This window comes from Ezakiella sp., assembly GCF_034180565.1.
Lineage (GTDB): Bacteria > Bacillota > Clostridia > Tissierellales > Peptoniphilaceae > Ezakiella.
This window is the reverse complement of the sequence record NZ_JAXFOB010000007.1, coordinates 57,672-115,342: the sequence shown is the minus strand read 5'-3', so window position 1 is coordinate 115,342 and position 57,671 is coordinate 57,672. Positions and strand designations below refer to the sequence as shown.

Below are 57,671 nucleotides of genomic sequence, written 5' to 3'. Positions count from 1 at the left end.
TGTTTATGCAATCTTATGTGTTCATGTACGCATTGTAGCGGGACGGCACTGCGTGTCCTCCCGCCCATTTTTGTGTTTATGGAATATATATTATTACCAACAACGGTGTGTATATAAAATATAGAATCAAAATCTCAAATCATAAACTTTCGTTGTTATAACAACATACAACCATCGGTATGTTCATAAAATATATCCCCATCATTCCTTTTATTATTTACAATCTCATCTTCGCTCTGTGTGTCTCCCAAAACGTAACGGCGGGCACTGTGTGTCCCGCCGCCATATATGTCCTCTATGCAATTTACAACCCCACCAGCAACGGTGTGTGCATAAAATATCTTCTCCGTCATTCCCATTCAACACAAAACATTTACCAAATCTCTACCGCAAACCCCCGCCGTTATTTGCGAGGAATTTTCGATGAGAAACGGTTAGATGAAATATTTTAGGAGTGAGGCATATTGATAAATATGTCGCAACGACTAAAATATTGAATCAAGCGTTTATCGCGAAAATAACCGCAAATAGTAAAAGGCAGCGTTTACATATTTATACCGTCCCTTCTACTCATCTTCCCGTATTTCACCACTGTGCTTACAACTACATACAAAAGCAAAATCGACAAGACCACCGTTCCCACATAAATCCACGTGTTCACGGTTTTGACTTCTTTTTTGACCGGAGTTGATTCGATCTTTACAATCTCATTTTCAATCCCCTCTTTTTTCGGCGGCTCATATCTCTTCGCATTCACAATCAAACGATATGGGCTCGGCGGCGTTATAGGGTCGCAAGTAAGAAGTGTCAGCGTGTCATCATTCTCAATCGGGTCAAGCTTGTCCCAATCGTACGGGTTTATGACCTCGCTGTCCGTCACCTTGTATATGAGCGTTTCCGTGCCGCGACGGAGCATAATCATGTCGCCCTCTTCAAGCTCGTGCAAATTCAAGAACATCGTGTCCTTGTAAAAGCCCCTGTGCCCCGCAATGACGGAGCGGGATCCCTTTCCACCGACCGGAAGATTCGTTCCGTCGACATGCGCCGCGCCCATCGCAAGATGCTTATAGCTCGCCCCGAGATAAACCGGCAGAGTCACGTCGATTTTCGGAATCCTTATATACGAAAATGCCTCATCGTCCTCACCCTCGATATTGTATCTCGCCTTGAAATCGTTCCCCGTAAACGGGTCGACCGCGCCGGCGTCGATGTCCTTAACGCTCTTGTTATATCTTTTAATTTTCTTCTCAAGCCTTTGTTTCTCCTCGCGGCTCAGCTTCGCCTCTCTTTCGATGTATTCCTCATACTCGTTCGCTTTTCTCATATCGTTTATGGTAATCGAAAGAAACGCATATAGCGGAATCAAAATTCCGACAATCATCAAAAGCCGACCGATTAAAAACCAGTGCTTCTTTTCCATTTTTATTTTACTCATTTTTATCTCTCTTTTTCCTGAGCTCTCTGAAAATCTTTTTATGCTTCCTGAGGCTCGAACATTCAATGAAAAGCACAAGCACAAGGAACAATATAATCGAAAGTGTAATCATAAAGTATTCACGATAACTTGCATCGCTTGTTCCCGTCGCCCTTCTCGTAATTTCCGCTTCAGGTTTATAAGGAATTCTGTGCCCTCGAACCAAAAGTCTGTGGCTGTTAATCATATAAGGTGTGCATGTAAGAAGGGTCATCAAGTCCTCTCCTTCCTGCACAAGCACCGGCTCGAAATTCGTCGGCTCCACCGTCAAAATTTGGTCGACCTCATATGCGAGTACTCCTTCGATATTGTGGTAGAAAAAGACGTCTCCTTTTCTAAGCTTGTCGAGCTCACGGAAGAGCTTTGCCGTCGGAAGACCCCTGTGCGCTGTGACAACAGCATGTGTGTTCTTGCCGCCGACCGGAAGGCTCGAGCCCTCAAGGTGTCCTGCTCCCTTTTGCAAAATGTCTTCGCCCGTTCCGGCGTACACCGGCAAGTCTTCGTTTATTTGTGGAATTTCAACGTGCCCGATTTTTTCTCCGATTTCGAGCATCTTCGCATACTCTCTGCGCCCCGCTTCTTCCTTTTCGGTAAACGGGTCCGCCATCCTTGTCGGGTCGAGCGTGCGATTGTACGCGTGTGCAAGCTCGAGCCTTTCTTTCAGTTCCGCTTCGTCGAGTTCATTTCTCTTTGTATCGAAACTCTCGACTTCCTTTGTTGCAACCTGCCTATAATAAAGCTGCGAAATGACGGGATATATGGCAATCAAAAATCCCAAAAGAAAGATCCCACCCAAAACGAGATTCCGCTTGCGCTTTTTCTTTTTCGAGTCTCCCTCGTCAAATATCAAGTTTTTTTCTTCTTTTTTCGCCATATTCTCCCCCGCTATTCGAAAAATGCTCTAGTTATTATCCCCGTCTCCCGTGAATAAATCAGCCAACTTTTGCAATTTGTCTTCTTCTTCGCTCAGCTTCATATCGATAACGCTCTTGTCCGAAGTTCTTTTCTTTCGTCTTTCCGCCATCATTCTGTCGAAATCTTCTGCTGCAAGACGTGCTTGTCTTTGCGCTTCCGTTTCAACCTCGCGAATAATGTGGTTCGGATTTACCTCGGACTCTTTTCCCTTTTCTTTCGAAAGCTCTTCTCGAGCGCTTTCCTTGATTTTTTCAAAATTCATCGTCTCGTCGGTGTTTTTTGGAACACGAACATTTGAAACCGGCTCAAAATCTTTCTTAATCTCTTCTGTTGCCTTCTTTACCGGCTCCTTCTTTTCGACTTTTTTCGATTCCGGTTTGACATAGTCGCTTGAGCTGTCTTTAAAATCCTTTTTCAAATTCTTTTCGGAAATATCCTTGAGCTCTTGCACACGTGAATTCTTGTCCACCTTCTTCGAATCGATTTCAACCGGTGACTCGTCTTTTTTCGCGGCTCTATTCTTTTCAATTCTTTCGTTTTCGAGTCTTGTTTCCTCTCTCAAACGTTTAAATTCCATTTCGAGCGCCTTCGGGTCCGCCGAATCGATTTTCGAAACCTTCTTTTTCGGTTGTTTTTCCGTTTCTTTTACGATTTTCGATTTCGTTGCAATCTTCTTCAGATTTTCCCTTTCGCTCTCAATCCTTTCCTCGGCTTCCTTCGCAAGACGTTTCGCCTTGAGCCTTCTTTCCTCTTGATTGATATTGAGGTCCTCATCGGTAAAAATGCTTTCCTTTGCCTTCTTCTTGCTGAATTTTTGGAAGAACGAGCCCGACTTTTTGTCCGACTTGTCCGTTTCCGTTTTCTGTTCATCCTTAAAGAGTTTCTTTTCGGTTTCCGCCTTCAAAGCCTCGTCATCAAAAGCCGTCTTTCTTTCAATAACAGGTTCGCTGTCGATATTAATTTCCTTCGGAGTGTCATCCTCCGGAGCCGTATCGTCGTCCCAAGCCTTTATGCCTTCTTTTTTGTCGGACTTTTTATTTTCCTCTTCGTCAACTTCGTCGAAGTCGTCGTACTCCTCGTCTTCGTCCGGCTCAACCATAATATTTTTAAGTTTCTTTAAAAAACTCACGTCTTCTCCTCCATTTTCTACATATTCATCGCTCTTAATGCTGTCGCTCTTCGCCTGAAAACTGTCCAAATTCGAGTCTTCTTCCGGCTCATTCGGCTCGTCTTCGTCTTTTATTGCACCGACAACCGGAGTGCTCGGTTCTGTCGGTTCTGGAACACCCGACGCACCTCCGCCCGGTCCGTCAGGTGGCGGATTGTCGTCGCCGTCGTCATCCCCTCCATCGTCAGGTCCATCATCAGGCTTATCGTTCGAATCTTTTTCATTCATCGCCAAGAGCTTTCTTATCGCTTTTTTATATCTCTTCTTCTTGTGCCTTGTAGTTAAAATCAATAAAAGCAGAAGTGCAATAACGCCAAGCGCAATAAAGAATCTGTTTTTATATTTGAAAATCTCCTTGTTTTCCCTTGCCGTCACAATGTCCGCAACTGCATCGTACGGAATCCTTTCTCCGCGAACCAAAAGACGGTGCGTATTTATCATATACGGCGTACAAGTAAGGAGCGTTGCATAGTCGTGTCCCTTGACGACCAAAAGATCGTCGAATTCGTCAGGATTTACAACCTTTATCTGCACAACCTTATATGCGAGCGTTTCCGCAAGATTGTGTACATAAAAAACGTCGCCTTCTTCGAGCTTTTCGAGGTCCGTAAAAAGCTTTGCTGTCGGAAGACCGCAGTGTGCGGTGAGAACCGTGTGCGTGTCGATGCCTCCGACCGGAAGACTCGTCCCCTCAAGGTGTCCAACGCCCTTTTGGAGTACTTCCTCCTCCGTGCCCGCATACATCGGAATGTCCACATTGATCTTCGGAACCTCAACGTGCCCCATTCTTTCGTTAATCTCGAGCATTCTCGCATACTCTTTTCTGCCCGCCGCCTTTTGCTCGTCGGTGTACGGGTCCTTGTCGATATGGTTCACGAGCGAATCGTTGAACGCGCGAGCAAGCTCGATTCTTCTCTTTACTTCCGTGTCGTCGAGCTTTGCAGCTTCCTTGTCGAAATCGTTAATCTCATAAGTCGACTCGACATTGTAATACAGACGGGAAATAATCGGATACATCAAAACCAAAAGTCCCACCAAAAAAATTGCAACTAAAATAAAAGTTGAAGCGCGCTTCTTCTTTTTTCTTGATGCATTCTTCTTTTCGATATTCACTTTTTCGTTTTTAATATCCTTGTCCATACAAACTCCCAAAAAATATTCTAACTCTATTATACCAACAACCGGCTGTTTTGTCTATAAAGAGAAAACACGAAACCGTGATTTCGTGTTTTATGTACGGCGGGCGAACCCGCCAAATCTTTTATTGTTCAAAGGCTAATTTGCCTCTGTCGATTTTTCATTTTTCCTTGCGACTGCAAAACCCGTTGTGAAAAGAATTGCTCCAAGTGCACAAAGCATCGGGAAAACCAAATCCCCCGTCTTTGGAAGCGGCTTCTTTGTAAACGGCTTGTTCTTTATCACAAGTCTTTTTGAACTATCATCACCGTCAACCGTGAACTTGACACTTTCGGTCAATTGTTCAAAGCCCGGTGCTTGTTTCGTTTCCCATAATTCATAGTCGCCGTATTGAAGCTCGACGTCAAAATCTCCGTTTTTGTCGGAAACAAGCGTGAAAATCTTGTCGCCTTGCATTAAATTTTGCGGCTTACCGTCGACCACCTTTGTAAGTCTGAAGACAACGCCCCCAATCGGCTTTCCGTCAACAGACACCTTCTTGAAATAGAAATGTCCGTATGGCGGCGGATTGTTCGGCTCTTCAGGCGGAACATCCGGCGGATTTTCCGGCGGCGGTGTTTCCGGCGGTGGAGTTTCAGGTGGAGGCGGAACCTCCGGCGGCGGTGGTGTGCCCGGTTTTTCCGGTTGAGTGTGTTTAGGATTTATAACAATCCTGTCCTCATTCTTTTCTTTCAAGAAATCCGAAACCGAGAACACAAAATCGTTAAACTTAATACCGTACTTTGCGCCCTTAACACGTGCGTAATAGGTTCCCGGTTTAAGCATTACAACAATTCTTCCGTTTTCGTCAGCCTTAACTGAACTCAAAACATGTTTAAAATCCTTTTCAAGATCCTTGTCCGACCACATTCTGTGTTTGAAAATTTCTTCAAACTTGTCGTCGGAACTCATGTCGTCTTTGTCGGAAACTTTCCAAATCTCGATATTGGCATCCTCGAGAGCTTTCTTAAGCTCCTCTCTGTCGCTTTCGAGATAAAGATTTACAACGATTTCAATCTCATCCGCTGCGCTAACCCTGAAAAAGGGAAAGAAAAGGCAAAATGCCAATATCAGATTCAGAATCTTAAATTGTTTTTTAATAAACTTCGGCATCTCTACCTCCTTTTCTTTGTAAATAGCTGTCGTTATATATATTATATAACTTCTTTGCTCCTAATTCAATACTATAAGTTATGCTAAACCTTCGAGTTCGTCTTCTTTACGTCTCTTGAGTGCAAATGCAGCACCAACCATCAACATAACACCGACTACAGTGAAGATAACAGTACCGATACCACCTGTTTGTGGGATAGTAACATTCTTATTCTTGATTTGTAGACCGTATCCGGCATCTGTATTCTCTTTGTTGTATTGAAGATCAACATCTGAACTTACATAAGAACCTTCTTTTACTTCGAATTCTGGTTCATCTTGAAGTTTAGCAAATCCTTTTGGAGCTGTTTTTTCTTCCAATTTATATCCTTTTGCATAAGCTAGACCTTTGATTTCGAATCTACCTTCAGCGTCAGATGTTAATACAACAACATTAGCATCAGTTTTTTCGCCCCAAGTATATTCTGTTGCGTTAGCTACGAATGCATCATTATAAGCTTTTTGTTTTTCGTTAATAGCGTCTAATTTTTCCTTTTTAATCTTTTCGTCTTTTTGTTCTTCAGCTGTAAGATTATTGTAAGCTTTTACTGCTTCATCAAGAGCTGCTTTTGCATCTGCAACCTTTTGTGCGTCTTTCTTAGCTGCTACTAGATATTTTCCTTCTGCATTTTTAACGTAGAATTCTGCTCCAGCAAGTCTTTCTAATTTGTCGCTACCTTTGTCTTCGTTGTTTGTTTTAACAAATTTTCTTCCACCAAGGATTACTTCTGGAACTGATGGTTCGATTTCATTAGGTTTTTCAGGTTTAATTTCGTCGTGGATGATTACTTCGCCATTTTCACCTTTTTCGTATGTTACGATATCGCTAGGTTTGAATGTTTCAACTACTTTATATTGCTTGTTATTATCTAATCCGGTCCATTCATGAGTTTGTTTATTTATTGTTAAAACAACTGTTGCTTTTTGACCATCTTTAAATTCAACAGGTTTGCCGGTTTCAACATCAATGATTGTTACAGTTACTTCTTCACCTTCTACCCAGTTTCCTGTAACATTAGGGAAATCTTTTGTGACTTTTAATTTTCCATCTACCGGGTTTGTTGGTTCTGGTTTTCCTTTAACTGAAATGTTGTTGTCATAGTAAAATTTAAGTTTATTCTTTTCTGTCTTATCTACTTCTGCTTCTCCATTTACAGTTGCAGAGTACGTAATGTAGATTTCTGTTTCAGCATCTTTGTCATATACTTTTTTAAGACCTTCTTCTAGCAATTGGATTGTAAATCCATTTTCTTTGTAAGATACTATATAGTCTGTTCCAAGAGTAGCATCTGTTCCACCGATTTGTAGTTTAATATCGTCGTTGAATGTAAGACCCTTGCTCATTGTATCGTCCCAAGCTAATGTTTTATATTTTGTTTTAGCCGGAATAACAGTTTTGATTTCGTAAGGTATATTTTCACCTAAATCAGCAGTAGCTCTTTTTTTATCTCTTTGGTTTTTATCAACATCAGCACCGCCGTGAATTTCGTCAGCATCTTTTTCATCAACAGGTCTTAATTCATTTTTATCCTTGAAGTCCTTGTCAACTTTTGGTTTTTCTTGTGTGTTCTTTGGATATACGTGAGCATCTTTTACGATACCTTCTTCATTTACAATCGGAAGTGTGATTTTTGTAGGAACAGCTTTAGAATCAGCAAGAAGTTCTCCATCTTCACCCTTATAAGTTGATTTTTCTAAATCTTCAACTATTCTATAAGTTCCTTTTAGTCCTTTAGTATCAATTGTACGCCCATTTCCGTTTTCAGTCTTACCTTCTTTTCCTTCAATGTCTACCCAATCTTCATCTTTGTTTACATCAGGATCTGTAACACCATCTGCCGGTTTTTGAAGTTTGAAGTAAACTCCATCAATTTCTTTTGCATCTGTATCAAAGAAATCTTTGATGTCTATGATTTTTTTACCATCATATTTCTTGTCTTTGTCGTGAGCTTCTAATGCTGCTTTTGTAAGCAAAATTTTGTGGATTGTAACAGATTCTGTTTCTGTTGCTTCGTCTGCAGCTTTTACTGCACTGAATGGTGCAAATGCACCGAGTGTCATGACAAGTGCGAGAAGCACTGTCAAAAATTTGAATTTCTTGTTCATAATTCTCTCCTTATAAATTCATATAATTCTCTAATGTTTTGTTTTTGATTTTTTTGTCTTTTGTTTGTTCATTGTTCCTTGTCGCTCGTGCCTTTTTCGTATCTCTTTCCCGACAACTCTTCGTGGACATTGTTTCTTACACTCTGTCCCCTTGTGTTTTGTTTTTGATTTTCTAATCGCTCTCGCGAATGTTTAACTTATTTTCCTTGTCACTCGTGTCTTTTTCGTATTCTTTTTCTCGACAAATTTCCATGGAAAACTCCACCTCTTCTCTTCCCGCAGATGCGTCTTCGCACTACGGATCGTGTATCCGTCTTTCCGTAATACTATTATTCATAGAGGGCATCCCTCCTTCGAATAAACATATATGCTCCAACCATCATAATCATCATACCGATGAATACAAATGGAAGTGCTCCAACCCCACCTGTGTGAGGATATTCAGCCTTAAAGTTTTCAACGAATAATTCTGCATTAAACTTTATTCCGGATTCTGTATTAACAATCAAAGCTTCGTCTTTTTTATCGTTTTTGACAATAATGTCCTTCATGTCAACATATTTTCCGTACTCGTTAATCTTGTAAATCTTTCCGCCTTCAACCTTGAAGAAGAATACATATTTTGTTAGTAATACATAACCTTCCGGTACTTTGGTTTCTTTAACAGCGTAAATTCCGTCTTCGAGTTTTTCAAATTTGAAAGTTCCATCTTTAGCAGAAGTTACAGTATATGGTTTTTTCTTTGTTTCCTCATTTTCTACAACTTCTTTTATTACTGCTTCAAATTCAAGTTTTTCATCTTTTTCTTCTGTAGGATTTACTTTTTCGCCATCTTCATCATTTTCAGTCTTTTCGGATTCGTCATTCGTCTTTGTTGCTTCCTTCTTCTTATATAAAGTGAATTCCGCGCCTTCCAATGGATTTTTATTTCTACCGTCTATTTTCTTGAACTTGATGTCCGGCATATATTTTTTGTTGATAATTATAGTTGTATTTTTATCAACTGTAATCTCACCGTTTTCATCAACAGTAAATGTTGCTACAGCGGTAGATGGTTTCTCATATCCTTTTTGTGGCTCTGTTTCCCAAACTTCATATTTGCCGGGTGCAAGTCCTTCCCATCCGAATTTACCATTTTCGTCAGATTCTCTTTCAGATTGTTGAACTTCCTTTCCATCTTTTTTAAGGATGAATTTAACTCCTTTAAGCGGTGCGTCTTCATAATTGTTATTTGATGAATCTTCTCCACTTGAAACCGCGCCTTCATAAGCTCCAACAGGTTTGAACATATCCGCAAAGCCAGCCGGTTTTAACTGTTCAGATTTTTCACTCGGTTTGACTTCTTTAATCTTTCTGTCTACCTTTGTGAACTCAATTTTGTTTTTATGGTTTTCAATATCAACGCTAATTTCTCTAGGCTCATCATCACTGTGAGCATCCGGGAAGTAGAACTCACTCCACGTTTCCCAATCCCAGTGATGAGTATATTTATTCCAAACATCTTTCCATACATATCCTAGTAAATATCCATTTTCATATATAGGTTCCCTTACTTTATTACCGGTTTTGATTTTATAGCTTTCTTCAAATGAATGTTTTAATCTGAATTCCGTAAGTTCCTTACTTGTAACAGTACCATCCACTTCCATAACATATGCTGAATCTGAGCCGTATTCACCTATACCATCTTCGCTGATCCAATGTTCTCCATCATTTGGTATTACAAACGAGTATTCATTATTCTCTGAATCATACGTATACTTTTTAATTTCAAACGGTGCTTCAAGTCCATGGATAGCATAGTTATTTAAGTCAATTCCGAATGAATATGGCATTGGGTTTCCATCTGCCCTTCTAACTTTGTACAACCTGATATGTTCAGCCGTGATTCTTTGATTTGCACTTAATGTTACAGTTTTATCAAATCTAGGTCTTGACTTTGGATTAACATATGCTATAGATTTAAACCTTTTGTCTTTAGTATCAGGATCCGCATGAAGTTCTCTCATATATGCAATAATATTACCATCACCAAGTTTGTTAAAATATTCAGTATAATTAACTTTTATCGATGCGCTATATGCATTGTTGTTAAATATTTCCTTATCTGATCCGTCTATATGACCGTTTACTTCATCTACACTTAAAATTTTTGCTCTCACTGTTAAGGTATCATCACCCAGTAACTTAAACCTATTTGGATAGACCGGAATCATCGCAGTAATGTTTTTTGCTTCATATCTGTCTGCAGCTTTTGTAACAGTATACTCTATGATTCTTCTGTTTGGATATTCGCCTAATACTTTTGCTTTAGCAAATTTTCCATATGTTCCATATATATCAAATTCGCTGTCTACTGTTTTATCAATACCGTCGACGTCAACACTATCATCAAATTCAAGAGCAAATGTGTCTCCCGGCTTTATAGGGTCCTCATTTGAGTTATTAATATTAAATTTAAGTCTAACATTAACACATTCGGATTGATTTGGGTAAACAACTTCAAATCTGTCATCTCTGCTTCCGGATGCAGCCAATCTGTTGAAATTATTGTCATCCATAACAACACTGAATCGTTCGGATACATCTTTTGAGGTTTGAGGTGCTGTGACGTCATCTTTATCACTGCCACCTATACGAATAACTCTTTGCTTTGTATCAAGAACATATCCATCAACAGTCTTAGTTTCTTCAAGAATATATAGACCATCTTTTAATCCGGTAAATTCAGCTTTTCCATTCTTTACCGTTACAGATGTTACTAATTTTTTGCTTCCCGATTCAGAAACTTTATACAATGAGAACACTACATCATTTAGTGCTTTGCCATTTTCTCCGGTTTTCTTAACAATAATCTTTCCAGTACCCTTAGTACTATTTTTAGCTACGAATGAGAACTCGCCTTTTTTGTTTTGTTGTATTACAGGCTTCGTGCCTGGATAAATCTCTTCGTTATCATCTTGTCTCAGTAAATATGCAAGATGTTTTTCCGAGCCGGAGAATTCATTAATCTCATTAGTACCAATTGTAAATTCACTAATAGGTTGAAGTTTCTTAAATCTATTAGACTTAGGAGTTACATTAAATCTGAACTCACTGTTTCCTAATTGGTTTGCTGCTATATTAGAAGTAAACTCTCCATTTGAAACATTGTATTCTCCAACTGTATTTATCGGTTCTACAATAAAGTCCTCTGTATTGAGTTTAATTCTTACTATTTCGTCTCTATCCGGACTTATTTTAGAATCGATTCCTATATTCAACAAATAAGAATCGTTGGATGCATTCTTTTGTATGCTTGAATGTGCTTCATATTGTACCTGGTCATTATCGTTAAATATTTTTTTAGCTTTATCGCTTTGAGAAACATTATAATCGAATTTTTTTATTATCTTTGGCAACAAACTGTTTGTAGATTTATCTGCAACTAGTATGCGTTTAATCGGCATATAAATTCCTGTTGCAAGATCACCTTCTGGTTTTATATTCAACGTGTAGTTATTTGTACCATATTTCGAATTTACTTTATACTGTTGAAAATCTAATTCTTGTATTTTTTCGCCATCAAATTCGAATTCGAAATTGTCATTGTCTAGTTCAAATTGTAGTTGAGTCCAATATTCTTTGTCAGTGTATGGGTACAAGCTTTCAATTCTTAAATCGCAAGTAAAACCGTCTTTTACTTGTTTTAGATTAGGTTCTATAGTCAAGAGAGGAGCTCCGTTACTTGCGTTTCGTATTGTTCTATTACCGGAATCTTTTATTTCGAATCCATCATTTACCTTTATTTCTTGTATTTCGGCAAAATGTTTTGGTTCACCTTTCGATTGAATTTGCATTTTCGGCAATGAATAATCAGGAGCTTCGATTTTTGTGTTACTATCTATTTGGTAATCGATTGATTTAATAGGTTTATATTCACCTGAAACAATATTCTTCGGCTTTACAATTATAAAGTATTTACCACTTCCACCATTTTGTCCAAGTGGAAGACTGTCAGATAGTCTACCGTTAGAGTTGATTTGATTTATATCATAATTTCTTTTTATGCCTTCATTTATCACCATTCTTGCAACGTCTACAATTTCAAAATCATCTTTGTTTAGTTCAATATTCAGATTTCCATTTATCGATTTTTTGCTATTTCTTATGAAATTAACTTCAACCGAATATTCGTTAGGAATTATAGAGTTATCTCTTGGATTTAATGAATGATTAATTTTATTTGTTAGAGTAATTAGTTGTGAGCCATTATATGAAAGTATTGCCTTATCGTTATCTGAAGGATTTAAAAGTGTAACATTCGATTTATTTGATTCTCCAATTAACACCTTCCAATACATATCTTTCTTTTCATATCCCTTTGGTGCTTCTATTTCTTCAATTATATAGGTTCCTGTTTCAAGACCGGCAAATGTTACTTTTCCGTCTTTATCTGTTGTAGCGATTTGTTCATTGCTTCCATCTTCTTTATAAATTTTGAACTTTGCTCCAGTCAGTTTCATATCCGGATTTGCTTCGTCAACTTTTGTGATTGTTATGCTTGTTCCTTTTTTATTTTTAACAAGAAGTGTTGGAATTCCAGGTTTTTCAACAAGTTTTTCCGTGCAACTTACTTCCGCTCCAAAGCTTCCTGAAATATGACTTTCTACATCATTGTTTTTATTGATATATTTCCAGTCAAAACTTGTGATTCTTTTTTCTGTATTATTATTATCAATTTCATCATAATATGCAATAGTATCAACTATATAAGCATCTCCGTCCCAACGTTTCGGATTTGTTTTTGTTCCGTAGTTTTCAAAGAATATATCACGACTGTTTCCTTGTATTCTACCGGAGGCATATAATTTTCTACCAAACATTGATGTGTTTTCATCTATAGATGTCTTTTCATTTTTTGGAACTCTGTAGATTCTATAGTCTACATAACTAGCATCATTCTTTGATAATGTTAAGATTGTGTTTCTGTCCGGTCCATTTCCCAATTCCACAATACCATTTTGAGTCATTTCAGATTCGGTAGATGGGTTTAAGAAAATTCTGGATTTTACAGATTTTAAATCTGAGTTGATGACTTTTGTCTTGACATTCATAAAATCATGATATCCACTGTGATATACAATTCCATCATCTTTAATCGTGTGAATTTGGTTGTTATAAAAAACTGATGCTTCAGATGTTGGAACTTTTTCTGTAACTGTCAATTTATCTGTAACGACTTCAAAGTTGCTTACATTGAGCGAGCCGTTAGTTTTATCACTGATAAATCTAATTCCGCCTTTATTATCAATTTCTATAAACACAGGTTCATTTATTTTTTCATAGCCTTCCGGAGATTTGTTTTCTCTCAAAACATATTTTCCGGAATCCAATCCTTCGAACTCAAGTACACCGGATTCATCCGTTGTTTTTACTGCTACGAGTTCTTCTCTTTCATTTTCCGTTCCTTCTTCATAAACTCTATTTAGAGTAAATTCAGCATCTTTCAAGACTGTTGTTTTATCATTGGCGTCAACTTTTTTAATTCTAAAGTTATTTTTATTATTTTTAACTTTTAAAGTATATCCGTTGGCTGAAGTTGATATTTTATCGTTTGGTTCGATTTTAATAACATTGTCAGTATATCTTTCTTGTGAATGAAAATATTTATTTTCTCCCCATCCAATCGTTCTGGCAATTGTAATATCATTGAGCGTAATTATTTTTTCTACTGTAAAGCTTACATCCTCAATTTTATTGTATCCTTCAGGAGCTTTCGTTTCTCTAAGGATATATTCACCCGGTTTCAGATACAAATCCTTATTTGAACCGTCAGATGTCCAATTTGCTATAACTTCTCCATCTTTTAAAATTGCGAATTCAGCTCCGCTGAGAGGTTCACCATCTTGTCCGACTTTTTCAATATAAACAGGATTTTCAACTTTCCCGGTTATAATGTTTTGAAAATCACCTTCAACTATCGGATATAAAGTTATTGTTACACTTTTAAGTTGTTCTTCTGTTAATTCCGGACTGTCGTTTATGATGCCGTTTAGTTCATTATAATATTGTACCGTTCTTTGATCTGTTTCTATTTTATAGTCACGATATCCTCTGGTTAAGAAATCCAAACCGTTATTACTTACAGCATCAAATATAGCCGCTTGTCTTGCATCTATTATCCTATACTTTGTTACTTCGTCATTAATTAAATCAATATTGTGTTCACGTTCATATTTGTCGTAGTAGAAAAATATTTTCTTTAATCTATTTAAAAGAGCAGCTCCACTATAACTTCCTTTGTCGTAATTTTTTGATATTGCGTCTTCTAATGCTTCGAGACCTTCTCCCGGTTCAACAATTACTTTTCTGTGGTAAGTGTCAACCTTTGTCGGATTATTTTTTCCAAGGTTTATACAATATCCATTTTCGCCGGTTTCAACTATTTTAAATAAGACACTTCCTTGATAACCGTTTTTAAAAACATACATACCAATTTTATAGTGGTCTTGTATATTTCCAACATTTATTAACTGGGCTTGTGCCAATCCCCCAACATTTGTATATTTAAGCAATTGTTCATTATAGACTTCACGTTCATTTAAGTTTAACGACATTGATAAATATTTTTTTGCCGCTCCATATGTGCCACTATATTCATATTCTATAATCGTTCCCGGAAGTAATCTCTTATCATCATATAATTGTTTTATAGCATTTTTGAAATTTGTTTCATTAACTTTTTCTGTTCTTCCTATTCTATTTAAAGCAACTTTTTCATAAGTTCCATCGTTTTTAGGAATATAGATATTTACTATCGGCTTATCATAATTATTGACGCTTAAATTCTCTACTGATGTGCCATTTACTGCATATACATCATTTCCAATATTTGATATATATTTTCCATCTTTTGTAAGCTCGATATTTTTCAGATTTTTTAAATCCAAAGTTTCTGAAATTCTAATGTCAAATTTTCTTGTTTCAGAATTGTTGAAATAAACACTTCTAAGCGGATCATTATATCCTACAGCCCTTTCGCTACCATTTTCAGGAGGTGCTATTGCCGATATTCTTGTGTCCAATAAGTTAAATCCGTTGTCGAACTGTGTTGAGTTATCAGGGTCTTTTAAATATGAAAAGATTGTAAACAACGGCCCTATCCAAGGTTTTAGTTCTTCTTTCTTCTTTTCAAGTTCTTTTCTAAGTTTTTGAATATATCCTTCATCCGGTGTTATTCTTATACCAAGAGAATATGCATCTCTTTCAACTGATGTTTGAGCTTGAACTTGAATTTTAAGATTGTCAGGAATAGTGTCTTTTGCTATAGTTTTATTAAATAGAACAAGATCTCCAATGTCATAGAAACTAAGTTGTTCATTAATTCCTTCTATATTAACTTTATAATCTGATAATCCTTGTTTATTTGGAATATATAAAGATAATGCAATACTATTATAATCCAACCCTTCTCTCTTCAGAGTAGAAGTATCAACATCAATATCCCAAGTTACTGTTTCGTTGTTTACAGACTGTCTTGAAACATAGCTGACCATATAAGGATATAAGACTTTATAAAAATCCGGTTTTTCTTCAACAACAAACTTAGATATAATTTCTGACCTAGGGTCATCTTTCTTAACCTTTATTGTAGGCATATTTTGAACTTTGTAGTTCTTAGGTGCAACAACGATATTTATTTCAATTTCATTTTTATCGCCAATTGCTTCAGTATCAAATGCCAATAGTTGATCAATGTTAAATGTCTTTGTATTGTTTAAAGGTTTTATAAAAGTATATTTTATTACATGATTTTTTGCATCGTATTTCGGTATTGCAACTTTAACACTTGGGTTATTCGGGTCATAAAGCGGTTTAAGAATAGGTTCTGAATTTTCATCATATTCCGGTTTTAAATATTGTCCGATATTAACATCAAATGTCCACCCTTCCGGAATTTGCCATACCGGTGCTGCTTTTGCCGTCATTGTGGTTTTTAGTCTGAATTTCTTTGTTTCGAAAGAATATCCATTGTATTTAACCGGTGTATTTCCGAGTACCAATTTAATTGTTGCGTTGTCGTCTTCCGGAGAGATTTCGAGTTCATCCGGGTTTTCTTCGGAGTCTTCATCTCCTTCAGCGCCACGAACTGCATCAAGGACCAAGTTTTCACTTACGTCGAGCATATTGAGTAGAGCTGCTTTTTCTTCTTTGATTTGTTTGAATTCCTGTTCGATTTCAACTTTATCTGTGTCGAGGTCTTCTACAAATGTGTAGACGATTTTGTGTTCTTCCGCAATATATTCAGCGGTTGCAACAACTTTTCCGTCGATTTGGATGTCGTTTGCACGTCCTTCTTCACCATTTAATATAGGAAGAGTTTTACTTAGGATTTCAACTTCGAATTTGTCGCCTTCAACAATTTTTCTTGAAGCTTTCATTGTTGCTTTAAGAAGAACGTTGAAGTCTCTCGGTTGACCGAAGCCCAACATGCTTGAGGTTTCGAGAGTGTGATATAGATTTTGGAATGAGTAGTCGACTGCATCGAATGTGACTTCAGTTTCAACTCTTTCAATAGAATCGATATCGCTTTCGCCGATTGTTACGAGGTCGGCGTATTGGTTTTCAGTTTCTTCTATTATAGGTTCATAGATTTTTAAATCTTCGTCTTCGCTTTTTAGCTCGACTCCTTCCAAATATGTGAGTTCATTGTAGAGTGCGTATTCTTCATCGGAGAGTTCTACTTCATCATATGGTAAGTCGATTTCTCTTACATCAAATACGATTTTGCGAACTGTGCTTTGAACCGGAGCTTGTTCTTCAATTTTTTCAGATTCTTTGTTTTCTTGCGCGTTTTCTTCAACCGGCTCTTCAGCTTCAGTTTTTTCTTCAGCCGGTTCTTCGATTTCAGTTTTTTCTTCTACCGCTTCAACTTCGTCATCTTGTTTGACGCTTTCGATTTCTTCTTTCGGAGTTGTCGGGTCGATTATTTCAATCGGCTCTTCTTCCTTTTCTTCCGGAACTTCTTCTTCGTCGGTCGGTTTTAATTCCGGTCCGAGTTCAGTTGTTTCATTTTCTTCGATTTCAGAAACTGTTGCATCAATTTCTCTTGGAATGATGTTTGAGGTTACATTCCAGATTGCAAGTTGAGTAATAAGTTTCTTTCTTACATTTTCATTTTCTATTTCAGCGCTTCTTTCAAGAATTGCTTTAACTTTTCCAATGGTTTCGATATCAAATCTGTCCCATGAATTTATATCTTTTAAATCGAAAAGAGGTCCATCTTTTAATTTCTTGTCGACTCCGTTTCCAATCGGTGTCAATTTGTGTGGATCAAGTGAGTAGGCTACTATAGGATTTTCCCTTTCGCCTTTTTTGATTAAATAAAGGGAAAAATCCAAGCCATCACGGATTTCTTCTCTTATTAAGTTTTCTTGGAAAGCTTCGAGAGCTTCTTCTTCGTCTTTTAGATTTTCATCTACAGTAAAGTCAATTGTTAGGTCTTGACATCCATCCATATGGATTGTCATTGTTTCGTCTTCATAAATCTTGTCGTCGAGTCTGACTTTTTCTCCGTCGGACTTTCTCGTTCTTGTGATTGTTGTAAATTCATCGTTGATTAAGTCTTCGATGTTGTACAAACTTCCCGAGCGACCCGTTTTGATTTCGACCAACAGTTCGGTCAAATCGAGGTCTTCACCCGGTCTGTAAACTTTTTTCGGCTCTCTGTAAATGCTCCATGGCTTTACGAGGTCTGTGCTCCAAGGAAGAACGCCTGCATTTTCGTGATGTTCTTCATCTTCGAATGTTGCATCCTTCTTTTCTTCTTCGTCGTGATTTTCTTCAGGGACCGTTATTTCAGCAGGAGTTAAATCCCAACTGTCATCTTGAGTTTCTTCCTCTTCTTCTCCCCCAATTAAAATAGTTGTTGTCGAATTTTTTCCTTCTTCAGGAACAACTTCGTCGTCCCCCGGTGTTAATAGATCCACCGTTTGATTTTCTGTTTCTTTGTTTTCTTCTATTATCGGTTCCGATTGTTCAATAGGTTGTTCAATCGGTGCACTCGGTTCTGCCGGTGTGAGAAGGTCAACAGTTTTGTTTTCTTCTTCACCAGTCAGCAAGTCAACAGTTTGCGGTTGTTCAGCCGGTGTCAATAGGTCAACTGTTTGTGCTGCAAACATCACTTGTTGAAATGCCATCAACAGTGCAAAAACCAATGATAAAATTCTTTTTGAATGGCTTTTCACTTGAATTATCTCCTTTCAATCTACATACCATTTGTAAATTACATTTATTATACAACTTATTGTGGTGGGTGTCAACCCTTTTTTTCAAAAAGTTTCAAAAAAATTAAAATATTTCGAAAATTAATTTTTAATACTTTTTATTATATTTATTTCTATATTTATTATGTTTTATGTATCATTACTAATTTATTTTATCTGTTATAATATTTATAGTAATTTTATTTTAATATAATGAGCCATAGCGAACCTATTTTCTGCTTTTTTATATATAAATAAACATTAAAAGCATAATTATTTACATTTCTGTAATTTTTTCAGATTATTTTACAGGCTTGACTGCAAAGATAAGAAATGTGCCCGAAGTCACTATATAGCTGCAATAGACAATTTCTGACAAAATAGTTACAAAGGCTTATACCATCTATGTCTATGTTTATTTAATTCTATCACTCCACTATATATAGTGTATATATTGTTTATTAAATCAAAAAAAATACCCCCACATCCTATTGAGAGTAAGGGTATTTTTTGATAATTATAATATATTTATTTATGTTTTAAATTTACTTTATATAGTCCGCTATTTTTTGAAATACTTCATTGACTTTGTCGACGTCTTTTGCGCCCGCCATAGCCATGTCCGGACGTCCTCCGCCGTTTCCTCCGAGAGCTTTCGCAATATTTCGTACGATATTTCCGGAGTTGATTCCTTCTTTTACAAGGCCTTTCGAAGCGGCAACGAGGAGATTTAATCCTCCGCCGTTTTTCGAAGCGAGGATTACAAGAATTGCGTCTTCCTTGTTTCTGATTTCATCCGCGATATTTTTGAGTTCATTTGGTTCGACGCCTTCAAAAACTTTCGCCAAAACTTTTATTCCGTTTATTTCTTTTATTTCCGAAGTCATATCCGAAGCGGCATTTCCGAGAAGTTTTGCTTTTATGGATTCGATTTCTTTTCTTTGCTCTCTCTCAAGTTTTTCCATTTCACCGATTCTTTGCTCGATGTTTTCTCTCGTGGTCTTCAGTCTGTTTTCAACGGATTTAATGAGCTCTTCATTTTTTAGAACATATTTGTATGATGCGTGTCCTGTGACGGCTTCGATTCTTCTTACGCCCGCAGCAACTCCGGTTTCGGAAACAATTTTGAAGAGCCCGATTTCGGAGGTGTTTCTCACGTGGGTTCCACCGCAAAGTTCCATCGAGAATTTTCCCATCTTTAGAACTCTGACGACGTCGCCGTATTTGCTTTCAAAAAGTCCGGTGACTCCTTCATCTTTTGCTTCTTTTAGCGATTTTATTTCGGTTACAACCGGAATCGATTCCAAAACTTTCTCATTTACTATTCTTTCAACTGCTTTTATTTCTTCTTCGGTCATCGCTTGATAGTGGCTGAAGTCGAAACGAAGTCTTTCCGGATTGACGAGGGAGCCGGCTTGGTGAACGTGGGTTCCCAATACTTCACGAAGAGCCGCATGAAGAAGGTGCGTTGCGGAGTGGTTTCTTCTGATGTCGTCACGTCTTTTTGTATCGATTTTTGTCGAAACTTCTGCGCCTTTTTTCGCAACTCCGTCGACGGTCTTACAAATTTGCAGATAGAGTCCGTCCTTTGTCTTTTGGGTGTCTAAAACTTCAAGTCTGAAGTCGTCTCCGATAATTTCTCCGACGTCTCCCACTTGTCCGCCCGATTCACCATAGAACGGAGTGTCTTCGAGGATCACAATTCCCTCAGCTTCCGTCGGAAGTTCATCCGTCTTTTTGCCGTCAACATAGATGTCCGTGATCTTTGTGGTCGTTTCGTTCATTTCATATCCGGAGAATTTTCCGATTTCCGAGTCAAATTCGATTTTTGAATCTTTTTTCCAACCTGAGTCGGACTTGTCGAGAGCTTCCCTTGCGCGTGTTCTTTGTTCGTCCATCGCTTCTTTGAAGCCTTCTTTGTCGTAGCTAAGTCCTTCGTCTTCCAAGATTTCTTCGGTCAAATCTGCCGGGAAGCCGTATGTGTCATAAAGAATGAATGCATCTTCGCCGGAGAGAACTTTTTTCATTTTGGATTTTAAATCTGCAATTTTTTGTGTCAAAAGTTCTGTTCCTTGAACGATTGTTCTTTGGAATCTTTCTTCTTCGGTGTTTAAGACTTCAAGTATAACTTTTTTGTTTTCAATGAGTTCAGGATATGCCCTGCCCCAGCTTTCAATCACTTCCGTTACAGGCGCTTCGAGGAAGCTTTGTTTGATTCCAAGGAGCATTCCGTGGCGACTTGCACGTCTTATGAGTTTTCTTAGAACATAACCGCGTCCTTCGTTTGACGGAACAACGCCGTCCGAGATGAGAAATGTTATTGCCCTTGAGTGGTCACCGATTATTCTGAAGTGGACGTCGTCGTCTTTGTCGTCGCCGTATTTCTTTCCACAGATGTCAGCTACTGTGTCCATGATTTTTCTTATAGCTTTTATATCATATACCGAGTCGACGTTTTCCATGATGCATGCGATTCTTTCAAGTCCCATTCCGGTATCGATGTTCGGGTGTGGAAGCGGATGATATTCGCCGTTTTTATCTTTGTCAAATTGCGTGAAAACGAGGTTCCAAACTTCGAGGAATCTGTCGCAGTCGCAGCCCGGTTTACAATTAGGGCTTCCGCAGCCGAATTCTTCGCCTTTGTCGTAGTGGATTTCGGAGTCCGGACCCGACGGACCGACTTCAAGTTCCCAGAAGTTGTCTTCTTTTCCAAGTTTTACAATTCTTTCAGCGGGAATTCCGATTTCGTCGTGCCAAATTCTGTATGCTTCGTCGTCTTTTTCATAGACTGAAACCCAAAGTTTTTCAGCAGGCAGTTTCATTACTTCCGTCAAAAATTCCCATGCCCAATGGATTGCTTCGGTTTTAAAATAATCGCCAAAGCTGAAGTTTCCGAGCATTTCAAAGAATGTAAGGTGGCGGAGTGTCTTTCCGACATTGTCGATGTCACCCGTTCTTACGCATTTTTGCGAGGTGGTCATTCTCTTTGCCGGCGGAGTTTCTTCGCCTGTAAAATATTTTTTTAGAGGTGCCATTCCTGCACCGATTAACAATAGGGATTTGTCATTCTTCGGGATTAGCGAATATGAAGGATGGAGCAAATGTCCCTTGGATTCAAAAAATTTCAAAAATTTCTCACGTATGTCGTGAAGTTCTATATTTTCCATAAAAATTCTCCTTATAATATATAATAGTATATAAAAAGAGCCGTGAATTTCGTTTTAAACGGCTCATATTTTCTTTTAATCCAGTTTTTTCTTCGTCACTCTTGTTTCCTTATAGTATTCATAGACAACTTCAAGCGCGATGACAAAAGGTAGCGCAAATATCATGCCAACAAATCCGAATAGGAATCCTCCGGCAATCGTTATGATGAGTACGAGCATCGGATGGTAGCCGAGTTGGTCGCTCATAATCTTCGGACCTACGATATTGTTTTCGGTCCATTGCAAGAACAGAAACATGATTATGACAAATATCGCTTTTGTCGGGCTGTCGAGAAGCGCGAACACCGTTGCGGGCGCAAGTCCCAAAAACGGTCCGATGTACGGAATGATGTCCGCAAACATGGTTATTATTCCGATTACGAGAGCGAAGTCGACCCCGATGATACCGAGAAATATTCCAACCGCGACGCCCACATATATTGCCATGAGGATTTTTCCCTTGACATATTTGAATACGCTTTCGTCCATTTTCTTTCCGATTTCGACGGATTGTTCTCTATATTTTGCCGGAATCAATTCCTTCAATTTTTTTATAAATATTTCCTTGTCGTTTAAGAGATAGAAAACGAAGATCGGCACCAAGACCGCAATAAAGATTTTACTGAATGTGCTTTTTACTCCGACCATCATTGAACTTAAGTTGAAGTCCGACATTCCGATTTTGCCGAATATGTCTCGCACTTTAAGTTTTTCGAGATTTAAAACATCACGTCCAAAGTATTTGTGCGAAAGGTCGATTACAACTTTTTTCGCTTGGTCCAAATAGAGCGGGAAGTTGTTTACAAGTTTCGAGAATTCGTTTATTGTGCGCGGCAATAGGCTCACCATCATGAATACGAGGATTAAGAATATCGCCAGAAAAATTATCATTATCCACCACTTGCGTTTAAGTTTCGGGTATCTTGTTTCAAGCCACTTTACGAGCGGATTTAGAACATACGCGATGACAATTGATGTCAAGAATGCGTTCAATAGATAGCGCAGGCTGTTGTACGATCTAAAAATCGTTATTATTATTGCAGCTCCGGCGAAAATCAAAACATATTTTAATATTTTTCTCAAATTCAACCGCACTTTTCTCTTGTCGTCGACGTAGTTGTTTCCGATATTTACCATATAGTAGGTCGCAAACAATACAAATATGAGCGAGAGAAACATGAGCGCGATTTTTATTCCGCTTTCAAAACTCATCTTCGGCAACTGAATTTTCAGCACTTGATTTAGTTTATCCATTCTTCACCTCCATCGAAACACATATTTATTAAATTATACTACTTATCGGTTTATTTTGCAAGATAATGAATCACAAAAAAATACCTCTCGAATTGAAATTTTAACATTTCAAACGAGAGGTAATTTGTTATTTGTATGCGATTGCTTCGATTTCGATTACGCCGTCTTTCGGAAGTCTTGCAACTTCAACACAGCTTCTTGCAGGTTTGTGGTTGCCGAAGAATTCTTCATAGACTTTGTTTACTTTTCCGAAGTCGTTCATATCTTTTACATAGATATTCACTTTGATTATATTTTCGAGTTTTCCGCCGGCTTCTTTAACAATTTCGAGCACATTTGTGAGCGATTGTTTTGCAGCAGCTTCGATGTCCGAAACGAGTTCGCCGTTTTCCGGATTGATTGGAAGTTGTCCGCTTGTGAAGATTAAACCGTCATGTACCATCCCCTGTACATATGGGCCGACAGCAGCCGGAGCTTTTTTTGTGTTAATTGATTCCATATTATCCTCCTTATATAAAAGCACATGGCTTTATTACTAATTATTCGACTTTAAATCGCGTTCCGTCCAAAGTCTTTCAAGGTCATAGAATTTTCTCGCCTTGATGTCGAAGATGTGAACGATGACTTCGTCGTAATCAAGCAGCAGCCATTCATTGCTTTTTCCTGCGCTGTTGTTCAATTTTTCAAAGCCTTCCTTCTCCATTTCGTACTCAACATTGTCCGCAATTGCAAACATTTGGTTGCTGCTTGTTGCGGAGGTTATGACAAAATAGTCCGAAAATGAAGCCTTTCCCCTTATGTCGATGACTTCGGTGTCGTATCCGATTTTATTTTCGATTGCCTTTTGTATAATTTCAAGTTTTTTATCTGTATTTTCCAATATTTACTCCTTTAATAACAGCCAATTTCTCGCTTCAACGGTGTCGGTTGCAATGAACTCGCCCCTGTCCACCAAAAGCTTTAAAGTATCGCCAAAGACTGCAATAAGCGCTTTGTCTATATCCGTCCTTGCCAATTCTCTGAACTCGTCAACTCTTGGATAGTCTCTGCCCTCTTCGAGTTTATCCGCAAGATATACGATTTTTTCAAGCGTCGTCATATTGCTTCTGCCCGTGATGTGGTATCTTATTGCGTCCAAGACTTCGTGGTCATACACTCCGAACTCGTTTTGTGCGATATACATTCCCAAAATTCCGTGTACCAGATTGTAGTCATACACAAGTTCATTTTCCAATATTATACCAAAACTTTCAACCTTTTTCAACGCATCTTCTTTTGACGCCCATTTCCCCGAGTCGTGCAGAAGTCCTGCCGCCTCCGCTTTATATTCATCGACTCCCCAAATTTTTGCAAGCTCTCCGGACATTTTCATCACTCGAATCGAATGCCCGACCCGGTGGTCGCTCAAGTGTTCTTTTAAGTATTCTATTGCTTCATCTTTATCAAACATAGATTCCTCACTTTAAAATTTCATTTATATAATCATAGGTTCTATCCGTCACAAAAAATCTCACATCTTTTTCCTCTAAAATCTGCTCTCTCACGAATGTACTCGACATTTCAAGTACGGGATTGTCCAAAAAGAAAAACTTTTCCTTGTTTTTTTCGTAGAGCTCATTCGACTTGAAAGTGTAGCCGCCGCGTTTTAAAACTATTATATTGGAAAGCTCCAGAATTCTTTCGGGTTTCACCCATTTCGGAAACGAGAGAAAGCTGTCCATGCCCATGACGAGATAGAGTTCGTCATATTTTTCCCGAAGTGTCTCGATTGTTTTGTAGGTGTAGCTCACGCCCTTCAACTTGTATTCAACGTCGGTCACGTGAACACCCGGGATTTCCTCAAAAGTCTCCTTTACCATGTCGAACTTTTCGTAGACATTGATCCTGCCCTCTTTTTTGTGCGGAGGGTCATATGTCGGCACTACAAGCAGTTCTTTCGGTTCGAGTTCGTTCATGAGATATTTCGCCATAATTACATGAGCGATTGTAGGCGGATTGAAACTTCCGCCGTATATCAGGACCTTATTTTTCAAATTCATTTAGCAATTTATTCTTTTCGCTCTTTCTGTAAATCGAAAGATTGCTGCCGAGCTTTGCCAAAAACTCAACTCCGAGTTTTTCTTCAAGTTCGCCGAAAAGCTCCATAACTTCAACGTCGGAATTGTTTAAGATTTGAATTTTCATAATTTCATTTTTATTCAAATATAAATCAATTGCCTCCAGTGTTTCTTCTTTGATACCGTCTTTGCCGATTCTCATCGCCGGCTTCATTGTATTCAATTTTGATTTTAAAAATGCTCTTTCTTTTGATGTTATCATATTTACTCCATGTGTGTAAATTCATATCCGAGAATCTCAACCGTGTCTCCGTCTTCGATTCCGAGATTTTCGAGCTCCGCGTTTATCCCTTCTCTTTCGAGGAATGCATCGAAACGTCTCACGGAATCCGGCTCGCTGAAATCGGTCGACCTGAAATAGTATTCAACTTTGTCTCCCGTGATGTGGTAGACTCCGTCTTCAAACCAAACTTCAGTCGGATTTTCATTTTGTATGAGATGGGTTCTCTTTTCATCGAGAACGACATCGGGTATATTCTTATTTATATCATATATTTTGTATTCAAGTTCCTTGACGCCCATTCGAGTTGCTGCGGAAACGACAAAGGTCTGTCTTCCGGTTTTCTCCTCAATTTCTTTTCGCCTTTCATTAAGCGTTTCTTCGTCAATTATGTCGGACTTGTTGAGTACAATTATCTCTTCTTTTTTCTCAATGGTTTCGCTGAAAGACTCCATTTCATGTCTCAGCTTAAAATAGTCCTCAAGCGGTTCTCTCCCTTCGGAGCCGCTCACGTCAAGCACATGAACCAAAAGCTTAACTCTTTCTATATGCCTTAAAAATTTAAAGCCGAGTCCTGCTCCTTCAGATGCACCTTCAATGATTCCCGGAATGTCCGCAATGACAAAAGATTTTCCCTCTTCAACCATGCAGACGCCGAGATTCGGCTCGAGAGTCGTGAAGTGGTAGTTTGCGATTTTAGGTTTCGCCGCACTCATAATCGAGAGAAGCGAACTCTTTCCGACATTCGGAAAACCGACAAGCCCCACATCCGCAATGAGTTTCAACTCAAGACGAATGCTCGCTTCCTCGCCTTTTCTTCCAGGCTCCATAAAAGTCGGTGCCTGTCTTGTCGAGGTTCTAAAATGCCAGTTTCCGCGACCGCCGCGACCGCCTTCAACGACAAGAAATTTTTCGCCGTCCTCTTTAAAATCGTAGAGGATGCCTTCGTTGCCGACCTGTCTTACAACAGTGCCGAGCGGAACATAGAGAAAAAGATCTTCGCCGTCTTTTCCGGTTTTTAAATTGTTCATTCCATTTTGACCGTTTGTCGCCTTGAACTTCGTCTTGTAGCGATAGTCGATTAAGGAGTTTAGATTCGACGAGCCGACAAGGTAAATCGAACCGCCTCTGCCTCCGTCACCGCCGTGCGGACCGCCTTTCGGTTCATATTTTTCACGTCTCCAACCGACGTGTCCGTCGCCGCCGTTTCCCGCTTTCAGCTCAAGAGTTACAATATCAAACATTTCATCACCTCTTTATTTAAATTATATCAAATTGAAACCCCCGTTTCAACAACGGGATTCATATTTATAAAAAAAAGGTCACAGATGTGACCTTGGGTTTTCTAATTAAGCATTGACAACTTCGCGTGGATATACGCTTACTTGTTTGCGTTTTTTATCTTTTCTTTCGAATTTAACAACGCCATCAATCATTGCAAATAATGTGTCGTCTTTTCCTTTTCCAACATTTGTGCCCGGATGGATTTTTGTTCCACGTTGACGAACGATAATGTTGCCTGCCAAAACTACTTGACCGTCACCTTTTTTGGCTCCAAGACGTTTTGATATAGAGTCTCTACCGTTCTTTGAACTTGCAGCACCTTTTTTGGATGAAAATAATTGCAAATTTAATTTTATCATCTTTATTCCTCCTCTAATGTAAGTTTAATAAAATCGCCATAGCCTTCTTCAAGGCTCCTTATGCCTTCAATAAATGTGTCGAACAACAAGTCGACATCTTTGCCTCGCCTTGCAAGCGAAAGGTTCATGAATCCGTCTTTTACTTCAACGTCAAGCTCGTTCTCGAGGTCCAGATTGACCACAAGTGAGCGATAAATCGTATGACTTAAAATCGAAACCGCCGCACAAACTATATCATGACCATGATCGTCGTAGTCCGCGTGTCCCTTTATTTCGAATCCGATGCGCTCCTTATTCCTGAAGGCCACTATCTTAATCATTAGATAGCCAATTCTTTGATTTCAACTCTTGTGAAAGGTTGTCTGTGACCTTTCTTCTTTCTTTGATTCTTCTTGGCCTTATATTTAAAAACGATGATTTTCTTTGATTTGCCATTCTTTAGAACGCTTCCCTTTACGGTAGCACCCTTTACATATGGTTTACCAACAGTAATCGCCCCATCGTCACCGGACACAAGAAGAACTTTGTCGAAAACAACTTCGCCGCCTTCTTCAATGTTTAAGTTTTCAACGTGAAGAATTTGGTCTTTTTCAACTTTGTATTGTTTTCCACCAGTTTCAATTATTGCGTACATATCTACACCTCCAAGTGATTTAGTCTCGCCGACGTCAAGGCTGACAGTTGTCATTCGAAGCCCGACTCGAGCGGAAGATTACTCGTATATAATATCATATAAATTTTTGTTTGTCAAGAAAAAATATACATTTTATTTATTTTATTTTTATACTTTTAATAAAACAAAAAATACCGCCTTAAGCGTTCGTTTGATGAAGACGGTATTGTGATTTTAAAAATTAATTTTTATTTTTATAGTAATCGTCGCAAAATGCATTCCATTTTCTTTCATACTCATCGTGAGACACTAAAATCATATCCTTTGCTTTTGTTATTCCGCGCTTTTTTGTTTCTTCAACAAAAAATTCTTCTCCTTCAAATCCTTCCGTTATATAGCCGTAAACATACGAAAAACCGAGTTCATATGCAAGAAAAAGTCTTGTGTGTCCGTCAAGCGAAACATATTCATCTTCATATTTGTCGAGCGGAACAATAATGTCTTCTTCCCTTCGGACAAATGTTTTTACCGCATTTAATTTGTCAATATCTACAAAGAATTGAAGCGGTTGAATTCTATCGATTTCAATTTTAAAGATTTCTATTCTGTCAAAACATATTACAACTTCTCCATCCTTATCATAGAAAGTTGTAATATGCTTTGTATAAAAACGAAATTCTTCAATAACATCTTCAAAAAATTCTTTATTTCCGTTTATTATAGCCTCATAACTTGAAATGATTTTTATCTCAACCGGATATTTATCCTCTACAATATAACACCCATGTTCATTAAGAGTTTCCTTGTCAAATCGTTCATCGTCATATATGTCTATTCTTCTGATTTTTTCGTTCATGTCGATTCTCCACAAGTTTAAATATTTTCCAGTGATCTTTTTAACTCCGAAATTTTTTCTCGGCTTATTTTTTCGCCGCCCGTCTTTTTTATCGTCATCTCAAGCATCCCGAGTCTCGTTATGTCGTGAAAATTTATCTCGGTGTACTCGCTCTTTAGATATTCCAAAAATTCTCGGTTCACTTTGCCCGGGAGTTTTAAAATGTCCATTATTATAACGCCCTCGAGATTTCGAAGTTTTATTATTTTCGCAAGCTTTCTCATCGCATCTTTGTTCACTTCCATACGGTTTAGTGCGCTGTCAAAAAATTCCGAAAAATCTCCGGAGTTCACATCGACAATTGTCATATATGGAAGAGTGTCGACATAGAGATATCCGGTTTTCATGTCGACTCTTCTTTCGAAATCGGCTTCGGCTTTTTTCAGCACTTTAGCAACTTCTTCCTTGTCGATTGACCGCTCCGCATTATATTCTTCGATAAGCTTTTCGGATTTTGTCGGAGCTTTGTAGACAATTTTCGGGATCGGAAGTGTATTTTTCATTGAAGAAATTTGCCGCCATTTTTCGATAAGGGACTCTTCGACTGCGTCGGGTTGGGTTGGGGTTGGGGTTTCGGTTGGAGTTAGGCTTTTGGTTTCATTGTTTTTTCTGTCCGAATTTTTGTTTTCAATGCTTTTTTCGCTCAGACTCTCGATAGATACGTTTTTTCCGCTCGAACTTTTAGTGGATACGTTTTTTTCGGCTCTACTTTTCCCCGAGTCAGTCCCACCCGAACCGCCGTCTCTCGAGCCGACAATGCTCGAAAAATTTTCGAATTTTGTTTCGAATGCTCCGGATTTTTTCGGAATAATTCTGAGCATGCTCGAGTTCTTCTCGAGTTTTAAATCCATGTCGACGGTGTAGAACTTTTCTTCGTCGGGGGTCTTTCGGATATTGAAGAATGCGTCAGCTCCGGATTTCAGTCCGGTCTTTTCCGCGCAGAATGCATCTTCCGTCTCGCCTATGTCCACGAAGGTGAGTCTCGCTTTGTTGTCGATTTTCTTTACGCGTGCGTGCACAATGGAGCCGACGGGAATTTCGTCATTTTTTTCTATAACTATTTGATAAAGACGGTCTGATTCATAAAAAATCGTGACCGTCTCCAATTCATTTTGAAATTTGTAATATTTCATTATTTTATCAGCTCATTTCTAAAAGGCATGACATTCTTTGTGTCAACTCTGTTAAGTCCCAAATATTCCGCCATCAAATCTCTCGCCATCGGTCCGGCGTTTGAGCCCGTTCCCCCTTGAAAGAGAACGGATGCGACGACAATTTCCGGATCGTCCGCAGGTGCGTACGATACAAACCATGCAAAGTCGTCATATGGCATATTTGTGTTCGGATTTATTCCTTCCCTTTGCGCCGTTCCCGTTTTTGAGCCCGTAGCAATCGGGAAATCCAAGAACACACGTCTACTCGTTCCGACTCTTGAAACAAGTTCCATTCCGTATTTTATTTGATTCATTCCATCCGGATTTTTTATGTCAATCTGTGTCGGATTATTTTCCGGAAGAAGAACGTCCTCTTGTCCGTCGTAAGATTTTACAGAATCGAAAAGCGTAACTTTGTTCCTCGTGCCGCCGTTTACGAGCGTCGAGATGTAGTTCGCCATTTGAAGAGTCGTGAAGTTCGACTGACCTTGACCGATTGTGACGTTCAGTGTGTCGGCAAGACTCCAAGGCGCCTGATTTATATAGTCGAATTTTAAAACATCCGTCAGACTTCTTTTTTGTCCTTTGACAGGAGTGCTTCCGTTGTATCCCATATTCTCAAGGCGTTTTATAAGTTCGTTACTCGTGAGTGAGCGACCTTCTTCCGCCCAATCAGCAATTTCTTTTATATCGTTTTCAACTTCATCGTCCGTCTTTTCGGTTTCAAGAAAATCTCTAATATTCTCTCTCAACCATTTTGCAATATAGAATTTTGTCGTAAACATTTTTTGCTCCGCCTCAGGGACCGAGCCGACAGTTTCCGGCGGTATATTGATTTCGATGCCTGTCTTGTCATTTAAGCCAAACTCCTCGGCGGCGTTTCTTATATCTTCAATAGAAATATGCGTGCTTATCGGCTTTTCGCCTCGTCTTTGATTGTTTCCAAGAGCAAGCGAGTAGAAATAGTAGTTGCACGAGTGCTCGATTGCATGAGCAAGGTCGACATTTCCGTGCGATGCCTTTGAGAGAGTATAGACAAGACATCTGAATTTGGTGTCTCCAACTTCGACATATCCCCCGTCCCAAATTTTTTCGTACGGATCGAGCCCCTTTTGAAGTCCCGCAAAACCGGTTACCATTTTGAATGTGGAGCCCGGTTGAACTGCAGTTTGGGTTGCGATATTGTAGAGCGGTCTTGCTGCAAGAGGGTCGTTGTCGTTTTCCGGAAAAAAGTTTTTCCAGTCCGACTCGTTTATGCCCGTTGCAAAAAGATTCGGGTCATAGCCCGGATAGCTCGCCATCGCAAGCACCTCGCCGGTCTTTGTATTCATTGCGACGACCGCACCCGCATTGCAGTTTGAGAACGGTCTTTTGGTTCCGATTTCACCGTCCATTTGATAGTCGCCCCATTCGCTTTCATAGACCGCACGTCTTCTCACGCGGTCAATTGTCTTTTCCAGATATTCCTCCGCAAGCGAATTGAGTTTGGAGTCAATTGAGAGATAAAGAGTATTTCCCGGAACACTTTTGGTTTCGTTAAGAACCGAAGTCGTGTTTCCGATATAGTCGACGGCGACAGTTTTTTCGCCGCTCTTTCCGTGGAGATATTCCTCGAAACTTTCCTCGACTCCCGTCTTTCCTATAAATTCATTTCTGTCATATTTTTTATCTTCTACATATTTTTCAATTTCCTTGTCGGTCGCAATTCTTCCCATATAACCGAGTATGTGCGATGCGGTTTGCCCAAGCGGATAATATCTCACAGGTTCCAAAGAAACTCTGATTCCGCTTTTTTCACCGATTTTTTCCTCGATTTTTGCAACTGTTTTATCTTTTAATCCGTACGCAAGATTGACCGGCTTGTACGCTCTTTCTCCGAGTTTATAAACGAGGTCATAGATATTTAAGATGTCCTTCGCTTCATAGTTTGAAATGTCCGGCGAGATTCTATAGTAGTCCTTCGCCGCCGCCAAAAGCTCTTCGGCGTCCGGAAGCTCGGAATCGTCGTCCATATCTTTAAAATATGATTTGAATCTCGAATAAAGATTTTTTGTATTTTTGTCATTTACAAATTCTAGCTCGTTTGAAACCGAGATTTTTGCATTTATATTTTTCTTTAAAAGCTCGCGTTGAACAATCGGTCGGATTTCTTCTCTCATTAAAAATTCGTCGATGACTTCATCGCTTGCCATATTGATTAAATCTTCGAGAGGATTTTTCGAATCCGTGCCGTCGTTGTATTTATAAAACACTCCGGTTTCGTCTTCCGAAAGATAGACTTCGATATTTTTTGCGATGCCCTTATCTTGAACCGTCTGAAGGAATATTTCTCCCGGAACCATTTTCCCGTCGTCATAAATCGAGCTTAAAATTTCCTTTAGAGCGTATCGTTTTCCGAGAAATGTGAAAAATGTTTTCGCATCGTCCTTGATACTTAGCTCGGGATAATTTTTTACAAGGTTCAGCTTGTCGATTAAAAGTTCGTTTTGGTAGCTTATGGAAACCGGCTTCATCCTTATATTGGAAATCGTTCCGCTTTTCGCCGCAATTTCAAAAAGAATCGCCCTCGCAATCGGATGATTTAGAATCTTTCTTTTTATCGTCATGTCCGATTTTATGATTTCAAAGACGAGTTCCTCCGCCGAAAGTCCCTCTTTCATGGATTTGTCCTTGATAAATGTCGCAAGTTTTAAATCGTCAGCAACAAATACATTGTCCTTTAAAGTTACCGGAAAGTCTATATATTTTTCACGAACCGCATTCAGCGCGCGTTGTTTGACGTTGAAAGAATAGTGATTCGGAAATCTGTCAAGATTCATCGAAGACTCGATAAACTCTCTTAAAACATCTTCATTCTCAAGTTTTTTCACCATAATCTCCTGTGGTGACTCTTCGCTCGTTTCGTACATTTCTTCTTTTGCGAAAGTATAGTAGTTCAAATCCACCGGAAATTCGCCTTGGAAAAATACGCCGTCCTCCTCAAGAAGTCTTATCAAAGTCAAAAGTCTTTGGTTTCTGTTTTTTATCTCCTCTTTGGTTTGATTCGGACGCATGAGTTCGTCTTTTAAAACTTGCACCGTGAAAGACGGAATGTTTCCCGCAAGAAGTGTTCCGTGTCTGTCTCTTATCTCGCCTCTCGGCGCCGTTTCATAAACTTTTTTTATTCTTCTGTTGTCCGCAATTTCACGATATTTATCGCCTTCGACAACGGTCATAAAAAACAGCCTTGCTAAAAGCACGACAAAAAGAATGGATGTTACTATAAATAAAATGTCCATTCTCAGTGGAATATTTGCTTTGTCATTTTTGTTTTCCATTAAAATTCCACCTTTCTGTGCTTGCGTTTTGTGAAAATCTTATAATAAATTATGGAAAGGACGATTTGAATCGGGACTTGAAACGAGAAGAGATTGAAAAATACAGCTCCCGTCTTTGTATCAATTCCCAAAAACATAAGTCCAAGTCCATACGATAAGATATACAAAATGCCTGTCACTGCGGTTATAACCGAAACGACAAACATCGATTTGCCCGTAAATTTTTCGCGCATAGAGCCCAATATAAATGCGATTGCAACAAAAAGAAGAATTCTAAGTCCGAATGCACGTCTAAAATAGATATCCAAAATAAAGCCTGAAATCGCCGCAAGTGTTATCGCTTCTTTCTTGTCGATTGCAAGCGCCATAACGATAATCATAGGCACAAAAAATTCAGGCATCGTCACCTCCGGGAGAAGTCCCGGAAAAAATCCGATTTGCATAAAAAGTGAGATTAAACTCACCACTAAAATTTTTGCAAACATTATTTCACCACATAAACTCTTCTCAAGTGTTTAAAATCCACACCCGGCTTGATATAGACGAGTTTTTTCATCTCAGTGTCATCGGTTTCGACTTTCGAAACTTCGCCCACGTAGATGTCCTTCTTTATAACCTCGCCAAGGCCCGACGTGATAATTTCGTCGCCGACGATGACGTCGCTGTTTTGGTCGAACATATAAGCCTTGAGCTCGCCGGACTTCATTCCGCCAAGAATTCCGCCGTCGCCGCTTCTTATAGTCCTTATACTCACTCGAACTGTGTCGTCCGTAATCGCAGTGACCTCGCTGTAGTCGCTGTAGACTCCGGTCACTCGACCCACAAGTCCTTCCATCGCTTCAGCCGTGTCGTCGCCCGACATAACAACGCTGTCCCCCATCTCGACGCCATCTTTTAGACCTCTGTTGATCGTAAAAACGTCGTACCACGAGTTGTTGTTTAAAGACGTTATATCCGCAGGTATAAGCTCTAAATTTGTAGATTTTATCATATCGTATTCATTTTGAAGCGCCTCGCTTCTTATGACGACTTCTCGAAGTTTTCTATTTTCTTCTTCGAGTTTCTTCACTCTCAAATTGAGCTCGTCGAGGTCGTTTATTTCCTCATCCGAAAGACCGCCGACTTTTTCTCTGATCGTGCTTCCCGCATTTCTGAAAAATCTCGAAACGGGATTTACAATCGCCGAAACGCCCTTACTTATAATATTGTCTTTCGAAACATTTTTGTCGATTACAAAAACAAATACGACCAACGCAACAAAAATAAGAAATATTATTATGTTTTTTATATATTTATTGTTAAAATTCATAGATTTCCTCTTCTAAATTACATATCTCCGTGCTGTCTCAGCGAATAGTAGTTGCCGTTTCCGACGACAATATGGTCGACCACTTCGATTCCAAGCACTTTTCCGCACTCGACCATCCTTGAAGTGAGCCTTATGTCATCGCCCGACGGTGTAGGGTCGCCGCTTGGATGATTGTGCGCAAGCATAATCGACGTCGCGCCGAGCTTTATCGCACGTCTGAAGACCTCTCTCGGCATTGCAATGGTTTGATTGACCGTGCCCTTAGATATTACTTCTTCATCCAAAAATTTGTATCTCCCCGAATTTATTGAATCATTTTTTAATATTTCATCTCCGTCGAAAATTAGTTCATCTTCACGAACGCGTGCAATGTTTTCGTTTATAAGACAGTTTTTGTTGTTTAAAACAAGCACCATAAAATGTTCTTCAGTGTGATTTTCGAGCTTTCTCATAATGTAGTCTGCGGCGCTTTTTACCGAAGTTAGTTCGAGCATGCCGTCCTTCGCTCTTTCAAGCGCGACTCGGTTCGAGAGTTCAAAAGCCGCCATCATCGTCGTGATTTTTTGTTCGCCGAACCCCTTTATATTTTGCAGGTCCTGCGCTTCGAGTTGCACGAGTGACGAAAGCGAACCTCCGCCGTATTTGAGAAGCCCTTTGCTGAGCTCCAGTACATTTAAGCCGACAGTTCCCGTTCTTAAGAGGATTGCAAGAAGTTCCCACGGCTCGAGACTCTTCGCTCCCATTTTCATAAGTTTTTCACGTGGCATAAGCTTTTCCGAGTCTTCCACATATTCTGTTAAATCAGTCTTTTCAATACTGTTTTTTGTCATTTAATATAACTCCCAAAGTGTTTTTCTTAACAAGTTCGTTTACAATAAAACCGTTCAACGTCCCTGTAAATGTTCCGACTATTTCAATCCACGGTAAATAGTGGAAATAGATGAAACTGTTCAATACGAGATACGAAACGGTGACCTGTGAAAAGTTAAAAAAGAATGCTCCCACAACCGAAACTCCGATATAACTCACGCGCGGCATAAACTTCATCGCAAGTATCATTCCTATGAGCGCAAAAATGCCCGACGGAAGGCTATACATTATGCTTGTAAACGAGCCGCCCATCAGCGCTTGTAAAATACTTTTCATAAGCACGATAAAAAATACTTCTTTTTTCGAAAAATAAATAAGTCCAACCAAAAGAACTATATTTGAAAATCCGAGTTTCATGCCCGGAATCGGAATAAGCGGTGTGAAAAAATTTTCCAAAAATGAAATCATTCCGGCAATAAGTGCGAAGAGCGCGATTTTTGTAATATTTGTTTTCATATTATTTCACCATCATATCTATCTTGTCCTCATCGTCGCCCACTATTGTGACCGCCATATGGTGAGGAATGCAGATTAGACTCGAGCCCGGAGACTTGATTTTCCCTTGCTTCACAGCGAGTTGTCTCGGACAGTTCGACTCGAGCATGACGACATAGTCCGGTCCGATTTCAATCAGATTTATTCCATATTTCGTTTGAAAAAGTTTTTGTATAGGTTTCTTTTGAAAATCTTTTCTATATATAACCTCGCCGTCAACCTTCACTTCGACGCCCGATGCTTCGACTTTCGGAAGCATAAAAATGGCGGTGATTGAAGCAATTATGATGACGAGTATGATAATAAAATCAAGTTTTGTCAATGCAATCACCGTCTTTATTTTATCATTAATCGCAAGTTTATTCAAGATTATTATGTAAATTAAAAGTCCTCTCCATGTTTCAAGAGAAGACTTTGTTTTGTTATTCGTTCAATAGATTTAATTTTTGACACATATAGAACACGAGCGACAAAACTACTGCAACGACCGATGCAAGCACCATGCCCGAAAGATTTATCGCGCCGAATTTCACCGTTAGTCCCGAAAGACCGGTTGTGAAGATTACAGATGTCAAAATGAGATTCTTCGAGATGCTGTAGTCAACTTTTTGGTCGACGAGAAGTCTTATACCGCTTGTGCCGATCATTCCGTAAAGAAGGAATGTAACTCCTCCGATGACGTCGCCCGGTATTGTTGATATAAATGCACTGAGCGGTCCGATGAACGCCATGATAATAGATATTATTGCGGCACCCGCTATAACTTGGACCGAATAAACGCCCGTGATTGCCATAACTCCGATGTTTTCACCATAGGTGGTCGTAGGAACTCCGCCCACAAGACCGGAAAGTGCTGTCGAGAAGTTGTCCGCAAAAATCGAGCGGTGAAGTCCCGGGTCTTTGATGAGGTCGCGACCGATAATGTTTGAAGTTACAACTTGGTGCGATATATGCTCCGACAGAATTACAAGTACTACCGGAAGCATTGTGAGAATCGCTTCGAAGTTGAATTTTGCTAAGTGGAAGTCCGGCATTGTGAAGAGTTTTGCTTCATAAACCGGTGTGAAGTCGACCATCCCTAGTGCAACCGCCGTGATATATCCCGCAATAATTGCGATAAGAATCGGAACAGTGGCAAGAAGTTTTTTGAATAAAACAGAGCCGAACACTGCTACAAGCACTGTCACCAAAAATACAATCAAGTGTTTTGTGTTGTAATTTTCTGTCAAGATTTCAGCGCCTATTGCTCCGCCCCTTATCGTTAGACCGACAAGTTCAAAACCGATGAGCGCAACAACGGAACCCATTGCCGCCGGCGGAAGGACAACGTCTATCCAACTCGTGCCGTATTTGTAAATAATCGCCGCTATAATCATTCCTATAATTCCGACCGCCACAAAGGCACCTCCGGCGTATTCAAATCCCATCTGATTAATTATTACAGCGCCCGGTGCCAAAAATGCAAAACTGCTTCCAAGATATGCCGGCGCTCTTCCCTTTGTCACCGCAATAAAAATCAAAGTTCCGATTCCGTTCATAAAAAGAACGATTGCAGGATTGATTCCGAAAATAATCGGGACCAAAACCGATGCTCCGAACATAGCAAAAGTGTGCTGAATTGAAAGCGGAACCAATAATTTTCCGGGTACTTTTTCGTCTACTTGATAAACCTTTCTCATATTTTCTCCTTTCATCTCGCTTTATCTTGTTAAAGCTTAGATAACAAAATTTTTTTGTTCCAGCGGAACTCTCCCGAATGTTTCGGGCATTTTTTCTATTATACTTGAAATAAAAATGAATGTCAATAAAAATCGCAGAATTTTTTCAAAAAAATAGAGCCGAAAAGGCTCTACAATTACATAGTTTTAATTTTTTCTTCAATTGCGTCTTTCAAAGATTTGCCGTCAAATGTAACTTCGCCGGTGCCGCCGAAAATGTCGACAGCAATTTTAAAGAAGTTAACAACCAAATTGTTGTCCACAACTTTAAAGAAATCCGTTGTTCCCGGAACAAAAATAACATTCACTTCATCAAAACCTGATTTGGTCGAAAGTTCTCCTTCATCTTCTTGGAGATTCAGTTGCTTCATCGGGTCAATCATGGCTTGCATGACTCCCAAGTCTTCCATCATCCACATATTGTTGTTCCAAAAACGCTTATCTTTTTTGCTTCCGCCGTTTAAAAGTTCTCTGTTGGAAATAGCCGACAAAACGCTTCTTACGCCTTCTTCTTTGAATTCATCGTCATAGATAAGTTTCATTTCAGGTCTTTCTGCGACTGAAATAATATAAGGTTCTGCAACCTTTTCCTTTTCCGCAACTGATGACCAGAAGAAGATCATCATTTCAACTACTTCCGTATTAATATTAATCTTCATATTAATCTTCAACTCTCCTAACTTCTACCGGGCCAACCTCTATAAGCCCTTGTTTTAATAGTCTACCGCAAGCTCTCTTGAACGCTTGCTTGGACAAACCGGTCACTTCAAAAATTTCTTCCGGTGACGATTTGTCGCCAATCGAAAGTCTGCCGGTTTTCATAAGTCCATCCATTATAATAACACTATCTTTGTCAATTTGCAAATGCGAGCGCTCTCTTTTTGTGAGCGAGATTTTTCCGTCGGGAAGAACATATTTTACGCGAAATTTTTCCTTGTCACCGACTTCATATCCCCTCGTCATCTCATTTGCATCGAGCCTTGCATCAATGTCCTCATCCACAACTCCGAAAACTCCGAGTCCCGGTCTGACACTGTAAATCGTCGCGATGACTTCGTCATTTTCAACATAATTGTGACTGTTCGAAACATATTCACTTATTCTCATCGAGCCGAAAAGCCTGTCTTTTCTGTCGCGCATAACTTTTACGACAACTCTGTCACCCGGCTTTACTCGACCGGTGGTTTCAGCAAATGGCATAAATAAATCGTCCGCACCGAAAGTATCCAGGAAAAATCCGACACGTGATTTTTCTTTTACCCTTAGAGTTAAAACTCGACCATCCTCAACTTTGTTTTCGCTTAAAATAGCGATATTGTTCTTCTTGTCAACGACGGTTATGTCAATCTTGTCTCCGATTTTTAAACTGTGCGAAAAACCGCCTCTTAAAATATTGTATGTTTTGGAATCGCAAGTTACAACCATTCCTTCGTTTGTAAAACGACTTACTTCTGCTATCATTTAACCACCTCGTACATACATTATAACATTTAAAGATTGAAAATAAAAGAGCATATTGAAAAGAACCGATAAAAATCGGTTCCTTTCTGAGGCAAATTGAGATTATTAAAAGTTATTTAGCTAACATTTTTTCGTGAATTTTTGTGTCGTGGAATGTTCCGGTGAAAAGTTCTGCGTGTTTTCCGATTGCATATACCGGAATTGGAACAGCCGTGTGGTCGTTTGTTCCGAATGTTATTCCGCTCTTGTTGGCGATGAGTTTTGTGATTGTGATTGATATTGGATTGTATCCACCGTATTTTAGAGTGTATTCATCGTCCTTTTCAACCTTTTCGCCCTTGTTGTATGCTTCAATTGATTGTTTTATGAGATTTATTTCTCTTTCATTTAATACGAATTTGTCATCTTCTTTTCCGCTGAATTTAAGCGCTGTATTTTCTGTTATAATCTTTTTGATTTGCTCGAATTTTACCTTTTCACCCAAAGCTGTGATTTTGTTGTCAAATTCAACTTGGCTTATCTTTTGTCCTCTTAAAATTTCGAGGTTTGTGTTGTAGTGTGTGAGATAATAACCGAGACTCATTCCGCCGGTTTCATGGTCAGCTGTAACCAAAATTAAAGTTTCCTTCGTGTGTTTGTTGTAGAATTTGATTGCTTCATTTACAGCAAGTTCCAAATCCAAAACATCACCGTATGCTGCTCTTGCATCGTTTGCGTGGCATGCCCAGTCAATCTTTCCACCTTCGGCCATCATGAAAAATCCCTTTTCATTGTCGAGCACTTCAATTCCTTTTTTGACCATTTCATGAAGAGTCATATCGCCCTTCTTTTGGTCTACCATATAAGGCATAGCTCCGCTGTCTTTAAGTCTTTCAGAAACAGCATAAACCTTTTCGCCTTTTTTAATATTTTCAAAATCTTTTCTTGTTTCAGTAACTTTGTATCCTTTATCTTTTAAAATTTGATATAAATCCTTACTCTTACCATCTTTTCCCGTTCTTTGACCTAAGGAGCCCCCTGCGAAATAATCAAAGTTTGAATCCGCCATTTGCTTTCCGATTTCGTAGTATTCCTTTCTCGAGTCGACGCTTGCATAAAATGCTGCAGGTGTTGCGTGGTTGAGTGTAACACTGGATAAAATACCAACTTTTCTTCCCGCCTCCTTATATTGTTGTGCAATTGTTTTGAAGGATTTCATCAAATCCGTATCTTTACAAATAACGCCGCTGTAAATCTTGTTTCCGGTTGACATTGCGGATGCAGTTGATGCGGAGTCCGGAATAAGACTTGTCTTGTCATGTGTGTTTACGATTCCCGTGTAAGGAAATTTGGAAAAACTAAGTTCTCTTATGGCTGTTTCGCCTTTCTTTTCATTTCCTTCCATCATTTGAGCCAAATTAATTTGTGAATAGCCCATGCCGTCGCCGATAAATAAGAAAATATATTTAAGCGGTAACTCTTCTTCTGCTTTTGCTTGTCCAAACGGAGCAAAAATAAGTGCAATTGTTAAAACAGCAAGTACGATTGCTATTTTCTTAGTAGTTTCTTTTAACATAACTTCCTCCTCTTTACAACCTTATTATATCCGCACCATGTAAAAAGGATTTTGTCTGTCTATTAATTTTATGTAAAAAAATACCCGGGATTTCTCCCGGGACTATATTATGCTTGATAGATTTTGTCCAAGACTTGTCCGTCTCTGTATTCCATATATCCGATTACGCGTTTTGATTCATCGCGTTTCTTTTCAGGAACACCTGTCAAAGAATCGGAAAGTTCTTTCAGTTCTTTGATGGTCATAACTTCAATGTCGTGCGCCTTCAAAGCTTCAATGATGTCCTTTCTGTTTTCGTTAACTGCAACGCCTCTTTCAGTTACAAGCACGTCGACCGTGCTTCCCGGAGTTGAAATTACTCCGACTCTGTCAACGATAAGAGGGATTCTTGATTGGAAAAGTTTTGAAACAATAATCGAAACTTTTGCGCCGTATGCAGTGTCTTGGTGACCGCCGGATCCGCCCATTATAACGCCGTCGTGACCTGTTGTTACGTTTACATTGAAATCTGTGTCGAGTTCAGTTGCTCCCAAAATTACAAAGTCGAGACTGTTTACAATCGCATCTTTGTACGGTGAAGCATATTTTTCAGCAGACATCGTTATATGTCTCGGGTCGTTTTTGATATCTTCGGCGCTCTTTAAATCGAAACATTGAACGTCGTAAATTCTGTCGAAGAGTCCTCTGTTTTTCATATCGCAAAGGTCGCCCGTAACTCCGCCCGATGCGAATTTACCTTTAATACCTTCTCTTTCCATGTAGTCGCCCAAAAATTTCGTTACCGCAAGGCTCACTCCGCCTGCTCCCGATTGATAGCACATGCCTTCTTTAACAAGTCCTGTTGCAACCATAACTTCAACTGCTTTTTGTGCGATTCTGAGTCCGACAGGGTCCTTTGTAATTCTAGTTGTGCCGGAAATAATTCCGTTCGGATCGCCGATTGAGTCGACTTTTAAAATATAGTCGATTCTTTCACTAGGGATTTCCGTCTTTCCTTCGAGCTCTAAAATTGTATCTGTTATTGCAACAGTCTTTTCAGCCATAATTGAATCGGCAATTGCATATCCCAAAGTTCCGCAGAAAGCTTTTCCTTCGGTTGCGGAAATGTTTCCGTGAACATCCGTTGCAGGTGCACCGATAAATGCGACGTCAATTTTTACAGAGCCTTCCATAATTGCTCTTGCACGACCGCCGTGCGATTGCATTACGAGAGTTCCCTTTAAATCGCCGTGCGAAATTGATTCAGCAACCGGTCCCGACATATATGAGGTTATAACATTTTTTATTGTGCCGTCTTTTATTAGAGGAACAATCGGTTCATGGCACGGGAAGATTGAGGAAGCAACCAAAGTGATATCTTTGATGCCTCTTCTTTTTACTTCTTCGAAAACCATATTCAAAACGAAGTCGCCGTTTCTCAAATGATGGTGAAAGCTTAGGGTTGCTCCGTCTTTTATTTCGAGTTTATCAAAAAGTTCAGAAATATTTTGAACCATCTTGTTTTCTTTATCAAGTTTATTTACAGGCTTAAATTCAGCGCTCATATCTTTATTTAATAAGTCCATTTAATTCCTCCGTAAATTCTCCTGCTTGTTTTAAAACATCCGTAGCTCTTAAAATAATCGGCTTGTCGACCATCTTTCCGTCGAGACTGAATGCACCTTTACCTTCTTTTTTAGCTTCTTCGAGTGCTTTAAATACACGCTTTGCATAGTTGATATCTTCTTTTGACGGAGAAAATAACTCATTTACATCGTCGACGTGTCTTGGTGAAATGAGAGCTTTACCTGTCATTCCCATAGCTTTTGCAAGTTCAGTGTCTTGTCTTAGCCCCGGAATGTCATCGGTGTCGGTCCAAGGTGTGTCGACCGCTTGAACACCTGCAGCTTTTGCAGCTGAAACAATTTTTGCTCTGGCATATTTTATTTCGTCTGATGACTTTGTTCTCTTTGCACCCAAATCAAGCGTGAGGTCTTCGGCTCCTAAAAGAACGCCTTCGGTTCTCTTTACTTTTGATAGAATTTCATATGCGAGTTCAAGGCTTCTTGCAGTTTCAATAAGTGCAAAAATTCTTAAATCAGTACCTTCGAGTTTTTTATCCAAAACTACGATATTGTCCGGATCTGCTTTTGCAAGCATGAGTCCGTTTATCTTTGCATCTTTAAGTGCTTCGACATCGTCTTCAAAAAACGGAGTGTCCGGCGGATTAATTCTTACATAAATATCATACGGTTTATCGTTTGTAAAAGTATTTAAATAGCTTTTTACAAGATTTCTTGCAGCGTCCTTGTTGTCGAGGCTAACCGCATCTTCAAGGTCAACAATATATGCGTCTGCTCCCAAAACGTCCATGCTCATGAGCATGCCCGGATTGTTTCCCGGTATAAAAAGCATTGTCTTATAATTCATTTTTTGACCCCCTCATAACAGCGGTTCTCACTCTTGCTTTGATGGCAAAAGGAAGCGCTCCTCTGTCGTCAATCGAAATATTGCAGGACTTTACACCGAGCTCTTCGAGTTCTTCCAAAACAGTTTTTTCGATTGAGTTGTAAAACATATCCGAAACAACGCTTCTTATTTCCAAATTTATTTTGTCGTCATTCGGCTTTATTGAAACCAACAAATCGTTACTTTCATATGAGCCGGCTCTTGCTTCGGTTACTATTTTTCTTTCCATTTAATATACTCCTCTACACCTTCTTCATAAAGGTTATTTCCATTTGAGTCAATTATTACAGTTGCAGGGAAATTTTCAACTTCAAGACGTCTGAATGCTTCAGCGCCCAAATCTTCATATGCGATGATGTCGCATTTTTTGATTCTGTCTTTAATAATTGCTGCTGCGCCGCCGATTGCCGCAAAATAAACAGCACCGGTTTCTTTAATCTTGTCGATTACCTCTTGATTTCTTCTGCCCTTACCGATCATGCCGAGTACGCCCCAGTCCATGAGCTCAGGTGAAAACGGGTCCATACGATAGCTCGATGTCGGTCCGGCACTTCCGATAACATCTCCCGGTGCCGTCGGTGTAGGTCCGACATAATAAATACATGCTCCCTTCGGGTCGAACGGAAGTTCGCGTCCCGCTTTTTTATCTTCAACAAGTCTTGCGTGACCTGCGTCTCTTGCTGTATAAATAACGCCCGAAATTGTAACGTTGTCTCCGGACTTCAAATCTTTTAAGTCTTCTCTAGTAAATGGAGTTGTTAAATGTTTCATAGTTCACCTCTAAAACTTCCTTGTTTCATGACGGGTTGCGTGGCAGTTGACATTAACAGCAACAGGTAAACCCGCAATGTGTGTTGGATACTTTTCAATCAAAACTCTTAAACAGGTTGTCTTTCCACCGAAACCTTGAGGTCCGATGCCGAGATTGTTGATCATTTCTTCAAGTTTTATTTCGAGGTCCTTGTAGTAAGGATCGTCGTTATAACTTTCAAGATTTCTCATAAGAGCTTTTTTTGCAAGAAGTGTCGATCTGTCAAAACTTCCGCCAACGCCAACGCCCACAACAATCGGCGGACATGCGTTCGGTCCTGCAAGCTTTGCGGATTCAACCACAAAATCAATAACGCCTTGGACTCCGTCTGCCGGTCTTAACATCTTTTGTCTGGACATATTTTCAGAGCCGAATCCCTTAGCTGCAACGGTGATTTCAAATGTATCGCCCGGAACGATTTCATAGTTTATAAGTCCCGGTGTGTTGTCGTTTGTGTTAACCCTTTGGAGCGGGTCCTTAACTACGGACTTTCTCAAATAGCCGTCGGTGTAACCTTGACGGATTCCTTCATTTATAGCATCTTCAATAAATCCGCCTTCAAATTTTACATCTTGCCCCATCTTTACAAAAACAACAACCATTCCCGTGTCTTGACACATAGGAATCTTTTTTTCCATTGCAAGTTCATCGTTTGCAATAATTGTGTCGAGAGTTTCTCTTGCGAGTTGCCAATCTTCGTGTGATCTCTTGTCTTTGAGAGATTTCATAACGTCACTCGGAAGATTGTGGCTCATGGAAATGCACATTTCCTTTACAGCTTCAGTAATATCTTTTGTATTTATTGTCTTCATTATTTCCCCCCTATGTAGGAAAAAGATTTAATCTTTTTAATTTCGGTTATCGCTCGGAGCGACAAAACGCCGCCCCAAGTGAATATAAATATAATATATTTATACAACCAAAACTATCGAAACTAAATCTTCAAGTGTTTTCTTATTTCTTTAAATTTTTTCTCATTTCTACAAGTCTTACAACACGGTTCATTTCGTTGTTTACAAGCATAATGCCTTCGTCAACGCCCATGCCCGGTTTTGCAAGTTGTTGTAGTGCGCCTGCTGCCATTGCGATGTCTGTAATGATTTCAGCAGATCTTGAAGTTTCATTACATGTTCCGCCGCAATATGCGCCGACTTTATTGTCACGGCAATATTTGATTGCCTTGATTGTGTTGTTGATGCCACCCAAGTCAGGTGTCTTAATTTGGATAACATGTCCTGCTCCTGCGTCAACGAAGTCAACTACGTCTTCGTATGTGTTGCACCATTCGTCAGCTACAAGTTCAACATGTGTTCCGTCTTCGTCGAGTTTCTTTGTAAGAGCTGCCAAGACGTCAATTTGTTTTTGTCTTTCGCCGCAGTCCATAGGTCCTTCGATTCTAACCTTAAATGGAGCAGCAGCCTTTTCGACTTTCTTCATGTATTCAGCCATCTTTTCTACATCGTTTTCGAATACGTCACCGATTGTTCCGTAAACGTCGATGTGGAAAGTTGGATTATAGTCAGGATTTTGACGCATTGTCTTGATTCTGTCTCTTAACCATTCAATATATTCGAGTAGGAGTTCACCGTTTTTACCTGTTTTTTCTTCAACATTGTTGAATAATCCGTGAGGTAAAACGTCAGCTTCTTTAATAATCATCTTGTCTGCGTTTGAGTATCTGTCATCGCCTGATTGAGCAAAAATTGGAACACGATTGATTTCAACACCTGTGTTGTATTCATCTCTAACAATTTCAGCACGTGTAACATGTTTAGCTTTTGCAGTTGCATCGAGTAAAGCTTGTGTGATACCGTATCTGATTGCTGTGTGGAGTCTGTGTCCGTCAATTTGGAGGTGATCCATTTCTTCAGCCAATTCTTTGAATGAATCTACTTCACGTCCGACCAATTGTTCTTTGATAGGTCCTTCAATAAGTGGAATATAATCCTTTGCAAGGAAAAGTGGGTCACGTCCGCCTGCTCCTGAGTATTGAACAGCTGCACAGTCTCCCCATGCGATTTGTCCGTCTTCCAAAACAAGTAAGACACTAATTGCTTCACCCGGCATTCTAATGCTTGTGAATCCTTCTGTTACAGGGTCTCCGACATAGAACATTCCGTCGTGTTTTGCACCCATCTTAATTGCCTTTTGGTCATCAAAGTAAAATCCGGTTTTGCCCGCACTTGCTACTACATCTACAATTTTCATAGTATAATTCTCCTTTTAAAATAAATATTGTAACTCGAAAATATAATCGGCATTTTGCCGACTAAACTACTTTTGAGGTCTGCCTATGAGCTTACCAAGTCCAACAGCAAATATATCATCAACAGTCATTTGGAAACTTGGGTCACGACCTTCGTCTAACCCACGTTTTTCCAATTTTTCCCTGTTAATATCTTTAACTTCCTTACTAAACGGAACATTTCCGAAATCCAAATATCTTACGCAACCTTCAAAGTCACGAGCCGGCATAACAAGGCCCTTGTTGTATCTTGACGGTGCGAATGGAACGTCGAGAACACCTGCTTCGAAAGCTTTGATAGTTCCGACTGCCAAGTCGCCGCTTCCAAGTTTGAAAACAGTATCCATGATTTCTTTTGTTTCAAGTTTAATAAGATCAATTTCATCTTGAAGTCTCTTGCATGGAAGAAGTCTTTGTCCTTCAAGCATATTTAAAACCATCTTTGTGGCTCTGATACCTTCAGCATTTGCTTCCTTTGTAGGAATACCGAAAGCTTCGTGCGGCGTCTTTACAATAACTTTTGTTGCGCCTGCAAGAGCTGCCGTAGCACTGCCCCATGCGATAACTCCGAATGCCTTTGCTTCATCTTGCGGGAATCCACCCATCCATTGGTGGAAAACAGTTGTAACGCAGCAGTCGTCATATCCGTATTCTTTAAGATAAGCTTCGGTTTGCTCTTCAAGAGCTCTTATAGCTGCAACGTCTTGATAGAGGTTGCCGCATTGTCCGTAACCGACTGTAATACTCTTTACACCTTGCTCAGCCGCTAAGAGTGCTTCGATAATTCCGACTGTGTTTGAATTGCTCGGTGGAACAAGGGTACCTGTCAAAGGTCCGAACGGTTCACGGTTAATTTCAACGCCGTTTTCTTCATAGAATCCGACAAGTCTGTCGCAATATTGCCAGTCAATCAATGACTTTTCAATTGAAACACTCTTTGCATACGGAACATTGTATGAAATACATCCGCCTTCGTTTGAAGTATATCCTCCGGCATGCATAACTTCTGAAAGAAGTCTTGCGTCAGGTGTGCCATGTCTCATTTGAACAGGTAGGTCAACTGCTTCAACAACTTGTCTTGCTCCGTGAACGCCGTGGTTAACTCCAGGGAAGCCGTTTAATAAAGATCTTCCGGCAGCTTTAGATTGGTCGATACCTCTTTGACATTCTTCATATCTGTTTTGACGTGAGTATGCGTCAATTGTTGACGGCAAGAAGTCTGCTCCACCTTCGTTTTGTAAGTGAAGAAGAAGCTTTATATGTTCATCGATAAGAGCAACCCCTGCTCTCGGTTCAGCTGTTGTAATCCCTTTTTCCTTTGCTTTTCTGATTTTCTTTGCAAAGTTTTTGTGATCCGGCAATTTCTTTAAATAATCTATCGCCTCTTGTAAATCTACTTCTTTTCCGGTCGGCCATCCGCGAAGAACTTCTTCTCTCGTTTCAAAGAATTCTGCATCGGACCATTTTTTATTTTGAACTTTCATTTATCCTCCTAGATCATTGCCGGTTCATCTTCTTCCGGCATGCTCGTATTTTTTACCTTTGTATCTAAAATATATTTCTTCATCATTCTTACCGCCATATCAGGGTCAATCATTGTTAAAAGTCCCATTGCGGAAAGAATATATCTCTTATCTACATAATAATCAGGAAATCTCGGTTTTAAACTGTTTAAATCGTCCGGTCTGAAACTTGCGGCGCTTAAAATTTCATCGAAATTCTTCGAATTTACAATGACTCCTCCGGTTCCAATCAAAATTTTTACATCGGAGAGGTCCTTGCCTTTTTGAGAATAAACGACTCCCGTTGTGCTGTAGACAGGTTCTACAACCCCTGCGTGCCTTTTTACGCTGAGGTCGACACAAATTTTTGCCATAGCTTCGTCAAACGCAATATCTTCAGGTCTTGTACTTACAAAAGATGTGTTTTCATATCTCTTTAAATATTCTTCTTCAGGGTTATATTTTGAAACGTCCAAATATCTTCTGAGCATTCTCATACCGCTTGCTTCATACACACTCATCGAGCTGTACCTCATTCCAAGATCGCCCTCAACAGTTCTCTTTGCAAACGGTTCCTCAAGCCCTATTGTAAAAACTCCCGGCTTTGTCGGGTCTCCCCAACCGACGGTGTGAATGTCGGTTGTAGCTCCACCGACGTCGACAACGATAAGATCGCCGACCCCTTCTTCATTTGTGGTGCCTTTTGAAAGAACTTCCGCAGCTTTTAAAACGGATTGCGGCGTCGGCATTGCAACGCTTGAAATCTCACTTTCAACATTTTTCATGCCCTTTGCTTTCGTAATATTTCCCATGAAAATTTCACGAATCGTTTCTCTTGCGGGTTCAACATTTATCTCATTGATTTTAGGCATTACATTTTCTGTAAAATAAAGATTGTCCTTGCCTTCAAAAATTTTCTTTATGTCGTCTTCGGCAGATTTGTTTCCGGCAACAACAATAGGAATTTTTATGTCGTGCTCAAGAAGGCCCTTTGCGTTGTGAATAATTGTTTCAGTGTTTCCGCCGTCTGTGCCGCCTGCAAGCAAAATAATGTCGGCGTTTGAAATGGCAATTTTTTCAAATTCACCGGAGTTTAATTTGAATGCATAGTTTGCAATAACTCTGGCACCCGCCCCAAGAGCGGCTCTTTTTGCGGCTTCCGCCGTCAAATCCGGAACAAGCCCTATTGAAATCATCTTGAGCCCGCCCGCTGCGGAAGAACATGCCAAAGTCTTTACAACTTCATAGTCCTCTCCGACCTTTTCGTTAAGTTCGTTGAGTGCTTTTTCATAACCGTATTTTACATCCGTTCCGACAGTAGTATAACTTTTTGCCGTTGCTACAATTTCTTCTTTTTCAATGTCTATCAATGTAAGCTTTGTAAATGTGCTTCCAAAATCGATAAATTTATAAGTTTTCATAACCTCTGTCCTAATTAATTTTGATAACTAATCCGTTATATTTAAATCGTGTTTTAAATCTTTTATAGTGGTTTCAGGTGATGTTCCCGGTGGGTAACATTGATTGAATCCCATATCATAGAAACGCTTTTTGACCTCGTCAAAATCTTGTTTTCCTACAACTACGTTTCCGCCTATGTAAAGCAAAACGTCATCCAAACCTGCTTCATTCATCTTGTCTCTCATTCCTTGAACGTCAAGTTCTCCTTGACCATAGAGTGAGCTTACACAAATTGCTGCAGCATTTGTTTCAATTGCAGCGTTTATGAAGTCTTCTTGCGGTGAAAGCACCCCAATATTAACAACATTAAAACCTGCTTGCTCAAATGCGTGGTCCAAAATTCTTAAACCAACTGCGTGGCAGTCTGAACCGATAACACCAAGTACCAGTGTTTTCTTGTCTCTAGCCATATTAAATCCTCCTTAATAATATCGTCAACTCCATTATACCCAATGCAGAAATGCTTTGCAAGTCACAATATACAGTTGAAAATCATAATAACCGTATAAATCTTTTTGCAATTTTTTTTAAAAAAGTTGCAGGATTTTACGCTATAAGCCTTTATAAGTGATATAAATCACCATTTCTGCAAGATTTTGAAAAAAAGTTGCAGAACTTGCAAGAAGTCCGCTTTTTAGCACGATAAATTATTTAGTTGCTACCCCATATGTAGTACTCTTGTCTAAATATTATCACTTTTTATACAAAAATTATTTTTATTGAGCAAGAATTATAAAATAATAAATTTCGTTTTGCAATTTTGTCGAATAGTTTTAAATTGTTTAAAAAAATAAAACATCGCCGCTCGGATGTTTTATAATCTTATTTTTAACATTTCGTCGCACTCTTTTCTCATTGAAAAAGTTTCGTCCAAAAGTTTATAAAATCTTTTTGTGTGATTTTTCTCTTTTAAATGCGTGAGCTCGTGGAGCAAAATATATAAAAGACATATCTCGTCATACTTTGCAAGATTTAAATTAACCCACACTCGCCTGTCTTTAATATTGCAAGTACCCCATCTCGTCTTCATGTTTTTTATTCGGACTTCATTCGAAGAAACCCCCGCCATATCTTCGGCGAGTTTTAAAAAAGTTTCGAGTTTCAGCCTGAGCTCTCTTCGATAAAACTCATTTAAATTTCTTTCAATTTCCTTGGAATTGCTCAAATCTTTAACATAGATAAAAATCTCACGCTCGCTCATAACCGGAAATTCCTTCGAATCGACAACTCGAAGAGTGTACGGTCTTCCCCAAAGAAAATGCTTCTCGCCGTCTACAAACTTTTTGTCCGAGTTCACACTCCTCTTCTTTTCATCGCTTATATGTTTCTTTAAAACTTCGATATTCTTCTTTGCAAAATTTAAAATATACCCATCGCTGACTTCGGGAGCGGTAAGAACAACCTCATCGCCCCCGCGCTTAACACGAATATATAAATTTTTCATATTTGTCTTTTTAATGACTTTTATTTTTATACCGTCGACAGATATTTCTTTTTCTGAAATAATTCTCCTCATCTATTCCGCACTTCTTATTTTTACCGCCGTGCCCGAAATGGTGACCATAATCATCGAGCCCGCTTGCCCCAAAACTTCATAGTCCATCTTGCATCCGACAACGGCATCCGCCCCCATCCTTGCGGCACGTTCTTTCATTTCTTCAATCGCTTCTTCTCTAGCCTCTAAAAGTTCTTTCTCATAGCCTTTGCTACGACCTCCGAAAAAGTCACGAAGTCCCGCACCGAAATCTCTTATAAAATCGACTCCGGAAACTACCTCGCCAAACACGATGTCCATGTATTCATAAATGACTTTTCCTTCAATGCTGTTCGTTGTTGTTACAATCATTTTTTACCTCCAACCGTTGAAAATTAATAAATAATATAGTATATTAAAATATAGATATACTACTATCAATATACCCAAATTAATCTAAACATATATCGGAAAGGAACATCAAAAGTACATGAAAAAGAAATATGGATTAGCCCTTGAGGGCGGTGGAGCCAAAGGCTCTTATCAAATAGGTGCATATCTGGGACTTATAGAAATGGGTTTTGAGTTTGAAGCAGTCACAGGCACTTCTATCGGAGCGATAAACGGTGCTTTCATCGCCTCGGGCGAAGTTGACAAATGTATAAATCTCTGGACAAACCAATCTTTAAAAGAGCCTGTAAGAACCGAATCTATGGCAATCATGCCGGAAATAAAAGAGGACGCCGATTTTCTCACAACTTTAAAAGAACTCGTCAAGGTAATGCACAAGGGAACGATTCCTCTGACTCCTTTAAAAGAGCTCGTCTACAATGGTCTTGACGAGAAAAAAATAAGAAATTCCAAAACAAAATTCGGACTTGTAACGGTGAATGTTACCGATAAAAGAGGAGAGGAACTTTTTGCGGATGATATTCCGAAGGGACAACTTTTGGATTATATAATTGCAAGTTCATATCTTCCGGTTTTTAAAATGGAGCCGCTAAACGGAAAATATTTTCTTGACGGCGGTTTTTACAACAAAATTCCGTACAGTATGATTGAATCTTTGGGACTTACTCCGGTAATCATAAGAGTAAATCCGAAGGACTACAGAGACGGAAAGTTTCCGCAAAACGCCATAATAATAGAGCCGCGCGAAAAAGTGAACTCCACTCTTAATTTCGACTCCGAAAAAGCGGACAAACTTATAAATCTCGGCTTCTATGATGCAATGAGAGTTGTAAAAAAATTAATCGGAAAAGAATATTATTTCGAGCCAATAACGGAACATGAAGCGCTCACTATTTTCAAAAAGCATCTTTTCAAGTATTTCGAAAAGAATAAGTCGGACTACAAATACAGCTCAACTTATAGAATATTTTTTGAAGAGTATCTTCCGAAAGCTGCAAGTGACCTTTCGCTCGGCTCGGACTACACAGTTGTCGACGTGCTTGTCTCAATTGTGGAAGAGTCCGCAAAGAAGAATGGCGTCGAAAGATTTGCAGTACACAATATTACGGACATAACAGATACCATGAATGTTGACGATTTTTTAACCACAAGTTTCAGACAAAACGTCATCAATAAAATCAAAGAATTTAGAAATTTATAGAGGGATAAAATGAAAAAGACAAACGCCATGAGAATTCTCGACAGCCAAAAAATAGAATACAGCGAAATCGAATATGACGCATCGAGCGGTATCTCGGCGCTTGACGTTGCCAAATCGACGGGAGAAGATCCGTCAAGAATTTATAAAACATTGGTCACGGTTTCGAGAGAAAAAGAACATTTCGTTTTTGTCGTGCCCGCCGAAAAGGAGCTCGATTTAAAAAAAGCGGCAATCGCTGCAGGAACAAAAAATATCGAAATGATTCCTCAAAAAGAACTCCTTCCTTTGACCGGATATGTTCATGGCGGTTGTTCACCCGTCGGGATGAAAAAAGAGTTTAAGACTTTTCTCGACTCAAGCGCAAAGGGCAAGGATTATATTTTTATAAGCGGCGGAAAAATCGGCATTCAAATAAAAATAAATCCGGACGACCTGGTGGGGGCAATTGACGGAAAATATTTTGAAATTTCAAAATACAAGGATTGATATCTGTCGGGGCAAAACGCCTCGGCAGTTTTTTATGTAAAAATAATTATATAAATCCGGTTTAAATGTTGCCGAAATCACAATAAAATGTTAGAATAGTATTTAGGAGGATTGTTTTAATGAAGATTGAAACTTATAATACTTATATTGAAATTCTTAAAAGTGAATTGAAGCCCGCAATGGGTTGCACGGAGCCTATTGCCATTGCACTCGCTTCAGCGAAGTGCAGAGAAATTCTGGGAAAAACTCCGCAAAAAATTACCGCAACATGTAGCGGAAACATAATAAAAAATGTAAAAGCTGTGCTCGTGCCGAATTCAAACGGGCAAAAAGGCGTTGAAGCCGCAGCTGTTTTGGGCGCAGTCGCCGGCGACAGCTCGCTCGGACTTGAAGTTATATCAAAAGCCACAAAGGACGATGCCGAACTTGCAAGAAAACTTGTAAACGAAGGTATATGCAGCGTTAAACTTAAAGAAGGCGTCGACAATCTGTATATTGAAATCGAACAAATCGCAGGCGATGACAAAGCGATTGTTGAAGTTATTACTAAACACGATAATATTACTTATATAGAAAAAAACGGAGAAGTGATTTTAAAGGGAGAAAATGTTCTAAAAAAAGAAAATTCAAAGAAAGAACTTTTAAATCTCGATGAAATTTACGAGTTTGCAAACACCGTTAAAATAGATGATATAAGAGAAGTCATTCAAAGACAAATCGACTACAACACCGCCATCTCCGAAGAAGGAATCACGAATGATTGGGGCGAATGCGTAGGAAAAACAACTCTGGAAATCGGGGACAACAGCGTGCGTACAAAAGCAATTGCAATGGCAGCCGCAGGTTCTGATGCGCGTATGAACGGTTGCGCTCTTCCGGTCGTTATAAATTCCGGCAGCGGCAATCAAGGAATGACTTGCACTCTTCCGGTGGTAGTATATGCAAAAGACCTCGGCGTGAGCGAAGAAAAACTTATGAGAGCTCTGGTTTTTACAAATTTTATAGCAATTCACCAAAAGAGATATATCGGGGACCTTTCCGCATATTGCGGTGCGGTTTCCGCAGGTGCGGCAGCAGGCTGCGGCATCGCATATCTCCACGATGAACCGTTTGAAATTATAAAATACACACTCACAAACACTCTTGCAACAACCAGCGGCATTGTGTGCGACGGTGCAAAATCCTCGTGCGCTTCGAAAATTGCTGCTTCCGTAAATGCTTCGATTCTAGCATATGAAATGGCAAAAAGAGGCAGGCATTTCCGCCCGGGCGAAGGAATAGTTGCAAATGATGCTGAAGAGACCGTTCAAAACGTCGGACATGTCGCAAAAGAAGGCATGCGCGAGACAGACGTTGAAATTTTACACCTTATGAACAATAATATTCCAAAAGCATAATATAATAAATATAAAAAAGATGCAGCCAATTCGGTTGCATCTTCTATTTTAATTTTGAAATTGTCTCAGCCACTTCGAAATAGCCCACAAAATAAATCAGCAAATTTAAAATTGCTATCGAGATTGCAAGCAAAACAAGCGACTGTTTTTTTCCATATTTATGGCTCAGATTTTCATAAAAATTTACTATAAGAGCGGAGTTTATCACAAGCACAAAAACTTTTAAAACGCTTTGAAATGAAATCAAAACCATGCCGCAATATAAAAAACAAGCGTTGCCGTCAATATTTCAAAAAAATAGTTCATATATTTTTTCATAGAGCGCCTCCCAATAGTTATTATATCACAAGATCGGACAGACACAAATTCCGGGTTTTACATATTTTCTATTTTATATTATAATATTAATACGAATATTTGTGGGAGCTTTTTGCTGAGAGTAACTTTTTAGTTTGACCATTTGAACCTGTAGGATAATGCCTGCGTAGGGATTGCAAGAGGAACCCCTGTATTATTAGGAGGTTTTTTTATTTATGAAATATAAGACACAGATGGAAGCCGCAAAACACGGTTTTGTTACCGACGAAATGAAAATTGTAGCTGAGAAAGAAGGCGTTTCAACGGATTATCTTTTGGAAAAAATCGCAATCGGCGAAATAATTATTCCAAGAAATAAAAATCATAATTCGATTTCACCCGAAGGAATCGGCACGGGATTAAAGACAAAAATCAATGTCAATCTCGGAATATCAAAAGATATAAACGATATGGAGCTCGAGATGAAAAAAGTCGACATGGCTCTCAGTCTCGGCGCCGAAGCGATAATGGACCTTTCGAATTATGGAAAGACCCAAGAGTTTAGAAAAAAACTTATTGAAAAGTCCACCGCGATGATTGGAACTGTTCCGATGTACGACGCGGTCGGTTTTCTAGACAAGGGATTAAGTTTTATTAAGCCTGAAGAATTTCTCGACGTTGTAAGAAATCATGCGGAAAACGGAGTCGACTTCGTGACCATTCACGCCGGTATAAACAGACAAAATGCGGAAATTTATTTGAGAAACAGACGTGTGAACGAAATCGTTTCAAGGGGCGGCTCACTTCTTTTCGGTTGGATGAAGATGAACGACAGAGAAAATCCGTTTTATGAATACTACGATGAGCTTTTGGAAATCTGCAGAGAGTATGATGTCACACTCTCGCTCGGCGACTCACTTCGTCCGGGCGGAATAACCGATGCGACCGACCCGGGGCAAATTTCAGAACTAATCACTCTAGGCGAACTGACAAAGAGAGCGTGGGAAAAGGATGTGCAAGTTATGATTGAAGGACCGGGGCATGTGCCGATTGGAGACATCGAGATGAATGTTAAACTCGAGAAAAAGCTCTGCCACAATGCGCCGTTTTATGTATTGGGACCGCTTGTAACTGACGTTGCGCCCGGATACGACCACATCACATCAGCCATCGGCGGTGCAATCGCTGCAGCGCACGGTGCGGACTTCCTTTGCTATGTAACGCCTGCGGAACATTTGAGACTTCCTGATGTCGACGACGTCAAAGAAGGAATCATCGCCGCAAAAATCGCCGCTCATGCCGGAGATATTAACAAAATCAAAAGCGCACGAGAATGGGACCTCAAAATGAGCAAGCGCCGCCAAAAACTCGATTGGGAAGGCATGTTCGAGCTTGCACTGGACCCTGAAAAAGCAAGGCGCTACAGAGCCGAGTCAAAGCCGACGGACGAAAACACCTGCACAATGTGTGGAGCAATGTGCTCTATGAAAAATATGAACTTGATTCTCGAGGGCAAGGATATAAAAATCGACTAAAGAAAAAAGCTTGTATTCCCGATTGGGAGCAAGCTTTTTTTGCACATATTTTTTTATTTTTTCGAATCGCCCGGTTTAAATATTTTCCAAATGTCGCTCGACGTGCTTTTTAAAAAATCATAAACATTTGTATTTTTCAAATATTCCTCGGACTCTTTCAGGAAATTTTGCATTGCAACCTTTCCCATCTCGTAACCGTTCCCGATTTTTTCACAGCTCTTCTTTGAAAAATCTGTCGTAGCTTCAACGCTCTTCGAGAACATTTCCTCAAACTTTTCCTTTCCCATAAATTCGCTCAGCTTTTTCATGTTTTCGCTTTGGAAAAATTTGTTGACCGAGTCCATATTCTTTTTGTATGCGTCGTTTATATTTTCCCAACTTTTTTCGGCACCTTTCTTTACATTTTTCGCCTGTTCATTCGAAAAATCGAAAATCGCCTTTGTCGCCTTTTTTCCGTAGTCATTTATCGAACCGTAAACATTGTTTATAGTCTCTTTCATCGCCTCGAGCTCTGCACTTTCCGAAATCTCCCTTTCGACATTGTCTACGAGTGCATTGAAATCTATTTTATTATAATTCTCCGTAACATAGTGCACCAATTTTTCCGGATTCATCTTCTCGAACATTTCTAAAATTTCTTTTCTGCCGCTATCCAAAATTTCATTCTCTTGAAAAGGTTTTGTGAGGAACTTAAACGGCTCTTTGAAATCAAAATCGTCAATTTCATTTTTTAAATACGCGATATAAAGCCTCGCTTCGAGAGGCGTCTTAAAATCGAGCACCGAGTTGTCCTTAAAAACTTCTTTCAGCTCATCGTGCACTTCGTCTCCCCTGCCTGCTTTAATATATGAATCGATAATCTTGAGCTTTTTTTCATAATTCATCTCGTGAGCCCTTGTCACCGGATATTTCTCAGCAATCTTTTCATAATTTCCCTTTTTGTACTCATAACTGAAGTCGAAAAAGAAATAGCTTGCAACAAATACAATCGCAACTATTGAAACAGTTATAAGAAGCGCTTTCCAAAAATCGCCGAGTCCGGATTTGGTCTCGGAAACCCTTTCTTTAAAATCCTTTTCTTTCTCCGTCGGCTCCCCGCAAAATCCGCAGAACTTGGAGTTGTCATCTATTTTATTTCCACATTTTTTACAATACATAATTCCCTCCAATTAAACTTTCATATATTTTCTATCGATTCTGTCCTTGAGCCACCACGACAGCTTTCCGTAATACGATAAATTACCGTAGTTCATAATCGCTTTTTTGCCGCCGCAATTTAATATCTGCAAATATTTTAGCTGCGGAGCGTAAGCTTTTTTGTCGCCCGTGTTTTTAAGTGCGCTCATCAAATTCTCAAGTAAAATCGGCGCCTCTCTTATCGCAAACACTCCTGCTTTCGGAAGTTTCGGATATCTCTTGATATTTGCCGAGTCGCCCATTGAAAAAGTGCTCTCATCGACCATAAGTCTCTCGTCGACGGTCACATAATTTCTCTTGTCCACATCAAAATCGATATATTTAACGTCCACGCCTTTAAAACCGGAGGTCAGAAATACATAGTCAAAATCAAAGTTGCCATTTTCGGTTATTATGGTGTGATTTTTAATTTCGGTAACAAAGCTACCCTCCACCAAATTTATATTTTTCTTATTTAACAGCTTTCGCACTTTCTTTCTCGAGCTTTCGTTAAAATTATCCAAAATTTCTCCGGAGGTTATTATTGTGATGTCGAAGTTTTTAAACGCCTCTTTGAAAGAAAACGCAAGTTCAACTCCCGAAGCTCCTCCGCCGATAAAATAAACCCTTTTTCGGGAATCCTTAAACCCTTGTTTTATAAAGTTCTCCTTCGCTGCCACAAGCTCTGAAATCGGTTTCACATTTAAGACTCCGCTTCCGTCAACATGGAAATTCACATTTGCGATGCTTCCCAAATTGATTGACAAAAAATCATATCCGTATTCATTTTTATCGGTAGTGACAATCTTTTTATTTTTATCTATCGAAATAATCTTCTCTTCTACATAGTTCACATTCGCCTTTTTTGAAAGTTCTCGAACGTCAAACGAAATCTCCTCTTCGGAATAAATGCCTTCGATAAATCCGGAGAGCATCCCCGAATAATACTGCTTTCCAAAGTCGGTTATGAGAGTTATGTCGATATCTTTCATCGGTGACTTTATAAGCTTTTTTAAAATATTTATATGTCCGTGGCCGCCACCCGCCAAAATCAATTATTTCATACAAGCACCTCACATTAATAATACCCTTTTATTAACCTTGATATGCATAAAAAAAAAGCGACTTTCGCCGCTTAAAAAATTATAAGAACATTCCAAAA

At 39.3% G+C, this 57,671-nt stretch carries 48 protein-coding genes, 1 pseudogene and 1 riboswitch (1 of these 50 only partly in view); of the genes and pseudogenes, 4 read left to right on the top strand and 45 right to left on the bottom strand.

What is annotated here, in order from left to right; genetic code table 11:
• Positions 1 to 155: 155 nt before the first annotated feature.
• The 41 genes and pseudogenes from SPI61_RS01070 to SPI61_RS00870 all read right to left on the bottom strand — a co-directional run bounded on the left by SPI61_RS01070 (position 156) and on the right by SPI61_RS00870 (position 50,378).
• Positions 156 to 353, bottom strand: coding sequence for a hypothetical protein (locus tag SPI61_RS01070; RefSeq protein WP_321136296.1), 198 nt, complete (start codon positions 351 to 353; stop codon positions 156 to 158).
• A gap of 191 nt (positions 354 to 544) precedes the next feature.
• Positions 545 to 1,435, bottom strand: a complete 891-nt coding sequence (locus SPI61_RS01065; RefSeq protein ID WP_321136295.1) for a class C sortase — start codon at positions 1,433 to 1,435, stop codon at positions 545 to 547.
• A complete protein-coding gene (locus tag SPI61_RS01060) occupies positions 1,428 to 2,348 on the bottom strand; it encodes a class C sortase (protein WP_321136294.1) in 921 nt (306 codons plus the stop codon). The genes SPI61_RS01065 and SPI61_RS01060 overlap by 8 nt, the downstream gene beginning before the upstream one ends.
• Before the next feature lie 1,443 nt (positions 2,349 to 3,791).
• Positions 3,792 to 4,697, bottom strand: a pseudogene (locus SPI61_RS07715) (class C sortase); the annotation flags it as partial.
• A gap of 135 nt (positions 4,698 to 4,832) precedes the next feature.
• On the bottom strand, positions 4,833 to 5,846 hold the full coding sequence (locus tag SPI61_RS01050; RefSeq protein ID WP_321136292.1) for a prealbumin-like fold domain-containing protein: 1,014 nt from the start codon (positions 5,844 to 5,846) through the stop codon (positions 4,833 to 4,835).
• 78 nt (positions 5,847 to 5,924) lie between these two features.
• Positions 5,925 to 7,991 carry a pilin N-terminal domain-containing protein gene (locus tag SPI61_RS01045; protein WP_321136291.1) on the bottom strand — a complete coding sequence of 689 codons (2,067 nt, stop codon included), beginning with the start codon at positions 7,989 to 7,991 and terminating at the stop codon, positions 5,925 to 5,927.
• Between the two features lie 329 nt (positions 7,992 to 8,320).
• The gene (locus SPI61_RS01040) at positions 8,321 to 18,220 is read right to left on the bottom strand and encodes a SpaA isopeptide-forming pilin-related protein (protein ID WP_321136290.1); all 9,900 of its coding nucleotides are present in this window, start codon (positions 18,218 to 18,220) and stop codon (positions 8,321 to 8,323) included.
• Positions 18,221 to 18,783: 563 nt separating this feature from the next.
• Positions 18,784 to 21,405 carry an alanine--tRNA ligase gene (gene alaS, locus SPI61_RS01035; protein ID WP_321136289.1) on the bottom strand — a complete coding sequence of 874 codons (2,622 nt, stop codon included), beginning with the start codon at positions 21,403 to 21,405 and terminating at the stop codon, positions 18,784 to 18,786.
• Between the two features lie 75 nt (positions 21,406 to 21,480).
• Positions 21,481 to 22,698, bottom strand: a complete 1,218-nt coding sequence (locus SPI61_RS01030; protein WP_321136288.1) for an AI-2E family transporter — start codon at positions 22,696 to 22,698, stop codon at positions 21,481 to 21,483.
• A 127-nt stretch (positions 22,699 to 22,825) separates the two neighbouring features.
• A complete protein-coding gene (locus SPI61_RS01025; protein WP_321136287.1) occupies positions 22,826 to 23,197 on the bottom strand; it encodes a RidA family protein in 372 nt (123 codons plus the stop codon).
• Between the two features lie 36 nt (positions 23,198 to 23,233).
• Positions 23,234 to 23,578, bottom strand: coding sequence for a ribosome silencing factor (gene rsfS, locus SPI61_RS01020; RefSeq protein ID WP_321136286.1), 345 nt, complete (start codon positions 23,576 to 23,578; stop codon positions 23,234 to 23,236).
• A 3-nt stretch (positions 23,579 to 23,581) separates the two neighbouring features.
• Positions 23,582 to 24,148 carry a bis(5'-nucleosyl)-tetraphosphatase (symmetrical) YqeK gene (gene yqeK / locus SPI61_RS01015; protein ID WP_321136285.1) on the bottom strand — a complete coding sequence of 189 codons (567 nt, stop codon included), beginning with the start codon at positions 24,146 to 24,148 and terminating at the stop codon, positions 23,582 to 23,584.
• A 7-nt stretch (positions 24,149 to 24,155) separates the two neighbouring features.
• A complete protein-coding gene (nadD, locus tag SPI61_RS01010; protein WP_321136284.1) occupies positions 24,156 to 24,737 on the bottom strand; it encodes a nicotinate (nicotinamide) nucleotide adenylyltransferase in 582 nt (193 codons plus the stop codon).
• Positions 24,721 to 25,017, bottom strand: coding sequence for a YhbY family RNA-binding protein (locus SPI61_RS01005; RefSeq protein ID WP_321136283.1), 297 nt, complete (start codon positions 25,015 to 25,017; stop codon positions 24,721 to 24,723). The genes nadD and SPI61_RS01005 overlap by 17 nt, the downstream gene beginning before the upstream one ends.
• 2 nt (positions 25,018 to 25,019) lie before the next feature.
• Complete coding sequence (gene obgE, locus SPI61_RS01000) at positions 25,020 to 26,279, bottom strand: GTPase ObgE (protein ID WP_321136282.1); 1,260 nt, start codon at positions 26,277 to 26,279, stop codon at positions 25,020 to 25,022.
• 105 nt (positions 26,280 to 26,384) lie between these two features.
• Entirely contained in the window at positions 26,385 to 26,678 is a 294-nt protein-coding gene (rpmA, locus tag SPI61_RS00995) for a 50S ribosomal protein L27 (RefSeq protein WP_321136281.1), read from the bottom strand.
• Positions 26,679 to 26,680: 2 nt separating this feature from the next.
• Positions 26,681 to 26,998, bottom strand: coding sequence for a ribosomal-processing cysteine protease Prp (locus SPI61_RS00990; RefSeq protein ID WP_321136280.1), 318 nt, complete (start codon positions 26,996 to 26,998; stop codon positions 26,681 to 26,683).
• The gene (gene rplU, locus SPI61_RS00985) at positions 26,998 to 27,312 is read right to left on the bottom strand and encodes a 50S ribosomal protein L21 (RefSeq protein WP_321136304.1); all 315 of its coding nucleotides are present in this window, start codon (positions 27,310 to 27,312) and stop codon (positions 26,998 to 27,000) included. The genes SPI61_RS00990 and rplU overlap by 1 nt, the downstream gene beginning before the upstream one ends.
• A 220-nt stretch (positions 27,313 to 27,532) precedes the next feature.
• Positions 27,533 to 28,147 carry a hypothetical protein gene (locus SPI61_RS00980; protein ID WP_321136279.1) on the bottom strand — a complete coding sequence of 205 codons (615 nt, stop codon included), beginning with the start codon at positions 28,145 to 28,147 and terminating at the stop codon, positions 27,533 to 27,535.
• Positions 28,148 to 28,164: 17 nt separating this feature from the next.
• The gene (locus SPI61_RS00975) at positions 28,165 to 29,319 is read right to left on the bottom strand and encodes a ribonuclease E/G (protein WP_321136278.1); all 1,155 of its coding nucleotides are present in this window, start codon (positions 29,317 to 29,319) and stop codon (positions 28,165 to 28,167) included.
• Complete coding sequence (locus SPI61_RS00970; protein WP_321136277.1) at positions 29,319 to 32,657, bottom strand: penicillin-binding transpeptidase domain-containing protein; 3,339 nt, start codon at positions 32,655 to 32,657, stop codon at positions 29,319 to 29,321. The genes SPI61_RS00975 and SPI61_RS00970 overlap by 1 nt, the downstream gene beginning before the upstream one ends.
• The gene (gene mreD, locus SPI61_RS00965) at positions 32,657 to 33,142 is read right to left on the bottom strand and encodes a rod shape-determining protein MreD (protein ID WP_321136276.1); all 486 of its coding nucleotides are present in this window, start codon (positions 33,140 to 33,142) and stop codon (positions 32,657 to 32,659) included. The genes SPI61_RS00970 and mreD overlap by 1 nt, the downstream gene beginning before the upstream one ends.
• On the bottom strand, positions 33,142 to 33,966 hold the full coding sequence (gene mreC / locus SPI61_RS00960; protein ID WP_321136275.1) for a rod shape-determining protein MreC: 825 nt from the start codon (positions 33,964 to 33,966) through the stop codon (positions 33,142 to 33,144). The genes mreD and mreC overlap by 1 nt, the downstream gene beginning before the upstream one ends.
• A 17-nt stretch (positions 33,967 to 33,983) precedes the next feature.
• A complete protein-coding gene (locus tag SPI61_RS00955; protein ID WP_321136274.1) occupies positions 33,984 to 34,796 on the bottom strand; it encodes a JAB domain-containing protein in 813 nt (270 codons plus the stop codon).
• Positions 34,777 to 35,292: a Gx transporter family protein gene (locus tag SPI61_RS00950; protein ID WP_321136273.1), complete on the bottom strand. Its 516-nt coding sequence runs from the start codon at positions 35,290 to 35,292 to the stop codon at positions 34,777 to 34,779. Before SPI61_RS00950 ends, SPI61_RS00955 begins: the two co-directional genes overlap by 20 nt.
• A gap of 1 nt (position 35,293) precedes the next feature.
• Positions 35,294 to 35,698 carry a NusG domain II-containing protein gene (locus SPI61_RS00945; RefSeq protein WP_321136272.1) on the bottom strand — a complete coding sequence of 135 codons (405 nt, stop codon included), beginning with the start codon at positions 35,696 to 35,698 and terminating at the stop codon, positions 35,294 to 35,296.
• Positions 35,699 to 35,753: 55 nt separating this feature from the next.
• A complete protein-coding gene (gene uraA / locus SPI61_RS00940) occupies positions 35,754 to 37,010 on the bottom strand; it encodes a uracil permease (protein ID WP_321136271.1) in 1,257 nt (418 codons plus the stop codon).
• A 176-nt stretch (positions 37,011 to 37,186) separates the two neighbouring features.
• Entirely contained in the window at positions 37,187 to 37,708 is a 522-nt protein-coding gene (locus SPI61_RS00935) for a hypothetical protein (protein WP_321136270.1), read from the bottom strand.
• 1 nt (position 37,709) lies between these two features.
• Complete coding sequence (locus SPI61_RS00930) at positions 37,710 to 38,510, bottom strand: S1-like domain-containing RNA-binding protein (protein WP_321136269.1); 801 nt, start codon at positions 38,508 to 38,510, stop codon at positions 37,710 to 37,712.
• A 112-nt stretch (positions 38,511 to 38,622) separates the two neighbouring features.
• Positions 38,623 to 40,065 carry an alkaline phosphatase gene (locus SPI61_RS00925; protein WP_321136268.1) on the bottom strand — a complete coding sequence of 481 codons (1,443 nt, stop codon included), beginning with the start codon at positions 40,063 to 40,065 and terminating at the stop codon, positions 38,623 to 38,625.
• 107 nt (positions 40,066 to 40,172) lie between these two features.
• A complete protein-coding gene (citF, locus tag SPI61_RS00920; protein ID WP_321136267.1) occupies positions 40,173 to 41,630 on the bottom strand; it encodes a citrate lyase subunit alpha in 1,458 nt (485 codons plus the stop codon).
• Positions 41,614 to 42,474 carry a CoA ester lyase gene (locus SPI61_RS00915; protein WP_321136266.1) on the bottom strand — a complete coding sequence of 287 codons (861 nt, stop codon included), beginning with the start codon at positions 42,472 to 42,474 and terminating at the stop codon, positions 41,614 to 41,616. The genes citF and SPI61_RS00915 overlap by 17 nt, the downstream gene beginning before the upstream one ends.
• Positions 42,464 to 42,742, bottom strand: a complete 279-nt coding sequence (gene citD / locus SPI61_RS00910; RefSeq protein ID WP_321136265.1) for a citrate lyase acyl carrier protein — start codon at positions 42,740 to 42,742, stop codon at positions 42,464 to 42,466. Before citD ends, SPI61_RS00915 begins: the two co-directional genes overlap by 11 nt.
• Positions 42,727 to 43,284, bottom strand: coding sequence for a Fe-S-containing hydro-lyase (locus SPI61_RS00905; RefSeq protein WP_321136264.1), 558 nt, complete (start codon positions 43,282 to 43,284; stop codon positions 42,727 to 42,729). Before SPI61_RS00905 ends, citD begins: the two co-directional genes overlap by 16 nt.
• 9 nt (positions 43,285 to 43,293) lie before the next feature.
• The gene (locus SPI61_RS00900) at positions 43,294 to 44,136 is read right to left on the bottom strand and encodes a fumarate hydratase (RefSeq protein ID WP_321136263.1); all 843 of its coding nucleotides are present in this window, start codon (positions 44,134 to 44,136) and stop codon (positions 43,294 to 43,296) included.
• 142 nt (positions 44,137 to 44,278) lie between these two features.
• On the bottom strand, positions 44,279 to 45,532 hold the full coding sequence (locus tag SPI61_RS00895) for a methylaspartate ammonia-lyase (protein ID WP_321136262.1): 1,254 nt from the start codon (positions 45,530 to 45,532) through the stop codon (positions 44,279 to 44,281).
• 66 nt (positions 45,533 to 45,598) lie between these two features.
• On the bottom strand, positions 45,599 to 47,053 hold the full coding sequence (locus SPI61_RS00890) for a methylaspartate mutase subunit E (protein WP_321136261.1): 1,455 nt from the start codon (positions 47,051 to 47,053) through the stop codon (positions 45,599 to 45,601).
• Positions 47,054 to 47,061: 8 nt separating this feature from the next.
• Complete coding sequence (gene glmL, locus SPI61_RS00885) at positions 47,062 to 48,492, bottom strand: methylaspartate mutase accessory protein GlmL (protein WP_321136260.1); 1,431 nt, start codon at positions 48,490 to 48,492, stop codon at positions 47,062 to 47,064.
• Between the two features lie 27 nt (positions 48,493 to 48,519).
• Complete coding sequence (glmS, locus tag SPI61_RS00880; RefSeq protein ID WP_321136259.1) at positions 48,520 to 48,942, bottom strand: methylaspartate mutase subunit S; 423 nt, start codon at positions 48,940 to 48,942, stop codon at positions 48,520 to 48,522.
• Between the two features lie 404 nt (positions 48,943 to 49,346).
• Entirely contained in the window at positions 49,347 to 50,048 is a 702-nt protein-coding gene (locus SPI61_RS00875) for a SprT family zinc-dependent metalloprotease (protein WP_321136258.1), read from the bottom strand.
• Positions 50,049 to 50,378 carry a heavy metal-binding domain-containing protein gene (locus tag SPI61_RS00870; protein WP_321136257.1) on the bottom strand — a complete coding sequence of 110 codons (330 nt, stop codon included), beginning with the start codon at positions 50,376 to 50,378 and terminating at the stop codon, positions 50,049 to 50,051.
• A 118-nt stretch (positions 50,379 to 50,496) separates the two neighbouring features.
• Here SPI61_RS00870 and SPI61_RS00865 point away from each other — a divergent pair, with 118 nt between their 5' ends.
• The 3 genes from SPI61_RS00865 to SPI61_RS00855 all read left to right on the top strand — a co-directional run bounded on the left by SPI61_RS00865 (position 50,497) and on the right by SPI61_RS00855 (position 53,501).
• Positions 50,497 to 51,618 (top strand): patatin-like phospholipase family protein, encoded by a 1,122-nt coding sequence (locus SPI61_RS00865; protein ID WP_321136256.1) that lies wholly within the window; start codon positions 50,497 to 50,499, stop codon positions 51,616 to 51,618.
• A 9-nt stretch (positions 51,619 to 51,627) separates the two neighbouring features.
• Positions 51,628 to 52,104, top strand: a complete 477-nt coding sequence (gene ybaK, locus SPI61_RS00860; protein WP_321136255.1) for a Cys-tRNA(Pro) deacylase — start codon at positions 51,628 to 51,630, stop codon at positions 52,102 to 52,104.
• Between the two features lie 119 nt (positions 52,105 to 52,223).
• Complete coding sequence (locus SPI61_RS00855) at positions 52,224 to 53,501, top strand: serine dehydratase subunit alpha family protein (protein WP_321136254.1); 1,278 nt, start codon at positions 52,224 to 52,226, stop codon at positions 53,499 to 53,501.
• 43 nt (positions 53,502 to 53,544) lie between these two features.
• Here SPI61_RS00855 and SPI61_RS00850 read toward each other — a convergent pair whose 3' ends face one another.
• Positions 53,545 to 53,754 (bottom strand): hypothetical protein, encoded by a 210-nt coding sequence (locus SPI61_RS00850; protein ID WP_321136253.1) that lies wholly within the window; start codon positions 53,752 to 53,754, stop codon positions 53,545 to 53,547.
• A 156-nt stretch (positions 53,755 to 53,910) separates the two neighbouring features.
• A riboswitch (TPP riboswitch) is annotated at positions 53,911 to 54,009 on the top strand.
• A 25-nt stretch (positions 54,010 to 54,034) separates the two neighbouring features.
• On the opposite strand from SPI61_RS00850, the gene thiC reads away from it, so the two are divergent.
• A complete protein-coding gene (gene thiC, locus SPI61_RS00845) occupies positions 54,035 to 55,333 on the top strand; it encodes a phosphomethylpyrimidine synthase ThiC (RefSeq protein WP_321136252.1) in 1,299 nt (432 codons plus the stop codon).
• 53 nt (positions 55,334 to 55,386) lie between these two features.
• Here thiC and SPI61_RS00840 read toward each other — a convergent pair whose 3' ends face one another.
• The 3 genes from SPI61_RS00840 to SPI61_RS00830 form a co-directional block, all read right to left on the bottom strand.
• The gene (locus SPI61_RS00840) at positions 55,387 to 56,490 is read right to left on the bottom strand and encodes a zinc ribbon domain-containing protein (protein ID WP_321136251.1); all 1,104 of its coding nucleotides are present in this window, start codon (positions 56,488 to 56,490) and stop codon (positions 55,387 to 55,389) included.
• Positions 56,491 to 56,502: 12 nt separating this feature from the next.
• Positions 56,503 to 57,564 (bottom strand): NAD(P)/FAD-dependent oxidoreductase, encoded by a 1,062-nt coding sequence (locus SPI61_RS00835; RefSeq protein ID WP_321136250.1) that lies wholly within the window; start codon positions 57,562 to 57,564, stop codon positions 56,503 to 56,505.
• Between the two features lie 88 nt (positions 57,565 to 57,652).
• Positions 57,653 to 57,671 carry the end of an LrgB family protein gene (locus SPI61_RS00830; RefSeq protein WP_321136249.1) on the bottom strand. Its footprint extends 638 nt past the window's final position, so 19 of the gene's 657 nt are visible here — the last part of the coding sequence; the start codon falls outside the window, past its right edge; the stop codon is at positions 57,653 to 57,655.

Excerpts from the sequence above, each read along its gene's own strand:
- SPI61_RS01070 (WP_321136296.1), bottom strand. The coding sequence starts at position 353 with ATGACGGAGAAGATATTTTATGCACACACCGTTGCTGGTGGGGTTGTA.
- SPI61_RS01065 (WP_321136295.1), bottom strand. The coding sequence starts at position 1,435 with ATGAGTAAAATAAAAATGGAAAAGAAGCACTGGTTTTTAATCGGTCGG.
- SPI61_RS01060 (WP_321136294.1), bottom strand. The coding sequence starts at position 2,348 with ATGGCGAAAAAAGAAGAAAAAAACTTGATATTTGACGAGGGAGACTCG.
- SPI61_RS01050 (WP_321136292.1), bottom strand. The coding sequence starts at position 5,846 with ATGCCGAAGTTTATTAAAAAACAATTTAAGATTCTGAATCTGATATTG.
- SPI61_RS01045 (WP_321136291.1), bottom strand. The coding sequence starts at position 7,991 with ATGAACAAGAAATTCAAATTTTTGACAGTGCTTCTCGCACTTGTCATG.
- alaS (WP_321136289.1), bottom strand. The coding sequence starts at position 21,405 with ATGGAAAATATAGAACTTCACGACATACGTGAGAAATTTTTGAAATTT.
- SPI61_RS01030 (WP_321136288.1), bottom strand. The coding sequence starts at position 22,698 with ATGGATAAACTAAATCAAGTGCTGAAAATTCAGTTGCCGAAGATGAGT.
- SPI61_RS01025 (WP_321136287.1), bottom strand. The coding sequence starts at position 23,197 with ATGGAATCAATTAACACAAAAAAAGCTCCGGCTGCTGTCGGCCCATAT.
- yqeK (WP_321136285.1), bottom strand. The coding sequence starts at position 24,148 with ATGTTTGATAAAGATGAAGCAATAGAATACTTAAAAGAACACTTGAGC.
- nadD (WP_321136284.1), bottom strand. The coding sequence starts at position 24,737 with ATGAATTTGAAAAATAAGGTCCTGATATACGGCGGAAGTTTCAATCCG.
- SPI61_RS01005 (WP_321136283.1), bottom strand. The coding sequence starts at position 25,017 with ATGATAACATCAAAAGAAAGAGCATTTTTAAAATCAAAATTGAATACA.
- obgE (WP_321136282.1), bottom strand. The coding sequence starts at position 26,279 with ATGTTTGATATTGTAACTCTTGAGCTGAAAGCGGGAAACGGCGGCGAC.
- rpmA (WP_321136281.1), bottom strand. The coding sequence starts at position 26,678 with ATGATAAAATTAAATTTGCAATTATTTTCATCCAAAAAAGGTGCTGCA.
- SPI61_RS00990 (WP_321136280.1), bottom strand. The coding sequence starts at position 26,998 with ATGATTAAGATAGTGGCCTTCAGGAATAAGGAGCGCATCGGATTCGAA.
- rplU (WP_321136304.1), bottom strand. The coding sequence starts at position 27,312 with ATGTACGCAATAATTGAAACTGGTGGAAAACAATACAAAGTTGAAAAA.
- SPI61_RS00980 (WP_321136279.1), bottom strand. The coding sequence starts at position 28,147 with ATGAACGAAAAAATCAGAAGAATAGACATATATGACGATGAACGATTT.
- SPI61_RS00975 (WP_321136278.1), bottom strand. The coding sequence starts at position 29,319 with ATGAAATATTACAAATTTCAAAATGAATTGGAGACGGTCACGATTTTT.
- SPI61_RS00970 (WP_321136277.1), bottom strand. The coding sequence starts at position 32,657 with ATGGAAAACAAAAATGACAAAGCAAATATTCCACTGAGAATGGACATT.
- mreD (WP_321136276.1), bottom strand. The coding sequence starts at position 33,142 with ATGTTTGCAAAAATTTTAGTGGTGAGTTTAATCTCACTTTTTATGCAA.
- mreC (WP_321136275.1), bottom strand. The coding sequence starts at position 33,966 with ATGAATTTTAACAATAAATATATAAAAAACATAATAATATTTCTTATT.
- SPI61_RS00955 (WP_321136274.1), bottom strand. The coding sequence starts at position 34,796 with ATGACAAAAAACAGTATTGAAAAGACTGATTTAACAGAATATGTGGAA.
- SPI61_RS00950 (WP_321136273.1), bottom strand. The coding sequence starts at position 35,292 with ATGAAAACAAATATTACAAAAATCGCGCTCTTCGCACTTATTGCCGGA.
- uraA (WP_321136271.1), bottom strand. The coding sequence starts at position 37,010 with ATGAGAAAGGTTTATCAAGTAGACGAAAAAGTACCCGGAAAATTATTG.
- SPI61_RS00935 (WP_321136270.1), bottom strand. The coding sequence starts at position 37,708 with ATGAAGATTAATATTAATACGGAAGTAGTTGAAATGATGATCTTCTTC.
- SPI61_RS00930 (WP_321136269.1), bottom strand. The coding sequence starts at position 38,510 with ATGATAGCAGAAGTAAGTCGTTTTACAAACGAAGGAATGGTTGTAACT.
- SPI61_RS00925 (WP_321136268.1), bottom strand. The coding sequence starts at position 40,065 with ATGTTAAAAGAAACTACTAAGAAAATAGCAATCGTACTTGCTGTTTTA.
- citF (WP_321136267.1), bottom strand. The coding sequence starts at position 41,630 with ATGGACTTATTAAATAAAGATATGAGCGCTGAATTTAAGCCTGTAAAT.
- SPI61_RS00915 (WP_321136266.1), bottom strand. The coding sequence starts at position 42,474 with ATGAATTATAAGACAATGCTTTTTATACCGGGAAACAATCCGGGCATG.
- citD (WP_321136265.1), bottom strand. The coding sequence starts at position 42,742 with ATGGAAAGAAAAATAGTAACCGAAGCAAGAGCCGGCTCATATGAAAGT.
- SPI61_RS00905 (WP_321136264.1), bottom strand. The coding sequence starts at position 43,284 with ATGAAACATTTAACAACTCCATTTACTAGAGAAGACTTAAAAGATTTG.
- SPI61_RS00900 (WP_321136263.1), bottom strand. The coding sequence starts at position 44,136 with ATGAAGACAATAAATACAAAAGATATTACTGAAGCTGTAAAGGAAATG.
- SPI61_RS00895 (WP_321136262.1), bottom strand. The coding sequence starts at position 45,532 with ATGAAAATTGTAGATGTAGTAGCAAGTGCGGGCAAAACCGGATTTTAC.
- SPI61_RS00890 (WP_321136261.1), bottom strand. The coding sequence starts at position 47,053 with ATGAAAGTTCAAAATAAAAAATGGTCCGATGCAGAATTCTTTGAAACG.
- glmL (WP_321136260.1), bottom strand. The coding sequence starts at position 48,492 with ATGAAAACTTATAAATTTATCGATTTTGGAAGCACATTTACAAAGCTT.
- glmS (WP_321136259.1), bottom strand. The coding sequence starts at position 48,942 with ATGGCTAGAGACAAGAAAACACTGGTACTTGGTGTTATCGGTTCAGAC.
- SPI61_RS00875 (WP_321136258.1), bottom strand. The coding sequence starts at position 50,048 with ATGAGGAGAATTATTTCAGAAAAAGAAATATCTGTCGACGGTATAAAA.
- SPI61_RS00870 (WP_321136257.1), bottom strand. The coding sequence starts at position 50,378 with ATGATTGTAACAACAACGAACAGCATTGAAGGAAAAGTCATTTATGAA.
- SPI61_RS00865 (WP_321136256.1), top strand. The coding sequence starts at position 50,497 with ATGAAAAAGAAATATGGATTAGCCCTTGAGGGCGGTGGAGCCAAAGGC.
- ybaK (WP_321136255.1), top strand. The coding sequence starts at position 51,628 with ATGAAAAAGACAAACGCCATGAGAATTCTCGACAGCCAAAAAATAGAA.
- SPI61_RS00855 (WP_321136254.1), top strand. The coding sequence starts at position 52,224 with ATGAAGATTGAAACTTATAATACTTATATTGAAATTCTTAAAAGTGAA.
- SPI61_RS00850 (WP_321136253.1), bottom strand. The coding sequence starts at position 53,754 with ATGGTTTTGATTTCATTTCAAAGCGTTTTAAAAGTTTTTGTGCTTGTG.
- thiC (WP_321136252.1), top strand. The coding sequence starts at position 54,035 with ATGAAATATAAGACACAGATGGAAGCCGCAAAACACGGTTTTGTTACC.
- SPI61_RS00840 (WP_321136251.1), bottom strand. The coding sequence starts at position 56,490 with ATGTATTGTAAAAAATGTGGAAATAAAATAGATGACAACTCCAAGTTC.